At 45.2% G+C, this 57,671-nt stretch carries 51 protein-coding genes and 1 tRNA gene (2 of these 52 running past the window's edge); 20 read left to right on the top strand and 32 right to left on the bottom strand.

The annotated features are described in order from the left end of the window. Positions 1–145, bottom strand: partial view of a thioesterase family protein gene (locus V1358_RS12375; protein WP_347392033.1) — the 5' portion only. 308 nt of this gene lie to the left of the window's left edge; only the first 145 of its 453 coding nucleotides appear in the window; its start codon is at positions 143–145; its stop codon lies off the left edge, out of view. A gap of 121 nt (positions 146–266) precedes the next feature. Between V1358_RS12375 and recQ the strand changes: the two genes are divergently transcribed. Beyond that, positions 267–2,084, top strand: coding sequence for a DNA helicase RecQ (gene recQ / locus V1358_RS12370; protein ID WP_347393724.1), 1,818 nt, complete (start codon positions 267–269; stop codon positions 2,082–2,084). On the opposite strand, the gene V1358_RS12365 is transcribed toward recQ, so the two are convergent. Then, a complete protein-coding gene (locus tag V1358_RS12365) occupies positions 2,066–2,362 on the bottom strand; it encodes a c-type cytochrome (RefSeq protein WP_347393723.1) in 297 nt (98 codons plus the stop codon). The genes recQ and V1358_RS12365 overlap by 19 nt on opposite strands. A 37-nt stretch (positions 2,363–2,399) precedes the next feature. Here V1358_RS12365 and V1358_RS12360 point away from each other — a divergent pair, with 37 nt between their 5' ends. The 3 genes from V1358_RS12360 (at position 2,400) to V1358_RS12350 (ending at position 5,038) form a co-directional block, all read left to right on the top strand. Continuing rightward, positions 2,400–2,690 carry a DUF3630 family protein gene (locus V1358_RS12360; protein WP_347393722.1) on the top strand — a complete coding sequence of 97 codons (291 nt, stop codon included), beginning with the start codon at positions 2,400–2,402 and terminating at the stop codon, positions 2,688–2,690. Positions 2,691–2,742: 52 nt separating this feature from the next. After that, on the top strand, positions 2,743–4,410 hold the full coding sequence (locus V1358_RS12355; protein ID WP_347392037.1) for a POTRA domain-containing protein: 1,668 nt from the start codon (positions 2,743–2,745) through the stop codon (positions 4,408–4,410). Positions 4,411–4,483: 73 nt separating this feature from the next. Beyond that, entirely contained in the window at positions 4,484–5,038 is a 555-nt protein-coding gene (locus V1358_RS12350; RefSeq protein WP_347392038.1) for a mechanosensitive ion channel domain-containing protein, read from the top strand. 35 nt (positions 5,039–5,073) lie between these two features. On the opposite strand, the gene V1358_RS12345 is transcribed toward V1358_RS12350, so the two are convergent. The 3 genes from V1358_RS12345 to V1358_RS12335 are packed head-to-tail and all read right to left on the bottom strand — an operon-like array spanning position 5,074 to position 7,461. After that, the gene (locus V1358_RS12345) at positions 5,074–6,132 is read right to left on the bottom strand and encodes a succinylglutamate desuccinylase/aspartoacylase family protein (protein WP_347392039.1); all 1,059 of its coding nucleotides are present in this window, start codon (positions 6,130–6,132) and stop codon (positions 5,074–5,076) included. After that, the gene (gene rimK, locus V1358_RS12340; protein WP_347392040.1) at positions 6,119–7,024 is read right to left on the bottom strand and encodes a 30S ribosomal protein S6--L-glutamate ligase; all 906 of its coding nucleotides are present in this window, start codon (positions 7,022–7,024) and stop codon (positions 6,119–6,121) included. The genes V1358_RS12345 and rimK overlap by 14 nt, the downstream gene beginning before the upstream one ends. An 8-nt stretch (positions 7,025–7,032) precedes the next feature. Further along, positions 7,033–7,461 (bottom strand): ATP-dependent zinc protease family protein, encoded by a 429-nt coding sequence (locus V1358_RS12335; protein ID WP_347393721.1) that lies wholly within the window; start codon positions 7,459–7,461, stop codon positions 7,033–7,035. A gap of 180 nt (positions 7,462–7,641) precedes the next feature. Here V1358_RS12335 and V1358_RS12330 point away from each other — a divergent pair, with 180 nt between their 5' ends. Continuing rightward, the gene (locus V1358_RS12330) at positions 7,642–8,610 is read left to right on the top strand and encodes a zinc transporter ZntB (RefSeq protein WP_347393720.1); all 969 of its coding nucleotides are present in this window, start codon (positions 7,642–7,644) and stop codon (positions 8,608–8,610) included. Positions 8,611–8,742: 132 nt separating this feature from the next. Here the strand turns inward: V1358_RS12330 and V1358_RS12325 are convergent. Continuing rightward, a tRNA-Arg gene (locus V1358_RS12325) sits at positions 8,743–8,817 on the bottom strand. 581 nt (positions 8,818–9,398) lie between these two features. Here V1358_RS12325 and V1358_RS12320 point away from each other — a divergent pair. The 3 genes from V1358_RS12320 (at position 9,399) to V1358_RS12310 (ending at position 13,813) form a co-directional block, all read left to right on the top strand. After that, complete coding sequence (locus V1358_RS12320) at positions 9,399–11,867, top strand: TonB-dependent receptor (RefSeq protein WP_347393719.1); 2,469 nt, start codon at positions 9,399–9,401, stop codon at positions 11,865–11,867. Positions 11,868–11,977: 110 nt separating this feature from the next. Further along, positions 11,978–13,513, top strand: coding sequence for a tetratricopeptide repeat-containing sulfotransferase family protein (locus V1358_RS12315; protein ID WP_347393718.1), 1,536 nt, complete (start codon positions 11,978–11,980; stop codon positions 13,511–13,513). Positions 13,514–13,615: 102 nt separating this feature from the next. Continuing rightward, positions 13,616–13,813, top strand: a complete 198-nt coding sequence (locus V1358_RS12310; RefSeq protein ID WP_347393717.1) for a helix-turn-helix domain-containing protein — start codon at positions 13,616–13,618, stop codon at positions 13,811–13,813. Here the strand turns inward: V1358_RS12310 and V1358_RS12305 are convergent. The 4 genes from V1358_RS12305 to V1358_RS12290 all read right to left on the bottom strand — a co-directional run bounded on the left by V1358_RS12305 (position 13,810) and on the right by V1358_RS12290 (position 20,663). Continuing rightward, positions 13,810–14,595 carry a phosphotransferase gene (locus V1358_RS12305; RefSeq protein WP_347393716.1) on the bottom strand — a complete coding sequence of 262 codons (786 nt, stop codon included), beginning with the start codon at positions 14,593–14,595 and terminating at the stop codon, positions 13,810–13,812. The genes V1358_RS12310 and V1358_RS12305 overlap by 4 nt on opposite strands. Continuing rightward, a complete protein-coding gene (gene pnuC / locus V1358_RS12300) occupies positions 14,588–15,211 on the bottom strand; it encodes a nicotinamide riboside transporter PnuC (RefSeq protein ID WP_347391554.1) in 624 nt (207 codons plus the stop codon). The genes V1358_RS12305 and pnuC overlap by 8 nt, the downstream gene beginning before the upstream one ends. 19 nt (positions 15,212–15,230) lie before the next feature. Next, positions 15,231–15,485 (bottom strand): YkoF family thiamine/hydroxymethylpyrimidine-binding protein, encoded by a 255-nt coding sequence (locus V1358_RS12295; protein ID WP_347391555.1) that lies wholly within the window; start codon positions 15,483–15,485, stop codon positions 15,231–15,233. A 156-nt stretch (positions 15,486–15,641) separates the two neighbouring features. Then, positions 15,642–20,663, bottom strand: a complete 5,022-nt coding sequence (locus tag V1358_RS12290) for a S8 family serine peptidase (protein ID WP_347393715.1) — start codon at positions 20,661–20,663, stop codon at positions 15,642–15,644. A 341-nt stretch (positions 20,664–21,004) separates the two neighbouring features. Between V1358_RS12290 and pdsR the strand changes: the two genes are divergently transcribed. From pdsR to V1358_RS12270, 4 genes are all read left to right on the top strand, one after another. Beyond that, positions 21,005–21,697 carry a proteobacterial dedicated sortase system response regulator gene (pdsR, locus tag V1358_RS12285; RefSeq protein WP_347393714.1) on the top strand — a complete coding sequence of 231 codons (693 nt, stop codon included), beginning with the start codon at positions 21,005–21,007 and terminating at the stop codon, positions 21,695–21,697. After that, positions 21,698–23,830 (top strand): proteobacterial dedicated sortase system histidine kinase, encoded by a 2,133-nt coding sequence (gene pdsS, locus V1358_RS12280; RefSeq protein WP_347393713.1) that lies wholly within the window; start codon positions 21,698–21,700, stop codon positions 23,828–23,830. It abuts the gene before it with no gap. A gap of 67 nt (positions 23,831–23,897) precedes the next feature. Further along, positions 23,898–24,026: a hypothetical protein gene (locus V1358_RS12275; protein ID WP_347393712.1), complete on the top strand. Its 129-nt coding sequence runs from the start codon at positions 23,898–23,900 to the stop codon at positions 24,024–24,026. Between the two features lie 51 nt (positions 24,027–24,077). Continuing rightward, positions 24,078–24,293, top strand: coding sequence for a hypothetical protein (locus V1358_RS12270; RefSeq protein ID WP_347391560.1), 216 nt, complete (start codon positions 24,078–24,080; stop codon positions 24,291–24,293). A 41-nt stretch (positions 24,294–24,334) separates the two neighbouring features. On the opposite strand, the gene V1358_RS12265 is transcribed toward V1358_RS12270, so the two are convergent. The 4 genes from V1358_RS12265 to V1358_RS12250 all read right to left on the bottom strand — a co-directional run bounded on the left by V1358_RS12265 (position 24,335) and on the right by V1358_RS12250 (position 28,252). After that, on the bottom strand, positions 24,335–24,835 hold the full coding sequence (locus tag V1358_RS12265) for a DUF1543 domain-containing protein (RefSeq protein WP_347391561.1): 501 nt from the start codon (positions 24,833–24,835) through the stop codon (positions 24,335–24,337). A gap of 103 nt (positions 24,836–24,938) precedes the next feature. Next, positions 24,939–26,285: a sigma-54-dependent transcriptional regulator gene (locus tag V1358_RS12260; RefSeq protein ID WP_347393711.1), complete on the bottom strand. Its 1,347-nt coding sequence runs from the start codon at positions 26,283–26,285 to the stop codon at positions 24,939–24,941. Then, a complete protein-coding gene (locus V1358_RS12255; RefSeq protein WP_347393710.1) occupies positions 26,272–26,820 on the bottom strand; it encodes a hypothetical protein in 549 nt (182 codons plus the stop codon). The genes V1358_RS12260 and V1358_RS12255 overlap by 14 nt, the downstream gene beginning before the upstream one ends. 1 nt (position 26,821) lies before the next feature. Then, positions 26,822–28,252: a sensor histidine kinase gene (locus tag V1358_RS12250; RefSeq protein WP_347393709.1), complete on the bottom strand. Its 1,431-nt coding sequence runs from the start codon at positions 28,250–28,252 to the stop codon at positions 26,822–26,824. Positions 28,253–28,791: 539 nt separating this feature from the next. Here V1358_RS12250 and V1358_RS12245 point away from each other — a divergent pair. Next, a complete protein-coding gene (locus V1358_RS12245) occupies positions 28,792–29,028 on the top strand; it encodes an EF-hand domain-containing protein (protein WP_347393708.1) in 237 nt (78 codons plus the stop codon). A gap of 63 nt (positions 29,029–29,091) precedes the next feature. On the opposite strand, the gene yaaA is transcribed toward V1358_RS12245, so the two are convergent. Beyond that, positions 29,092–29,871 carry a peroxide stress protein YaaA gene (gene yaaA, locus V1358_RS12240; RefSeq protein WP_347393707.1) on the bottom strand — a complete coding sequence of 260 codons (780 nt, stop codon included), beginning with the start codon at positions 29,869–29,871 and terminating at the stop codon, positions 29,092–29,094. Positions 29,872–30,217: 346 nt separating this feature from the next. Between yaaA and tal the strand changes: the two genes are divergently transcribed. Then, positions 30,218–31,168, top strand: coding sequence for a transaldolase (gene tal, locus V1358_RS12235; RefSeq protein ID WP_347393706.1), 951 nt, complete (start codon positions 30,218–30,220; stop codon positions 31,166–31,168). A 157-nt stretch (positions 31,169–31,325) separates the two neighbouring features. Next, complete coding sequence (locus V1358_RS12230) at positions 31,326–31,511, top strand: DUF3545 family protein (protein ID WP_347393705.1); 186 nt, start codon at positions 31,326–31,328, stop codon at positions 31,509–31,511. Positions 31,512–31,606: 95 nt separating this feature from the next. On the opposite strand, the gene ung is transcribed toward V1358_RS12230, so the two are convergent. The 5 genes from ung to V1358_RS12205 all read right to left on the bottom strand — a co-directional run bounded on the left by ung (position 31,607) and on the right by V1358_RS12205 (position 37,659). Beyond that, complete coding sequence (gene ung, locus V1358_RS12225; RefSeq protein ID WP_347393704.1) at positions 31,607–32,278, bottom strand: uracil-DNA glycosylase; 672 nt, start codon at positions 32,276–32,278, stop codon at positions 31,607–31,609. Between the two features lie 98 nt (positions 32,279–32,376). Then, positions 32,377–33,660 carry a threonine synthase gene (thrC, locus tag V1358_RS12220; RefSeq protein WP_347393703.1) on the bottom strand — a complete coding sequence of 428 codons (1,284 nt, stop codon included), beginning with the start codon at positions 33,658–33,660 and terminating at the stop codon, positions 32,377–32,379. Next, positions 33,660–34,601 carry a homoserine kinase gene (thrB, locus tag V1358_RS12215; RefSeq protein WP_347393702.1) on the bottom strand — a complete coding sequence of 314 codons (942 nt, stop codon included), beginning with the start codon at positions 34,599–34,601 and terminating at the stop codon, positions 33,660–33,662. Before thrB ends, thrC begins: the two co-directional genes overlap by 1 nt. 9 nt (positions 34,602–34,610) lie before the next feature. After that, positions 34,611–37,028, bottom strand: a complete 2,418-nt coding sequence (gene thrA, locus V1358_RS12210; RefSeq protein WP_347393701.1) for a bifunctional aspartate kinase/homoserine dehydrogenase I — start codon at positions 37,026–37,028, stop codon at positions 34,611–34,613. A gap of 265 nt (positions 37,029–37,293) precedes the next feature. After that, positions 37,294–37,659 (bottom strand): response regulator, encoded by a 366-nt coding sequence (locus V1358_RS12205; RefSeq protein ID WP_347391574.1) that lies wholly within the window; start codon positions 37,657–37,659, stop codon positions 37,294–37,296. A gap of 232 nt (positions 37,660–37,891) precedes the next feature. On the opposite strand from V1358_RS12205, the gene V1358_RS12200 reads away from it, so the two are divergent. Together V1358_RS12200 and rdgC are read left to right on the top strand one after the other, a co-directional pair. After that, complete coding sequence (locus tag V1358_RS12200) at positions 37,892–39,652, top strand: ATP-binding protein (RefSeq protein WP_347391575.1); 1,761 nt, start codon at positions 37,892–37,894, stop codon at positions 39,650–39,652. A 68-nt stretch (positions 39,653–39,720) separates the two neighbouring features. Next, positions 39,721–40,629 (top strand): recombination-associated protein RdgC, encoded by a 909-nt coding sequence (gene rdgC, locus V1358_RS12195; RefSeq protein ID WP_347393700.1) that lies wholly within the window; start codon positions 39,721–39,723, stop codon positions 40,627–40,629. A 66-nt stretch (positions 40,630–40,695) separates the two neighbouring features. Here rdgC and V1358_RS12190 read toward each other — a convergent pair whose 3' ends face one another. Further along, a complete protein-coding gene (locus V1358_RS12190; RefSeq protein WP_347391577.1) occupies positions 40,696–41,535 on the bottom strand; it encodes an HDOD domain-containing protein in 840 nt (279 codons plus the stop codon). Between the two features lie 338 nt (positions 41,536–41,873). Here V1358_RS12190 and V1358_RS12185 point away from each other — a divergent pair, with 338 nt between their 5' ends. After that, positions 41,874–43,577: a DUF8614 domain-containing protein gene (locus tag V1358_RS12185; RefSeq protein WP_347393699.1), complete on the top strand. Its 1,704-nt coding sequence runs from the start codon at positions 41,874–41,876 to the stop codon at positions 43,575–43,577. A gap of 154 nt (positions 43,578–43,731) precedes the next feature. Continuing rightward, positions 43,732–44,481, top strand: a complete 750-nt coding sequence (locus tag V1358_RS12180) for a glycosyltransferase family 25 protein (RefSeq protein WP_347393698.1) — start codon at positions 43,732–43,734, stop codon at positions 44,479–44,481. On the opposite strand, the gene V1358_RS12175 is transcribed toward V1358_RS12180, so the two are convergent. From V1358_RS12175 to ndk, 10 genes are all read right to left on the bottom strand, one after another. Further along, on the bottom strand, positions 44,478–44,888 hold the full coding sequence (locus V1358_RS12175; RefSeq protein ID WP_347393697.1) for a VOC family protein: 411 nt from the start codon (positions 44,886–44,888) through the stop codon (positions 44,478–44,480). The genes V1358_RS12180 and V1358_RS12175 overlap by 4 nt on opposite strands. Positions 44,889–44,994: 106 nt before the next feature. Beyond that, positions 44,995–46,473 carry a ribosome biogenesis GTPase Der gene (gene der / locus V1358_RS12170; protein WP_347391581.1) on the bottom strand — a complete coding sequence of 493 codons (1,479 nt, stop codon included), beginning with the start codon at positions 46,471–46,473 and terminating at the stop codon, positions 44,995–44,997. An 89-nt stretch (positions 46,474–46,562) separates the two neighbouring features. Next, the gene (bamB, locus tag V1358_RS12165) at positions 46,563–47,735 is read right to left on the bottom strand and encodes an outer membrane protein assembly factor BamB (protein WP_347393696.1); all 1,173 of its coding nucleotides are present in this window, start codon (positions 47,733–47,735) and stop codon (positions 46,563–46,565) included. A gap of 12 nt (positions 47,736–47,747) precedes the next feature. After that, on the bottom strand, positions 47,748–48,383 hold the full coding sequence (locus V1358_RS12160; RefSeq protein WP_347391583.1) for a YfgM family protein: 636 nt from the start codon (positions 48,381–48,383) through the stop codon (positions 47,748–47,750). Positions 48,384–48,403: 20 nt separating this feature from the next. After that, positions 48,404–49,678, bottom strand: a complete 1,275-nt coding sequence (hisS, locus tag V1358_RS12155; protein ID WP_347391584.1) for a histidine--tRNA ligase — start codon at positions 49,676–49,678, stop codon at positions 48,404–48,406. A 113-nt stretch (positions 49,679–49,791) separates the two neighbouring features. Further along, a complete protein-coding gene (ispG, locus tag V1358_RS12150) occupies positions 49,792–50,910 on the bottom strand; it encodes a flavodoxin-dependent (E)-4-hydroxy-3-methylbut-2-enyl-diphosphate synthase (protein WP_347391585.1) in 1,119 nt (372 codons plus the stop codon). Positions 50,911–50,915: 5 nt separating this feature from the next. Next, positions 50,916–51,872, bottom strand: coding sequence for a RodZ domain-containing protein (locus tag V1358_RS12145; protein WP_347393695.1), 957 nt, complete (start codon positions 51,870–51,872; stop codon positions 50,916–50,918). Continuing rightward, positions 51,869–53,905 carry a type IV pilus biogenesis/stability protein PilW gene (pilW, locus tag V1358_RS12140; RefSeq protein ID WP_347393694.1) on the bottom strand — a complete coding sequence of 679 codons (2,037 nt, stop codon included), beginning with the start codon at positions 53,903–53,905 and terminating at the stop codon, positions 51,869–51,871. Before pilW ends, V1358_RS12145 begins: the two co-directional genes overlap by 4 nt. A 91-nt stretch (positions 53,906–53,996) precedes the next feature. Further along, complete coding sequence (rlmN, locus tag V1358_RS12135; RefSeq protein WP_347393693.1) at positions 53,997–55,127, bottom strand: dual-specificity RNA methyltransferase RlmN; 1,131 nt, start codon at positions 55,125–55,127, stop codon at positions 53,997–53,999. A gap of 233 nt (positions 55,128–55,360) precedes the next feature. Next, a complete protein-coding gene (gene ndk / locus V1358_RS12130) occupies positions 55,361–55,792 on the bottom strand; it encodes a nucleoside-diphosphate kinase (RefSeq protein WP_105200219.1) in 432 nt (143 codons plus the stop codon). 289 nt (positions 55,793–56,081) lie between these two features. Here ndk and trhP point away from each other — a divergent pair, with 289 nt between their 5' ends. Further along, positions 56,082–57,422 (top strand): prephenate-dependent tRNA uridine(34) hydroxylase TrhP, encoded by a 1,341-nt coding sequence (trhP, locus tag V1358_RS12125; RefSeq protein WP_347393755.1) that lies wholly within the window; start codon positions 56,082–56,084, stop codon positions 57,420–57,422. Between the two features lie 24 nt (positions 57,423–57,446). Here the strand turns inward: trhP and V1358_RS12120 are convergent, their stop codons facing one another. Further along, positions 57,447–57,671, bottom strand: the 3' portion of a protein-coding gene (locus V1358_RS12120; protein WP_440589888.1) for a sugar phosphorylase. 1,557 nt of this gene lie beyond the right edge of the window; the window shows 225 of its 1,782 coding nt (coding positions 1,558–1,782); its start codon lies off the right edge, out of view; the stop codon is at positions 57,447–57,449.

The following is a 57,671-nucleotide window of genomic DNA, read 5'->3' as shown; positions in this document are numbered from 1 at the left end:
GATTGCCAATGAGCTGCTCTTGCCATGGCATGGAAATCTTAGCCGATTCACTGTTGAGTTCAGTGATGCTGATTCCGAGCAATTGATTAAAGGGCATCTTCGCAAATACTTGAGCTAATTGATTGTATGCGAGTGTTTTATCCATGGCATCGCCTCCAACTGGTATGAGCAGTTAATCCTACCCCGAGATTAGTTTTTAAGCAAAGTTACCTGATTGCCATATCAAGTGCAGACAAGGTTATTAAAAGCCTCTAAAATAGCCCGCCATGAGCAGTGTATCCGCATTATTTAACGAGCAAACACCAGAGCAGATCCTTGAGGATGTCTTTGGTTACAGCCAATTTAGAGAGGGACAACAGCAGGTGATTAACGCCGTGCTGGGAGCCCAAGATGCGCTCGTACTAATGCCAACTGGTGGTGGTAAATCACTGTGTTATCAAGTACCTGCCATGCTAATGAGTGGCGTGACTTTAGTCATTTCTCCACTTATTTCCTTGATGCAAGATCAAGTTGCGCAGCTTAATACACAAGGCGTTAAAGCGGCTTACATCAACAATTCTTTGTCACGCGAAGAGCAACAGTTGGTTTATCAGCAACTTAATGATGGTGAGCTTAAGCTCTTGTATGTGGCGCCAGAAAAAGCACTCCAATATGAATTTTTAGAGCGCCTGACTTATATCCAACTTAGTCTTATTGCCGTTGACGAAGCGCACTGCGTGTCGCATTGGGGCCATGATTTTCGCCCGCATTATTTCCGTCTAAGCGAGTTGAAACAGCGTTTTGCTCATGTACCAATGATGGCACTCACAGCCACAGCTGACAGCGCCACTCGTGTCGATATCGTAAATCAGCTTGGTCTGCGCTCCCCATATGTTCACATTGGTAGCTTTGACAGACCCAATATTCGCTACACGATAGAAGAAAAATTTAAACCATTCGCTCAGTTACTACGTTACTTGCGCGGTCAAAGTGGCCAAAGCGGAATTATTTACTGCACGAGCCGCAAGCGAGTGGATGACTTAGCGCAAAAACTTAGCGAGTCGGGTTTCAACGTTGCTGGCTATCATGCAGGTATGAGCAACGAGTCACGGCACTTTGTGCATAACGCCTTCGCCAAAGATGATATTCAAATCGTTGTGGCGACGGTCGCTTTTGGAATGGGCATTAACAAGCTCAACGTGCGCTTTGTGGTGCATTACGACATTCCCAAAAACATTGAGTCTTACTACCAAGAAACAGGTCGTGCTGGGCGCGACGGTTTGGCCGCTGAAGCAATCATGTATTTTGATCCCGCAGATGTTCCTCGAGTAAGACGTTTTTTTGAAGACATTGAAGATGAGCAACGCCGCTTAGTCGAAGAGCAACGCTTCAACGCCATGGCAAACTTTGCCCAAGCTCAGACTTGCCGCCGTCAAATCCTGCTCAATTACTTCAGTGAATATCAGCGTGAAGCTTGTGGTAACTGCGATATCTGCTTGAATCCACCACAACAATTCGACGGCACGACCGTGGCACAACAAGCACTTTCATGCGTGTACCGGGCAGGCCAACGCTTTGGCTTGGGGTATATCGTTGAAGTGTTGCGAGGAGCCAATACCCAACGTATTCGCGATATGGACCACCATAACCTCAGCACCTACGGCATTGGCAAAGAGCACAGCAGTGAGTTTTGGCTCAGTATCTTGCGTCAACTCGTGCACCAGGGATTATTGCATCAAGATATTACCCTTGGTTCCGTACTACGCCTCACCGAAGCTGCTCGCCCTGTTTTAAAAGGTGAATACCGATTGCAATTGGCCGAGCCTCGCTTGCAAGCAAAACACGTTTACCAAGACAAGCTGGCGCAATTTAATTACGACAAGAAGCTATTTGCAAAACTACGCGCTCTGCGCAAACAGTTAGCTGATGAAGATGATGTGCCGCCATATGTAGTCTTCAATGACAAAACCTTGGCGGAAATGGCGCAATTAATGCCGACCAACGACACCGAGTTTTTAAAAGTATCCGGTGTTGGTTTCACCAAACTCAGTAAATACGGTGGCGCTTTTATGACATTAATCCGTAACTATTTATCTGCGGAATAGTCAGCGGCTTCTATTTCCTGCACGTGAGGTTCGCCATAATAATCGGCAAGCTGTTCGATTTGTTGCTGCGTGAGCGAAGATGCAATAGCTGACATAATCGCATGGCGACGTTTGCGCGCTTTGTAATCCTGCAACTGCTGCAACAAATACGCGCGATGCTGTCCTTTCAAGTTCGGTGTTTTTTCAGCGCTGGCAACACCATCAAGCCCATGACAGCCTTGGCAGCGTTTCACTAGTTGCTCTGCAGCAGCACAAGGCAGCGCCAATATAAAAATCATGAAGTAACTATATTTCATATACATAGAGAGAGTTAAGGTGACTACACTAAGTCTAGACCGAGAATATAAAGTAATCATCATTACCCCGGATATTGTGCCCGATGCCGATGAATTTGATTTTTGGGGTCGCATTTTCCTCCTCAAAGAGGAAATTACGATTGGCGAATTTGAGCAAGGTGCAGATCGCCACCTATTGCGTTTTAGCTACGAGCAATGCCCGTTTGAGCTGCACTTTGAACATTATGGCGACAACATTTGGATATCCCCTACCGGCGTTGAGTCGCAAAACCTTCTTGAAAAATTAACATACTATTTAAACGCAAGTTAACTCATAGTACTGTAGACTTTAAGTATCGGAGCTGACCTAAATAGTGAGATAAATGAAGCAATTGGTTGTAATTGTTGGACTTTCAGCAGTACTCCTTGGGCAAGCCCAAGCGGCTGGAAGTGGTTGCAACAATGACTCAACCAACGCAACACAACCGACTTTATTATCCCGTCAGCTAGCGGACACTTCCCCGCTGCCAGAGCCTGATGCAAATAGCACCATACGTTCTGTGCACTTCATTCGCCATAACATTTTTGATACCGACAACCCAAAAGAAGACAACTGGCTGTTTCGCCTAGCCAATAGAATGCATGTCATGACCGAGCCTGGCGTGCTCGAAAATATTCTCTTGTTCGCACAAGGTGATTCATACTCCCCAGAGACCTTAAAAGAATCTGAGCGACTGCTGCGCGAGCAAGGTTACCTCTACGATGCTAAAATCTATGCGCAAAAACTGTGTGATGGTAGCGTTGATGTTACCGTTGAAACCCGCGAGTTATGGACCTTACTTCCTGAAATCAGCTTCAGCCGCAGAGGGGGAGAAAATAGTTCAACCTTTGGCTTTCGCGATAGCAACTTTTTAGGCTGGGGCAAGCGTTTATCACTGGTACGAACCAATGATGAAGAACGCAGTGGCTATGAGTTGGTCTACGATGACCCAAATGTATTGGGCAGTCGCTATCGTAGTCGTCTTGAATATGCTGATAATGATGATGGTAAGCGCCACTGGGTATCACTCGTTCACCCTTTTTACGCTTTATCAACGCAGAACAGTTATGGGTTTGCAAATGGTAGCAATCGCCGAAGCGAAAAGCTTTACGACAAAGGTGAAGAGATCAGTGAATTTTCTGCCCACACCACGACCAGCGACATTTTCTATGGCTTTTCCAGCCGGCCGGCTAAGAATTGGACTCAACGTTTAATCTTTGGTTATCGCTATCACAAAGAACGCTTTTACGAGCGCTACGACACCACCTTGCCTTTGGCTGACGAACGTACCCTCTCATACCCTTATATCAGCGCACAATGGCTGCAGGATGAGTATGTAAAAGTACACAACATTGATTCCATCACACGAACAGAAGACCTCAATCTAGGTTGGCAAGTTAATACCTTGTTCGGTTACTCACCTGAATCGCTGAGCGATGATCAAAGCCGCTATGTTGTTAGGTTGAATGTCGCGCGCAGCCATTACATAAGTCAGCAAAGCTTGTGGCGCTGGTCGGTAGGAATCAATGGCTCCTTGCTCGAGGATGGCATGAAAGCCGAAAACCTTATTTTTGGCACTCATGCTGAATACTTTTATAACACCTCAGATGCCCAATCTTGGTATTTTAAAGCACAAATGGATGCCGCTGAGGGGCTAACCGCAGACAAACAGTTAACCTTGGGAGGTGATTCAGGGTTACGTGGATACCCACATCACTATCAACAAGGCGATCGCCGAGCGCTGTTCAGCGCTGAGAAGCGCTATTATTGGGAGTATAACTTGTGGCAACTCTTTAGGGTCGGTGGTGCTGCATTTTATGATGCAGGGCAAGCGTGGCAACATAACAACAACACGACTCACTTTCGCCATAATTTTGGGGTTGGTTTGAGACTTGCGCCAAGTCGCGCAAATGCAGGAACAGTGATTCATTTAGATGTCGCAAGGCCCCTGAACCGGCCAGATGATGTCGACCCCCTGCAATGGCTAGTAACAGTTAAAAAATCGTTCTGAACTAGTTGGTTGAGCGCTATTAACATGGTATACAGCAACTTCAATTACAACTTATTTTGATACAGGAATATCGGTGTCACTACTGGATTTAGTTACACAAAATTATAAATGGGTGGTCACACTTACAGTGATCATTTTGTTCCCACTGCTAGTGCGTTTGCAGATTAAAATATTTAATCGCACGGTACGCGGCCGCGTTGATCCCCACCGCAAACAGCGTGCTCAATTTCTTCTAAAAGTCTTACTCGCATTTGTTTTGCTGTGCCTATTGTTAGTCTTTTGGGGGATCGAATTACGTGGCCTTTTAGTTATAGGTTCAAGCTTATTTGCCATGCTGGGCGTGGCGCTATTTGCAGGTTGGTCACTGCTTTCCAACCTCACATCGTTCTTACTGATGTTCGTGCAAAATGATTGTCGCGTTGGCTACTGGGTTAAAGTTATCGATGGCGCAAATTTCGTTGAAGGGCGTATCGTTGAAATGGGCTTTATGAACGTGGTTCTGGAGCACATTGATGGCCATAAGGTGCTCTACCCTAATAATTTATTTGTCACTCGACCGGTGATGGTTTTGAACAAACCACCGCTAAAGGTCAAACCCATTCGCAAAATTATCGGTCCAAAAAAATAAGCGCATTATGCGCTTATTTTTTTATGTCACTCACACTAGTTATTGAGCTCAGCAGTTTTAAGCTCATCTTCGATATCGCTTATTTCATCGATAAAGTTCTCAAGCTGCTGTTCCACTATCGAGTTTGCATGTGCAAAATATGCCAAGTGGAACACCGCGTCCCCTTCATTCACCAAAGGCAGTGTTTGTTGGCCAATCACAATACCGCTGCGCGGTGCAATAATGCTGCACTCGGTGTCACCGAGTGGGCTATTAATGTAAGCGAGCACCTGCCCCTTACTGACACGCTCACCTAAGGAGACTTGGGCGCGAATAATGCCGTCGATATCTGCACGAATCCAACTGGTAGCCGATGCAATCACAGGCTCAGGCTGTTTACGCACTCGCTTACCGCGCATCATCCGCAATTTACGCATCACGTTCTCAACGCCTTGCACACCTGCAGCGATGGCAATTGGGTCAAAACGCAAGGCTTCACCAGCCTCGTACGTTATAACAGGAATACCATGAGCAGCCGCTTCTGAGCGCAGTGAACCATTACGCAATGAAGCATTAATCACCGCTGGAGTACCAAAGGCATTCGCCATTTTAGCCGTTTCTTCACTGCTAAGATCAGCGCGAATTTGCGGCAAGTTAGTACGATGAATCGCACCTGTGTGTAAATCAATAATATGGCTACACAGCACGGCTACCTCATTGAAGAAGGTGTACGCCATACGCCCTGCGACTGAGCCGCGTATTGAGCCTGGGAAACTGCGGTTTAAGTCTCGTCTATCCGGCAAATATCGCGATTTATGGATAAAACCAAATACATTGACCACAGGTACCGCTATTAAAGTACCCCGTAACTTGTTGGGATCAACCTTGGCTAAGGTTTGACGTATAATTTCAACACCGTTGAGTTCATCGCCATGAATCGCCGCACACACAAGCAAGGTCGGTCCAGGTTCAACCCCATTAACGACTTCCATATTAATGGTCAAAGGTGAATGGGTATAAAGCTTAGCCGCTTCTAATTCAAATGTACGTCTTTCTCCCGGAGCTATTTGCTCCGAGAGGATAGTAAAAGTATTTGCTTTTTTAGCCCTTGCCACGGGTGCGTGTCCTTTTGGCTTTCGCTGTTTTTTCAATGAATTGAATGATCATACTGGCAATGTCTTTACCCGTTGCTACTTCAATCCCTTCAAGGCCCGGTGATGAGTTTACTTCCATAACCAAAGGTCCGCGCTCAGAGCGAAGCAAGTCAACACCCGCTACATTTAGGCCCATCGCTTTAGCTGCTGCCACCGCTGTTTTACGCTCTTCTGGGGTAATACGAACAAGGCTAGCACTGCCACCACGGTGAAGGTTTGAACGGAATTCACCTTCTTGTGCTTGGCGTTTCATCGCTGCAATTACCTTGTCACCAATTACGAAGCAACGAATATCCGCACCGCCCGCTTCTTTAATGTACTCTTGCACCATGATGTTGGCTTTTAGGCCCATAAATGCTTCGATAACACTCTCTGCCGCTTTGCGTGTTTCAGCTAGCACTACACCAATACCTTGCGTACCTTCGAGTAACTTAATAACAACAGGTGCGCCACCTACCATTTCCAGTAAGTCTTTAACGTCATCCGGCTTCGATGCAAAACCTGTTACTGGCATGCCCACGCCTTTACGAGAAAGCAGCTGTAATGAACGTAATTTATCGCGTGAACGAGTGATTGCTACTGATTCGTTGACTGGGTATACACCCATCATTTCAAACTGTCGTAAAACCGAGCAACCATAAAAAGTGACAGACGCCCCAATACGCGGAATGATGGCGTTGAATTCTTCGAGCTTCTCACCCTTAAAGTGGATCTCTGGCTCCTCAGAATTAATATTCATGTAACAGCGTAACGCATCTAGCACCTGCACTTCATGGCCACGCTGCTCCGCGGCTTCAATTAGGCGGCGTGTCGAATATAAGTTTCGGTTACGCGATAAAATACCAATTTTCATAGCTATCCTTATAACTTTGTTTGGTGTGAGAGCTCTGGATCTACGATTATGCGACCAGCCATTGCTGTGCGACCGAGTAACATTCTAAATTTCATGGTATCTCGGTTGGTCAGTGTTGCTTCGATTGGCCACTGTTGACCATGGATAGTCAAGGTTGTCTCAATAACGTAGCGCATCTCACTGTGACCACCTGAGTCTGTCACTGTACGCTCATCTTTTACTTTTGCAGTGCACTGGATCTCGGTTTCAACATCTTCTTGATTCGGGTGTACCCAAAATCTTACCCACTTTTCACCTTCTTGCATATAGGGTTCGACTTTAAATGCATGAATACATGAAGTTCTTGCACCTGTATCTACTTTCGCCTTAATTTGCTCAATGCCTAAATCAGGTAACGCGAGCCACTCACGCCAACCTACTAGTATTTTCTTGTCCATAACGGCTACCGGATCAGTGCTCCGAAGTGGAGCTAGTTAATAAAAATCCGCTTTATACGGTAATCCACTGCAAAGGAAAGTGAATTAAATTTCTCGCGTCGATTAACATAATTGATTGATCTTCACGAACTTGTAGTCAAGGATAGAAGAAATTCGTGTCAATAAAAAGTGATTACTCCAATGAGTGCATTAATCCATGCTTTGGTTTTAAACGGCCAAGGTGGAGTTACAAAAGAATTAAACAGTCCTGAGCAGGTACGGGATTGGAAAAAAGAAGATGGATTGCTGTGGTTACATCTTGATTATCAATTAGAGGACGCAGCTGACTACTTAAAAAGTGTGGCGATTAGTGATTTCGCGTTTCAGTCGCTCACAGCGGATGAAACTCGCCCACGCGTGGTTGCTGATGGCGACTGTACCTTGATGTTTTTACGCGGAGTAAACCTCAACCCTGAACAAACGCCCGATGACATGGTATCGATTCGCTTATGCGTGCAAGAGCACCTTATTGTTTCGACCCGTCACAGAAGGTTACTCTCTGTCAGCGCACTAGCGGAATCATTGCGCCAAGCAAAGGGACCAAAAGATGCATCATCATTAGTGTGTCAGTTAAGTGAAAATTTAACCTCACGCATGCAAGACGTGTTAGACAACCTAGAAGATCAACTCGACCAATTCGAAGAAGATGTTGATACGCATGCAAAACAACATGACCACAATGCATTATCGCAAGTTCGCCGCCAAACCATTGGTTTAAAAAGATATATTCGCCCACAAAAAGATGCGCTGCGCACTTTGATAAGCGAACAACCGTCTTGGTTAAAAGATGAAGATAGTTCGCGCGTACATGAAACAATAAACCATCTAGTTCGCTATCTTGAAGAGCTGGATTTGAATATCGAACGCGCGCAAATCATTCAACAGGAGGTAACGGGATTGGTCTCTGATCAATTGAATAAGCGCATGTATGTGATGTCGATTGTCGCAGCCTTGTTCTTACCGCTGGGCTTTTTAACCGGGTTACTTGGCGTCAACATAGGCGGCATCCCCGGCACTGAATCGGACACTGCATTTACCACATTTGTTATTTCCTTATTGGTATTAACTGGTGTGATTGGTGTGTTCTTCAAAATGAAAAAGTGGCTGTAGACGCGCACATCAATATAAGAGGTGTAGAAACGTTCTGCACCTTGAACAAACGAGCCAAGCTCAGCTTAAAATCACGACAAGCAGAGTCATAAAGGCAAGAAACGAGATAGGAGAATACAGGGAAAGTGCCAATGGCGCTCTCGGCAGGGATCGAACCTGCAACTTAGCCTCCGGAGGGCCACGTGATATCCATTTCACCACGAGAGCAAACGACGTCTGCGAGCAGACAGACTGTATAGTAATAACATCACCTGCTAAATACTAGCCCCGCTCGATCGTATGGCGATTATTTCAGCAACTCATTCCCTCTTAGCAATTTTAAACCTCCATATTAAGGGCGGACAACTCTGTCAAAGAGTCAAAAATCGCAGAATTTATGCACAAAAATGACACCCCAAACAAAATTAACCATAAACACACAAAATAACCACACAATTTTAACCACAAGACTGTAGCCAATGAATTTAAATTCTATATAATTGCATCAAAATTCACTTTAAGTGTATTTGTTGAGATGATTATTCACTCGTAAATCACTTTTTCTATTTCGGTTTTCTAAACGGAAATCTCCAATATAGGTAAACGAAATAGATGATAAGAATGCTTTAATAAATTTCACTTATCTTTTTTTGCACGAAAATTCACTGTTTTTCACAAAAACAGCATAGAAAAGCAACGAAGATGCATATTAATTTCTTCGCCCAAATCAGGGGGTTGTAAATACTTTATTAACGTGATTCTTTAATAAAACACAACTTTGCTACAACTGAATACAGGGTCATCTAAACATGCATAAATTCAAGCCAACATTACTGGCAGCAGCTGTTGCTAGTAGCTTGTTCAATACCGCTGCTGCAGAAGAAGCGGCGCCAGAGGTTAAAAAACAAAAATCTCTAGAGGTCATTCAAATTACCGCTACTCGCCGCAGTGGCTCAGCACAAGAAGCACCGCTGAACATCACCGCGATGGACTCTGACGTGATGAAGGACCAAAACATTGCACAGCTTGAAGATGTTGCACGCTGGGTACCTGGCCTAACTATCACTGATCAAGGTGGCCGCGAAGGTTCACCAATTATTGTACGTGGTCTTAATACCAACTCATCTGAGCGCGCATCAGACAGTGGTACAGTAGCAACCTATCTTGGTGAAATTCCGCTAAATATCAATCTACGCCTTACAGATGTTGAGCGTGTAGAAGTACTGATTGGTCCACAAGGTACACTTTACGGTGCAGGCACCTTGGGCGGCGCAATACGTTACATGCTTAACGCACCAGAACTAGACATCACCGAAGGACAAATCACTGGCGACCTATTCTCACTGTCCGAAAGTGACAGCATGGGTGGTGAAGCGGGTTTTGTGTTTAACACTCCACTTATCGAAGATGAACTGGCTTTGCGCGCGAGCGTGAATCACTATCACAACCCAGGTTATATGGATTACAACTTTGTTGTGCGTGAGCCTGGCGTATCTTTGCCAGACCCTGATTGGTCGAATGCAGATGAAGTTGCGGCTAATTTGAAGCAAGTAAAAGATGCCAATGATGAAGACATTACAACAGCGCGTTTATCGCTGCGCTGGGCACCAACTGAAACTTTCGAAGGTACGCTTAACTACTTCTATCAAAAGCAAGAACACGGCGGTAACTCAATTACCCAATACGGCAGTATCAGTGAAGAAAACCCGATACACGACTTGGTCGGTAAATACGACTCTGCGTATCGTGTAGAAGAGCCTAATGAGCAAGTTGATGAACTACTTAGCCTTGAACTAAAAGCAGACCTCGGTTTTGCAGAATTGGTTTCGGCATCAGGTTGGTCTAACTACGAGCAAGAAGGTCAACGTGACCAAACCGATTTGCTGTACGATATTTGGAGTGGCTACGCGAGCTTCCCTGCATTCGTTGGTTTTACCAAAGACACCAGCGACCAAGACAGCTTCACTCAAGAACTGCGTTTAGTATCTAGCCATGACGGCCCATGGAACTGGATTGTAGGTGGTTACTACAATAAGTTTGATAGCAAATCAGACGACCGTGAGTACGCGCCAGGTTTTGATAACTTTGATTACGGCAGCGATATCCCAAATATTGAGCCAGATCTTGAGTACATCGCAATCGCAGAATCTGAAACGACAGAAATGGCCCTATTCGGTGAAGTAGGATACGCCTTTACCGATCAGTTTAATGTTACTGTGGGCGCGCGTTTTTATGAATATGAAATCGACTCGTTATCCGGTTCAGCAACACCGCTGTACGATGTTTATGACGACATACTCTACTCTTCGCGAAACGATGTTGCGCTAGAGAGTACCTCAGCTGAAGACGACGGTAGCTTGTTCAAATTGAACGCTAATTACACCTTCGACAATGGCATGGTGAGCTACTTCACCATCAGTGAAGGTTTCCGTATCGGTGGCAGTAACGGATTGGAGTCATGTCCTGAGGTATTGCCTGACCAACAAATTGTGTGTGCGTTACCGAATGAGCTAGCTTACACCCCGGATACGACAACCAACTATGAGTTGGGTATTAAATCAACCTGGTTTGGTAATAAGTTACACCTCAATGCGGCGTTATTTAGCGTAGATTGGGATGATGCACAGATTCAGTCTACAACGGTGAATGGCCAAGAAATCATTACCTCGAATGCAGGCTCTGCACGCTCTCAAGGTATTGAACTATCAACTCGTGCTATTTTGGGCGACAACTGGACTATGTACGCGACTTACTCGTATGCAAAGGCAGAGCTCACAGAAGATGCGCCGGCACTGTTTGATGTATTCACTGAAGATGACGGATATAGCCCTGAAGAAATTGCACAAATGCAGCCTTACTACAGCGGTGCTGATGGAGACCGCTTACCTGGCTCACCTGAACATCAAGCATCAATGGGTATTGGCTACGAAAGTGAAATCTTTGGTGATAAATACCTAAACGTAAACTACGGTATAACAGCGCAGAGCGATGTGTACACCAAAGTAGGCTTAAAGGCCGACGGCGAAGTATTGCCAGGTTATGCGCTTAGCAACCTATCAGCAAAAGTATCTGGTGATATGTGGTCTGCAACCGTGTACGTAAACAACTTATTCGATAAGTACGCGTTTACTTCAACACGCCGTGATCAGTCGTGGGCTGGCAATGCGCGCTTTGATGACCAGAACCGTGCGCTACCAGAGCTACAACGTGTATACGGTCACTTCATTACAACGCCACGTACTGTGGGTGTGAAGTTCACCTATAACTTTGAACTGTAACCTCAGTTCACACCGTTAAAGGGCAGCATTGACTGCCCTTTTTATCGCCTGCATTAAGGCTCAAAAAACGATATGATTGAGCTACTACCTGAGCAAATACAGCAGCCCCAATGAGCGCCTCAACACTTGCACAGCACATTGCCACGCGACTGGCGAACAACCAAGTTCAGCAAGCCCATGCGCTGCTGGTTACTGAACTACAGAAAAACCCAGCACACCATGAAGCATGGTTCTTATTGGCACAAGTGAATGCGCATGTCGGTGATTTAAACAAAGCGCTCAAGCTCATCGACAAGGCCCTCAATGAGCACCGAAATAGTGAATACCTGTTGGCAAAAGCGAAGTATTTATATCTGATAGGTAATGTCGCTGACTGTACGCAACTACTTATTGATTTGGATGCGCTGCCGCTTAATGACGCTGTGGCATTAGACACGTTAGCCAATCTCTATTCCCGTCTTGGGAACTACGTTAAAGCCCATCAATATCATGTACAAGCGGTGACGCAAGCACCTGGTAATGCAGATATTAATGTAAATGCAGCAATTAGTTACGCGATTATGGCAAAGCCCGAGCAAGCCATGTCGTTATTGCAACAAGCTATACAAATAAACCCTGCTAACTATCGCGCGCATTTCATCTATGCAGAGCATGCTGACGCCGAACAAGCCACAGCTCACACCCAACAGCTCAACACCTTATTAGCAACACAAACGCACCCGATTGCACAACAGCACCTGCACCATGCGTTAGCATTGGAGCTTGAGAAACTATCACGCTTCGACGACGCCTTTGACGCGTTCACAAAGAGTAAACAAGCTGTGGAAAGACGTGTTCAGTTTAATCCCCAAAGACACCGAGACTTTTGCCAACAGGTAAAATCCCTACCGTCTCTAACGCCAAGTGACAACCAATCAGCCCCAGTTTTTATCGCGGGCATGCCCCGCTCAGGCACTACCTTAGTCGATAAAATTCTCTGTCAAAGTGCGCAACTAGCCTCGCTCGGTGAGCTCAATGACATTGCCCAAAGTGTCAAAAGATTAAGCCAGATACAAACCCCTGCGGTGCTCACACCTGAGATTGTCAATGGCGCGGCTCATGCACCAGCATCAGCGCTGGCGCAAAGTTATCACGTTCGCTATCACGCGTTGAAAATGAATGCACCGCGCGGTTGCGATAAACAGCCATTCAACTTTTACTATATCGACTTCATCCTCAGTGCATTTCCAAAAGCCAAAATTATTTTGATGGTGCGTAACAAAGAAGACTGCTGCATGGCCAATATGCGCCAGCTCTATCAAGTACAAAGCCCCTTTCATCATTATGCATTTAAGCTTGAGCACATCGCCGCGTTTTATGATGATTACCTCGACTTGGCCAAGCACTTTGCGGCGAAATACCCCGAACAAGTGGTTCTGCAAAGTTATGAAGAGTTAGTCAGTGAGGGGGAGCAAACAATGCGCCATCTGTATGCGTTTTGTGATTTACCCTATCAACAAGACTGCTTAGATTTTTACGCCACACCGAGCGCCTGCGCCACTGCCAGTAAGTTGCAAATTCGCCAGCCTTTGAATACTCGCTCTGTTGGATACTGGCGCCATTATGAGCAAAAATATCGCGCTATTGTTGCGGCTGATAAACAGTAGAAATACTGTAACTCTATTGAAAACAGATAATTGTAAAAAACATTCTTTTGTATTATTTGTGACAATCTGGCTATGATGGGCTTTAATTAAATTCTTAACTCTGTGTGGAGCCCCTCAATGGATCTAATGACCTCTGAACAAGTTGCCGACTATTTGGACGTAAAAGTTGAGCGCGTAAAGCGTCTAGCAAGAGAGCACTTGTTGATCGCGCGCAGCAAAGATGACAACGGCGATCCGATGTTTGAAAAAGGTGATGTAGAAAAATATAAAGAGCTCGCCCAGCGCTTGGGTGGCATCTAGCCTAGCAAGGCATCTAACTGGGCCTTGGCATCATCAACGCGTTGGTGAACGCCTTGGCGCTGATACCAAAAATAATTCAACGCTGCCACCAGCTTTTGCATGGCGATGAACTTTTGCCAGTCCCCTTCCAAATTCATTTCATTGAAATAGTGTTCAAACAATAACTGTTGCTGTTGTTCAGCCAGCTTAAAACTCAAAGTAAGCATGGCTAAGTCAAAGTAGCGATCGCCCACTTGCGCATATTCAAAATCGATACAGCACCACTGCTGGCGATATGAAATAATATTTTCTTTGATTAGATCATTGTGACAAAAACACCAATCTTGCTGTTTTGCGTGCGTCTGCGTAACAACCTGCTCAAGTTGCTCAGCATAAGGACGATAAAAGACTTCTTTCTCATAACCGGCAAGCTCTGCATGCAAGTCAAGCTTACTCCCTGAACGAGTAAAGGTATGGATCTGCACCAGCTTTTGCACCGCTTGTTGGTGGTCGAACTCACCAGGCATGGCGCCTGGCAAGTACGCAAAGATGGCGCAGCGATGTGCATCATCAACATGCACAGGTTCAGGACATGCCCCCAACGCCGCTAATGCGCGCTGCGCGGCAATCGCATTATTGGGCAGAGGTTTAGCATATAGCTTCACTAACCACGTGTTATTAGGCGTATCAACACGATAGTTTTCATTGCTCACGCCCTGTGGCAAGAACGTGATTTGTTCAATGTGAATATCAGGATTAAATGCATGCACTATCTCCCTGATGCGAGCGACCGACTCAGGCATATGCCTCACTTCCATGCATTTTTTGCTGATACTGTTGACGCCAACGCACATAACCGGCCACCGCCATAACCGTATAGAAAACAAATAACACTGCGGTTGGGTAATAGCCTTTAGCCACATACAAGTAAAGTGAGGCGGCATCGATAACCACCCAATACAGCCAATTCTCGAGTACTTTTTGGGCGACTAAGTAAGTCGTAACTATCGCAAAACAGGTTGTAAAACTATCCAAGTAGGCAAAATCTGCGTGGGTGTAATTATCCATAACATACCCGATTGCTATTGATACTAACGCAGTAACGCCAATTAAAACCCCGTGGGTATTCAATCTGTAGCTGGTTATGCCCTGCTCTTCAACTCGCTGTTTTCCATAACGCCAAGCCCACCAGCCATACACCGCCATGCCCATGTAATAGAAATGCAGCAAGGATTCCATCAACAATGCGCCATTCCAATACATCACGGTGTAAATGAAAGTGCTCAAAAATGCTGCGGGCCAGCACCATAGGTTTTCTCTCATCGCCAAAAGCAAATAGGCCATAGATAATGCTACTGCCAGATATTCCCATATCGACATTGCAGAAAAGCCAGATAGTACTGAGTTAAGAGCTTCCATTAACTATTCTCTATGCTAGTTAGTCTTGGGGTGACAAATCACCGTGTAAAAACTTACACACAAAGATAGCTTTACCAAAGCGTTCATAGGAGCGCTTCATTTCAGCACTCAGCACTGCCATCACCTCATCATAATCACCAAAAATCTGTGTTGATAACGTGTTGGTGATGACTTTTAACGACTCATGTTCATTTAAACGGTCGATAAAATCTTTGATAAAGGGGATGTAATCTTGGTGCAGAGGGTACTTACTAATTTCAACAGACAGTTTCATGGTATACGCAATTTAAGGTATTGATTTGCGCGTATTGTACCTTGAACCAATGTAATGCCAAACCGTGCGTCATTATTTGTGAGTTTTAAAAATGAAAAAGCCCCGATTACGGGGCTTTGATTAGGATGTGAAAAGGTTGATTAACCTCTCATATGCTTACGCACGTGAACGGCGAACCTGCATCAGGCCTAGTAAACCAAGCAACATGAAGATGCCTGTGCTACCGCTTGATGATTTCTCAACTTCAGGCTCTGGTGTTACTGTCACTGGATATTGGCAGCTACCATCATCCGTGTTGGCATTGGCATCATAGTTCGTTGCCGTTGCATCAGTACAACCATACTCAATACCGTCAGACGCTACGCTTAGTAAGAAGGTTTTCGATACGCTATCCGACGTATAAGCCTTGTCACGCACTGTCACGGTTACTTCAGTGTCACCGTGGAAGTGAGCGTTCGGGATCAGATTGAAGCTCATACCGTCAATTTCAGCCGTGATATTTTCACCACTTACAATCAACTCATTTGGAGATTGGTCAGCATCCAAAACAGCGACTTCGATACCATCGATTCGGCCATTCTCATCTACTTCCATATCCGCGATATCAGCCATTTTCAGGTTGGTGTTCACTGCAATTTCGTGACTCATCATAGCTACTTCACCACCTAGGCTGTAGTTCATCGTGATTGCTTTGGTTGTGCCAGCTGATTCTGGGTTCACAGTCGCTTTAAACGACAGCGCGATTTCACTTTGCTCTGGACCTACATAGTCAAAACAGATAACAAGGTCGTCTTTAAGCACTTTACCCAAATCGTTGTAACCAACTACATTTGCAAGAGCGCCATCTTTAAAGCCGGCAAGCGTCGAATATGTGCTGTCGCCGCCTTCAACAAAGATAGTACCTTCGTCAACGTTTGCACCTAGATTGTCATACGCAAAGATCATCTCGTACATGTTTTCATGATCGTCGATACCGCTGCGTAAAATTACCTGATAGTCAAAGGTCTCACCTGTGTTCTTGTCTTTAACATTGTCAAATTCCATGAACACGAGATCACCAAGATCTGGACGCTCTTCAGCATATTGAGTAGCGATAGTTAGACCTTTAGGATCCGTCGGATGACGCTGATATTCCACTTCAAATGAACCACGCCAGAAAGGTGCGATCGCTTCGGTTAAGAAGCCCGGACCACGGTGTGCACTCATCATCCACCACTGTGGAGTGAACTGCATAGCGCCAACTGGGTGCATACGCACTTCGTTGTTATTTGGCTGATTGTATACTTCAAACTTAGCGCCAGACTTGTAGAATAACCAATCAATTGGCACATCAAAGTAGGTACGAGAATCACCCACATACCAGCTTTCTAGAGGCTGAAGACGGAACTCACCTTGAAGGTCGATATAACCACCAGTTGAATATTCATCAATCATCGGCGTACGGCAGCTTGCATCTGTGATGTTGTTTGTAACCACATAGTCACGCATAACGTTACGAGTAGCGTCCTGTGTGCCTGCGATAGTCAGAGTGTTTCCTTCCACTTGAATGCTTTGTGCAACGTGCTCATTGTTTGAAGTCATTGTTTCTGACCACAATTGCATACCTTCAGGTAGAGCCAACTCAATGTTGTAATCACGCGGTTTACTTTCGTAGTTCGCTTTTAGCTTCACATTGACGTCAATCACGTCCATAGCACGCGCTGTGTCTTGACTTACTTCTAATGCAATTGCTTCAGCATCGCGAGTTAAGTTCAGTGAAGTAAAGCCTAATGTGCCTTCAGCACCGGCAGCGTTACCAAGAGCAAAGCCACCATAGTACACATCACCAGGCTGTGACTCAGGCATATCCCAGTTCACAGCAATTTCATAGTTACCGTTACCACTATGCTGCTGCGGTGCTGAAACAGAGAACGAACCATCGTACTGCTCACCCACAACTGCGTAATGAGTCACCGTTTCATACTGCTCGTCGCGCAGACCTGCCATCGCAGCAGTCGCAAACCAGTACTGGCCTGGCTCTGGGTCGATGATGTTGCAGTAGTTGTCTTCTACAGAAGACGATGAATAACACACCATTTCTTCACGAAGCGCTTTAATTAGAGCTTGCGGATCCGCGGCAATTTCTTCATCAGATACCATGAACGAACCGCTTTCGTTGTGATCATAGCCAACAATTAAGTGCGCTTTTTTCACTTGCCAACGCGGTTCAAGTAAGTCTTCAACACCGGTTTTTTGTTCCGTAGATGCAACTTTAACCATTAAGCGCTTAGTGCCCTCTGGTACTGTAATAGATTGAATATCCCAACCTTTTTCTACGCGATCTTTTGTTACATACGGTGTTACACCGAGGATATTAGCTGTTACCTCAGTTGGTTTCACAACACCATAATAAGTCGGTGTGAACTCACTGTAGCTATCAGTGTTAACAATAATTGACTCTGATGCTTTTGCACGCGCCATATCAATGTTCATCGATAGTGGCAGTTCATCAATGCTATTTTTTGCAACCATTGTGAAGTGCGCGTCAGGTGAATTACCGTCGGTGTTTTTAAACACAACTTTACCGTTGAACCATGCATCCTTGTTTAGCACATTGCTCCATGGTGCATCTGGCTCAGTTGGGTCTACATTATGCTCAATGACATTTGGTAACTTCATAGTGACCATAACGTCTTGCGTTTCGCCAGCTGCTAGCGTGAAGCTTGAAGGTGTTACAACAACTTCAACGCCTTTGTCTAACTCTTCACCTTCAATACCCCAGCCGTAGCCAGATACTGACCAAGAGCCATCTTTAGTGGCTTTAACTGTGCGCATCCATGAACACTCAAGTTCACAGTCTTGATTTACTAAACTAGGTAGGTTCAACCACTCGACCAAGCCACCATTACGTGGGTTTGCTTGCTCATAGTTTTCGATGGTTTCATCCATAACTAGGCCAGCATTTGCAGCTTGAGCAACATCAATTGCACCGCCACCAGCCATGAAGTTGTAGTATGGGTCAATCATGACTACACCGTTGAAGATCTGCACTTTATTTGCGGTCATCATAAGCGCAGATTGAATCTCAGCTGGGCTCCAATCAGGGTGCATTTGCATAAGCAGCGTCATCGCACCTGTTACATGCGGAGTCGCCATAGAGGTGCCGCTCATCATAGTCCAGTCAGACGCTGTTGGATTTTGTGTAAATGGTTGGTCATCCGCGTTTGCTGCGTAAATATCAACACCTGGTGCAGTCACATCAGGAACTAGATTATTGATATAACGACTTGGCCCCATAGAGCTAAACACTGCAAGCTCATTGCCTGCTTCAGGGTTAAGCTCGTAAGTATTCACAGCATCACCGATAGTCGCAATCGCTTCGCCAACAGGGTTTGCGTTAACCCAGTTGCGGATGTTGAAACGAGCATTCGCTGGTAGGTGGATACCTGGGATCACATAATTATCAGCAACTAAATTATCGCTATAACTGATGTTTTGTAAGATGAAACCACCTGCACCACCCGCTGCTACGTTCTTCGCTTTATCTACACGGGCGATGTCGCCACGCTCACAAACAACAATTTGATCAGTGGTAAATGTGCCCGCAGGGAAAGGTACGTTACAGCTTGCAGCTGTATAGCCATCACTTGGGTTAGGGTCATCATAGTTTTCCGCAAGTACGACAGCACCGGTAATACCGCCTGAGAAGCTCTTACCCGCATATTCACCCGCAAATGGCGCTCGCGTGCCTTGGAAATCACTGATAGTTTTGTCACCCAAAGACATTTCTCGGTCATGAGTTGATGCACCAACAGTTGTCACCCAAGGTGAGGTGTGGTCTGCACTCATATAGTATGGGCCTGAGTTACCCGCTGCTGCTGCAACCGAAATACCTGCTTTACGCGCGCTTAAGAATGCCAGTTCCATTGGATCTTCCCAAGGGAAAGACTCGCCGCCACCAATTGAGAAGTTGATTGCATCAACACCATCGGCAATGGCATCTTCAAATGCAGAAAGAATGGCTGATTCTGGGCAACCTGCGTACAAATCACCACCGTTACCAGGCCAACATACTTGGTATGAGATAATGTGTGCACGCGGCGCTACACCACTGGTTTGTGCAAACGTGAAGGGTAAATCTACACCATCACTTGTCACTTCACCGGTTACTGTTTGCAAAGGCGTGTCTGTTAAGGTGTTACCCGCTGTGGTGCTCGCTGTGTGTGAACCGTGACCGTTGTAGTCTTCACCATTTTTTGCGCGTCGATTTTGGTAGCCAAATCGGTAATCAGTATTTGCGACGGTGATCTCTGGGTAAGAACGCACACCGATAAGTTTGTCATTACATAGAGTAGGTTCTTCCACGCAATCGCCCACAAACACGCCGGCACCGAATGGATTGCTCTTGGCATATTCTTCATCACTGGCAAAAGCAATGTGGTCTGTATTGATACCTGTATCAATGATACCCACAACCATGCCCTCACCTTTGACACTCATTGCTGCTGCAGATGCTGGAGCTGGCACTTCACCATTCCACAAAGCATCTGCACCAATAAATTCTGGGCCACGGTCGGTGCGAAGTTCAAAAATTCGGTTTTCAGTAATACGCTTAACACCACTTTGCTGAGCAAGGATCATGGCATCTTGTTGCGTCATTTCAACAATCATCGCATTGTTCGCTAGGGTCAGCTGTTGCTTCATTTGAATGCTAGCACCACGTGATTGTGCCTGAGAGACAACCTGAACCTGTTGATTTTGTAAGTAGCGACGATACTGCTGCACTTCTGACGTATTTACATTCAGCGGTGAGCGACCGACCATAGTTCTTGGTGTAGTCACAGCAGTTGGCGCATAACCTTGCACACCACCTTGATAATTCACGACCGCAGCATCATCGAACTGAACGATGTAAACTTGCTTGCCCGAGGCATTCGACTTAGGTGTGAATACATCTTTTGGTAGCTGTGATTGATAATGACCATTGAGCTTTTCAACAGAACCGAACAACGGTGCTGACTTCGACTCTTTGTACTTCTGTAGATCTTCAGCGGTAAAAGTCGGGGTATAGAATGAACCGCCCGGCGCTTTTTCAAAGCCCGGCGCAGCCGATGCGGCTCCCCCAGCCACATACATAGCAGTTAAAATAGCAATTGAGCTTTTTCGGCCCACGCTATGTAGTTTTTTCTTGTTAGACATTTTTGTTCCCTTGAATAGGCAAATGGCAATTATTTTGCCGCCCGAGAGGGTAATGTCATTAAGCACATGCAAACAAGATGTAAACAGTAGGTACAAAGAGGTTAACTGACATTTAACTCAAGCTGCGGGGCTACACAGCCTGTAAACCAAGGGGTACAAGTAAATGTCTAAAATTGTGCATATATGTAGCAATATGTACCGATGCAACTCATCGCACCCCCAACGGATAAAAATGCCGTTCGGCTGCTAATTATGATCAATTATGGCAATTGCTGTGTGGTTCATCACAAGGCCACTTAATTTCGCTATAGTGTGAACAAATTGACTTTGTAATCGATGAAATGAAACGAATTGCCATCATAGAAGATGAAACTGCTATCCGCGAAAATTACGTAGAGATGCTGCAAAATCAAGGATATGACGTCCAAGGATTTGCTGATAGAGCGAGTGCTGAAAAAGCGTTGAGTGAACGCCTGCCAGATCTTGCGATTGTTGATATTGGTTTAGGCCATGAAATCGACGGTGGCTTTATGCTTTGCCAAAGCTTGCGGGCGCGCTCGCAAACGCTGCCGATCATCTTTCTTACAGCACGAGACAGTGAAATAGATACCGTATGTGGCCTGCGCATGGGCGCCGATGATTACTTAACCAAAGACATCAGCATGGCCCATTTAGCAGCACGTATCGGTGCTTTATTCCGACGTGTCGAAGCGCAAAGTGCTGGGGCTGAACATGATGATGACATCATTGAGCAAGATAAACTCGAGCTTAATCTCAACCGCTTGCGTGCAAGTTGGCAAGGGCAAGCTGTAGATTTGACAGTCACAGAGTTTTGGATGGTGCATTCATTAGCGAAGCGCCCAGGGCATGTGAAAAGTCGCGATGAATTAATGAGTGACGCCAAAATTTATGTTGATGACAGTACCATCACCTCGCATGTGAAACGCATTCGCCGTAAATTTCAGACAATTGATGCATCATTTGACTGTATCAACACCGTCTATGGCATGGGCTATCGCTGGGAAATCAAATAGATGTCGCGATTTGGGCTAGGGTTACGCAGTAAAGTCATTTTACTTTCATGCTTTTTATTCGTATTGCCTTGGTTGGGTTACGAATATGTATGGGAAATGGAAAAATACCTACGTGAAGGTCAGGAAAAAACCTTAGTCGGCACCACTCGAGCCCTAGCTACCGCATTACACGAGCGCCCTGCGTTATTTGAAAATGCCAGTGAATTCACAGACAAGGTCGAAAAGGGCCGCGATTTATACGCCTATAATATCAATAACGCCATCCGCCTAGATGGCGAATTAGGTGATTGGCAGCCCTATGAAAGCCTGATGTGGCAATATCACGGTGCGTATTTACAAACTCCTGACGACAAACATGCACTTGAAGATTTATCTTTCAAACACATGGTGGGGAAATACGGCCAGCATCTTTATGCGGTATTTGCAGTGAAGGACGATGTGCTGCGTCTACGCCCGAAAAATGCGCTCAGTGTCGATAGAAATGACCATTTAAAAATTGCCATTAAAACCCCAGATGGCGAGCTAAAAAATTATATTATTGCCACTCGCAAAGAAGGTTGGGTGAATGCTTTTGCTTTGCCCGGTCTGACTCCTTACACAGATATTCAGGGTTACTTTAAACCCACAATCGATGGCTATAACATCGAATTACGCATGCCGTTGGGCATGCTCGGCAATAAGCTTGGATTCGCCATCAGCGATTGGGATGATACCCAGCAGCAACATCATTTAATGGCCACCTCGAACGTAGAAGATGCTAATGCCCTTGGCACCGTGCTACTTCCTTCACCAGAGATTAAACGAATCATTAAAGGTATGGGACACAGTGGCAGTCGCATCTGGGTAGTAGATAAACATCATCGCGTGTTGGCGCAATCAGGCACAATACAACATGCTGATGGAGTGTGGGCAAGCTCCCTCAGAGAGACAGAAACGCAAGGCCTATGGCAACGTTTTGAAGAGCGCTTCTTACACCCACTGTATTACCAAATACTGACTAAGCCACCCAGTGAGTTTCTCGATATCTTACATGATGTGGCGGCACTACAAGGTAATCATATTGCCAGCGCATTACGTGGTGAACCCGCATCTAATTGGCGCATCACCCCTGACAATAAAGCAGTTATACTCTCTGCTGCCTACCCGATTTGGGGCAACGATCAGGTGCTTGGCGCTGTAATTGCTGAAGAAACTACAAACGGTGTACGTACGCTCAGAAATAAAGCGTTGGAAAAGTTATTTAACGTGATCATCGCGGTCATGCTTATTGGCACCATCTCTTTATTCTTTTTTGCTTCGCGCATTTCATCGCGCATCCGCCGTTTGCGTGACAGCGCCGAGCAAGCCATTGATGAACAAGGTCGAGTGCGCTCACAATTAAGTATCAGTAATGACAGCGATGAAATCGGCGACTTATCTCGCAGCTTCGCCAACATAGTGAATCGACTCGGTGGTTATACCCATTACTTGGAGAACATGTCGTCGCGTTTATCTCATGAACTACGCACACCAGTAACCGTAGTAAGAAGCTCGCTAGAGAATTTACAACTCATTGCCACAGAGCCTCAACAACAAAAGTATCTAACCCGTGCGCAAGAGGGCGTCGCGCGGCTAAATAAGTTGATCACCACCATGAGTGAAGCCACTCGCTTAGAACAAAGCATCAGCACTGCAGCGCGAGAAAACTATGATTTAACCCAAGTCGTACAAGGCTGCATGCAAGGATATGCCATCGCTTACCCAAACGCGCTTTTCGATGTAAAAATTGAGGATACCGCCATGTCGGTTAATGGCTCTGCGGATTTCTTTGCACAGTTGTTGGATAAGTTGATTAACAATGCTCTGGAGTTTGCGCAGCAAGGCACCGCGATTTGTGTATCTTTAACTGAGCACCAAGGTCAGGCGGTATTGGCTATTAGCAATCTCGGACCAAGGCTGCCGCAAGAGATTGGAGACCATATATTCGACTCTATGGTGTCGGTGCGAGGACAAGATAAACAGCAACAACCTCATCTAGGTCTTGGGCTGTACATTGCGCGCCTCATTGTCGATTTTCACCGCGGTAAGATTAGAGCGCAGAATTTAGAAGCCGATGAAGGGGTATGTATCACAGTCTCCCTACCTATTGGCTAGTTCATGCTCTATTAACCTTGATTTACTTAACATATGCCGTAAGTTAGTCATTACTTACGGAGAGTGCATGCACAGTGATATTTTACAACCTGAGGAACTCGAATACATTTTTATGATGTTTCAAGAGAGTGAGAGTGCCCAACAAGAACCTCAACCACAACAGCTGGAGCCTATGGAAAAAGAAGAAGCTGCATGATGGTAGCAAAATCAATATAATAGTCCCCACTGCTATTAATCGATGCTACCCGTGAAAAAACATCAAGCCAAAAAAGAGCTCGCTCTTCTACCCATTTTATTTGTTGCTATTGCCCTGTGCGTCGGCGGGCATTTTGTTTTACAACCAAACTATCAAGATAGCCACATTGTCGAATATGCTCTTGCGGCATTGCCATTTGCGTTATTTGCACTCGTCATTTTGGCTATTCGTATGGCGATTAAACAAGAACGCCAAGACGACGAATAACGTTCTCAATTCTGATATGAATTAGTGATAATTCAGTTTGCTTATAATACGTGGTAGCCGAACCAATCTGGTCGCATACTCTGAGAACGGCCGCTTGGCGTTAAATGAATATGATATTGGCTATCTAACAAATCCAATGCGAAACAATCATCTACTTCATGGAGATCGTCTTTGTGTTGATGACTCATCCCAGCTAAAAAGCGTTGTTTAACTTGCTGTTTTGCCTGCTCAGCACTGTGCGCAACAGTCAAGGTGAAGGCGTGTTGTTCTGCCAGTTTATCTTCCTCGTAAGCACCGAGGTTAACAAAGTAGAGTCGCTCAGGTCGATTTTGCGGTTTATCACTGATAGACACTGAAAAGCCATCGATATCATGCACGGCCATGTAGCTATCCATGTGCACATTATTTTTACTGCCTACCCATTGAGCCTTTAACTTAGAATAGGTTTGCTCGATGGACTCCCCCACTACAAAACGCACGTCATGCATTTCGATATGGCAACCTTCAACACGCCCACCCAAGTAAACTAAAAACAGTTGCATTACTCACTCCCATTGATTTGCAATGCCAGTGAGTATACGTCTTATACACCTAAATAGTTAACAAAATTAGAGCTCTAGCAGCATTAACTAATACACTGATTAACTAGTGCACACTGAATTGTTCTACATCGATATCGTGCTTTTTAATCAACTTATAGAAATCGCTACGGTTTCGTTTTGCCAGATTTGCAGCCTGCGCGACGTTCCCTTCAACCATTTTCAGGACATTGATAAGATATTGTCGTTCGAATTGCTTTTTCGCTTCATTTAAGGCGATAGGTGAACTGGCTTCGAGTTCACATTGCAAAGCCATCGCTACTTGCTGTGCACTGATCAGCACACCTGGGCTCAGTGCCACCACTTGTTCTACAACGTTCTGTAATTGGCGGATATTTCCAGGCCAGTCATGGCGTAGCAATAAATCCATCGCATCATCGCTAAAGCGCTTTACGCCCTGCCCTTGGCGCTGCGCGATTTGTTCACAAAAATGAGGGGCCAGTAAAGAGATATCTTCACGCCTTTCATTTAAAGAGGGCAAACGTAAATTCACGACATTTAAGCGATAGTATAAATCTTCTCGAAAGGTCTTATCAGCAATAGCTGCGGGAAGGTTTTTATGGGTTGCGGACAGCACACGCACATTAACGGGGATCTCTTCGCTGTGCCCCACTGGACGAATTGTTTTTTCCTGCAACACACGCAGTAACTTAACTTGTAAATTCAGTGGCATATCACCTATTTCGTCAAGAAACAGAGTGCCATTTTGCGCTTGCGAGAATAACCCAACATGATCGGACGTTGCGCCTGTAAATGCGCCTTTTTTATGGCCAAACAGTTGCGACTCCAGTAGCTCAGCAGGCACAGCACCACAATTGATGGCAACAAACGGGCCGTCACTTACATTGCTGCTCTTATGAATCGCCTTCGCCAATAGCTCTTTACCCGTACCACTGGCACCTGAAATAAGCACGTTTACATCAGTTGCACCAACCATGCGTACTTGCTCTAACAAATGATGCATCGTTGCACTACGGGTAACGATATCGTGATGATTACTGGCTTGAGCGCCGCTGCTGCCATGCATACGCACCGCTTTAGCAAGCGTATCGATGAGCTCATCTTTATCAATCGGCTTAGTAAGAAACGCAAACACCCCCTGTTTGGTTGCCTTAACCGCATCAGGGATGGAACCATGCGCTGTCATCATCACCACAGGCATACTTGGGTAATGAATATGAATTTGCTCAGCTAACTGCATACCATCAATGTCATCCATACGCAGGTCGGTAAGTACAACATCAAATTGCATTTGCTGTAATTCGCCCAATGCTTGGCTGGCACTACTAGCCGTAGTGACCTCGTAGTTATTAGCCATCAAACGAATAGTGAGCAGCTTTAAGAGACTTTCATCATCATCAACGAGTAAAATTTTCGCTTTAGAATTCATCATTATTCTCCTGCGGCTGCGACGCACGCTGTAGTAACTGTTGTTCAATGGCAGCGAGTGATGACAATGTCTGCTGCATTTTTTCTTGCATTTGCTTTTGCTCATCTTGTTGCACAGCAAGACTCTGTTGCAGTTGAGCATTAGCTTGGAGTTGTTGTTTTAACAACCAAAAATAGCGCGCACTCGACTCTGGCCAGTAATATTGGCCACTGATCACATCAAGTTCAGCCAATAGTTCTTGCGGGTTCGTTTGCCCGCGCAAGCACAAACGCGCGAAGAATTGCTTCAACCTTGGCGCACCAACAAACTCTTTTGTTTCATTGACCGACGTAAAACCACCACATTGCTGCGCATGCCATTGCACTAGTTCAGTTGCCGTCGGGTAAAGCGGGGCAATTTTAGGTCGAGGTTTAGGATTTGGTGCACTTCTTACAGGCTCATCCGCAGCATTAGTTGACCCAGATGTGGGGGTGAGTTGGCATCCACTCACCACGGTAACGCTAAGGGCTATCGCAATACTTTTTAAACCATTGAACATACTAGGCTCCAACACCGAATGAGCTAAATTGCAGGCTAAAACAACTGCCCTTAGGTGAAGCTGAACGAATACCAATTTCACCGCCAAGTTGGTTCACGCACTCTCTGACAATAGAAAGCCCAAGGCCACTACCGGCAACCGAACTCTTCTTACCCGCCTGCCCTTGGTAAAAGGCATCAAACAATCGCGTTTGCTCGGTTGGAGATACCCCTGGACCGCGGTCATGTACTTCAATACTCACCCCTTGCTTGTCCTGCATCATATGGATTTCGATGCGTTCACCAACCGCGGAAAACTTAATCGCATTAGAGATCAACTGCACTAAGGTCATTTGTATTAACTCTTGGTCCAACGGCAAGGTTTCAAGGTGTTCAGGGATCACCCAATGCAAATGCTGTTGAGCAAGCTGCAAGCGCTGGGCAAAATGGTCTTGAATATGGGATTGCAACTGCGCCACCTGACACGACTGACTACTCGTTTTGCGCGCAGAAATTGCGTTGTAGTTAAGAAGATTTTGAATCATCACATGCAAGCGTTCAGTACTTTGACTAATTAAAGCCAGTACATCTTGCTGTTGTTCATTCATCGGGCCAACCACTTGCTCATGAAGCAAATCACAGCCTTCAACCATAGAAGCTAAAGGAGTTTTCAGCTCATGGGTCACATGACGTAAAAAAGTGTCTTTTTGTTGCTCTAAACTTTGCAGTTGATGCTGCATCCAAGCCAGCTTTTGCCCTAAATCACGGAGTTCTTTGGCGCCGGTGAGCTTGATATCAACATCCCACTCACCTCGGCCCAACTGACTGATAACACGTGATAAGTATCCCAAGCGACGGCTTAATCGCCAAAGATAACCGCCACCAAATAGCAATACGATAGGAACCAGTGCCATCAGCCAATGAATAAAACTTTGCTGTAAATTAACAAGTGATTGCTGCGCTTGCGCAATTTGGTTCTTCGTGTGCTCATGTAACCACGCACCGTGCTCATTAATTTGATTCCGCAAGGGTCTAAACAATTCTGCGTTAGCTTGCTTACTTGCATTCAACTCATCGCGAGTCGCAGCAAATGTCGCTCGCAGCTCTTGCCAACGCACAAGCTCACTATACTGCGTCGCTGAACGCGTTTGTTCACTGAGGAGCGTTTCAGCGGTTAACCACTGCTGCTCCACTGCTTGGCTTAAGCGCTCGCTTTTGAGTACCCAGTTTTGCATCGTCGCGCGCTCCAATGACTGGAACAATTGCTTAAACTCGTTAAATTCTTCACTCTTTTGGTAGCTACTGAGGACCATCTGTTGAGTGTCTGCCATATGTTTGTCGAGCGCTTGCAAGAACACCACAACCACCAATGCCAAAGGCACAAGTAATATAGCAACGCCTATAAAGAATTGTGCAAACAGACTAGGACGCCAATGCAGTAATCGAGCTATCACTTCAACCTCTTGTTGCCAAGTTGCGACATTTAAAAATAGATACAAATCATAAGGTTAAAAAATCACAAAGGGAGTGCGTTGCAAAAAGGCAACAAGTATTCGGCATGAAACATTAACTCACCAGAGTAACTCACTGATATTTATAACCTTTAAAGATTGGCACTAAATTTGTTTAGGAGACCCCTTTACGGTCTAAAGACCTATCTTTGCACTTATAACTGAGTTTTAATTAAGCCAGTATGAATTGGAGAACCCTGTGCGCCGGATTGTGATTATTGTCACCTGTCTGTTAGTGTGTGCCGTATTTATGGCTGGCGAACCGCATCAAGTAAATGAAGCAAACCACGAGTTGGATGCAAAGACGCCTCAGTCGCACCATTAATCTCCCGTTAATATAAGTCGCTCTTTACGGCACCAATCTGAGATTGAAATCCAAGTTGTCTCACCATTTTGGCGATTAATCTTATTCTGTTTGGTGGTTATTAGAAGATTGGTTACGCTTGAAAGATAGAATGCGTGGTAATGCGCTAGGAATTGAAATGAATAAAATTGCAGTACTCTCTTTATGTCTAATTATGCTAGGTGCAATCGCACCAAAAGCTCACGCTTCAAGTATAGAGACACGTTTTAAAGAGTTAGATAGAAACCGAGATGGTGCTATCAGTAAATCTGAAGCAGCACAAGAGCCTGCTCTTTGGTCTCGCTTTAGCAGCTATGATCAAGACAAAGACGGGAAACTATCACTGCGAGAGTTTTCTAATTACGCTCGCCAGTAATTTTATTGATAAACCAAGTCCTAAAAAAAGCGCCCTCCATAGGCGCTTTTTTTGTATTGATGTTTAGTTTTGCTCTTCTCGCAAAAACACGGGTTCATTTGCTTTAAGTGTTGCTTCTTCACTGAAGTAATAACCCGCGCAATCAAACTTCTTCAACCCAGCTAAATTCTGCACACCATTTTCAATAATATAACGGGCCATCATGCCGCGTGCTTTCTTGGCATAGAAGCTAATCACCTTGTACTGACCGTTTTTACAGTCTTTAAAGATGGGTGTGATGATTTGCGCATTAAGCGCTTTTTTATCCACGGCTTTGAAGTATTCATTCGAGGCAAGGTTTACTAACTCTTTAGCACCACTTTGCACAAGCGCTTCATTTAACTTTTCGGCAATGATGGTGCCCCAAAATTGATACAAATTAGCACCGCGTTGGTTTGCCAATTTAGTGCCCATTTCGAGACGATACGCTTGCATCAAGTCCAGTGGTTTAAGCACGCCATAAAGACCAGACAAAATACGCAAATGTTGCTGCGCATATTCAATTGCTGAATCATCTAATGTGCTTGCATCCAAGCCTGTGTATACGTCGCCATTAAAAGCAAAAATAGCCTGCTTAGCATTGTCAATTGTGAAGGGCTGCGCCCACTCACTGAATCGTGCTGCATTTAACCCAGCTAATTTATCACTGATTTTCATCAGGCTACCTATCTGCTGTGGAGACAGATTTCGACACACCTCTATTAACTCTTCGCTGTGCGCCAACAACTCTGGCTGAGTATGGCTGTGCATCGGTGCTGGGGTTTCATAATCGAGGTTTTTTGCTGGTGAAATTACAGTAATCATATTTGCTGTTGACTTGGCTTCTCAATAGTGTCAATTTCAACATTAAATAAAGCAAAGATCACGCTTTATTCAAAAATCAGTACCATCGATAAAATTGATGAGATGCCAAAGACATAAGCACTTTGCACACATTAATTTAGATTTGAAACCGCGCGCTTAAGACGCACCACTGATTCACTATTTCTGCCACATTTGTGGCTAGTACATCTTTGCACGGACAATTGACCTCCCCTTAATTGTCACTAAGGTGCAACACTAACAACCTAATCTAATGGTGTTTATCCACCAGCCCCATGCGCAGTGAGATAAACCTAATAGACGCACATGCTTGGAATGAGGAAAGCAAATGAGCACAGCACTACAGCAGTTGAAACAACATTCAACTATTGTTGCCGATACCGGCGATATCGACGCGATACGTAAGCATCAACCGCAAGATGCAACAACAAACCCTTCTTTATTACTCAAAGCGAGTGAAATTGAGGCTTACAAACCGTATCTAGATAAGGCATGGAGCTACGCAAAATCACAAAGTGATGATGCGAGTGTCCAACTTGAATTGGCGTGTGATTATTTTGCTGTGTTGATTGGTAAAGAGATTTCCGACATCGTTCCAGGCTACATCTCGACAGAAGTTGACGCGCGTTTATCTTTTGACACCCAAGCAACGATTGCCAAAGCTAAGCAACTACTTGCGCTATACGACCTTGAAGGCGTAAGCCGTGACAAGATCCTTATTAAGATTGCGTCAACATGGGAAGGGATTAAAGCGGCTGAGCAGTTAGAGCAAGAAGGCATTCGCTGTAACCTAACACTATTGTTTAGCGAAGCTCAGGCACGCGCATGTGCAGATGCAAATGTGTACCTGATTTCTCCATTCGTTGGTCGTATTCTTGATTGGCACGTCGCCAATGGTATGGCTAAGCCCACTGATCCATTGGCGGATCCAGGCGTTCAGTCAGTGCGCAGCATTTATGACTTTTATAAGAGCCATGGTTACAACACCATCGTGATGGGTGCGAGTTTCAGAAACGTGGGTGAAATTCTTGCACTGACAGGCTGTGATCGTTTGACTATCAGCCCTGCATTATTGGAAGAGTTAGAGCAATTACCGGCTAACACTGAGTACCTATTGGCTCAACCAAGTACTGTATCGGCAAAGCCTGCGCCATTGAGCGAAAGCGAATTCCGTTGGTTACATAACCAAGATGCCATGGCGACAGAAAAGCTCGCTGAAGGTATTCGCTCATTTGCACAAGCACAACTCGATTTAGAGGCGCGCTTCAAAGCACTATAAAACTCCCCCTTCCATACCCAAAATAAACACGCCAGCTCTAAGCTGGCGCGTTTGTAATAAAAACATCACTTTCTTGTAACCTTGTATAAACAATTTCGTTTTACTTTTGCACTTTCTATGGTATAGATTCATTGCGTTAGTTATACAGGAGAGTGTCATGGATAGTCTGAACGAACTAATAAAAATAATAGATGGTCATGAAGACCGTAAGACGTCCGGTCGTAATAAAAAACGTAGATGGCGCGAAATTGAAGCACTAAAAGACAAGCAACGTCTTCGCAAAGAATTAAAAGAACTAGATATTTTTAGCGACGACATTAGCTTAGAAGAACTCGATTTCTAGCATACAAAAAAGAGCAACCAGGTTGCTCTTTTTTTACGTCTACTTTCTGCGTAAACACAACAGGCGCAAACAAAAATTGCGCTTGCGCTACCCTATTACACTTGCTCAGGTAGCAACCAGTTGATTGGTTCTTTGCCTTGGCTGAGAAGTGCTTCATTCGCTTTGGAAAAGTGTTTGCAGCCAAAGAAGCCGCGATGCGCAGACAGTGGCGATGGATGTGGCCCACTTAATACAATATGTTTAGTGGTATCGATGCGCTTTCCCTTTTTCTGTGCATGGGCGCCCCACAATAAAAAGACAATCCCTTCACCGAATTCATTAAGCTTTTCGATGACTACATCAGTAAATTCCTCCCAGCCTAAATGTTTATGAGAATGCGCTTGCCCTTCTTCCACGGTAAGCACCGTGTTTAATAACAACACTCCCTGCTGCGCCCATGATTGCAAATAGCCGTGTTTAGGGATGGTGAAGCCATCGATATCTTGCGCTAATTCCTTGTACATATTAGCCAATGAAGGGGGCGGTTTCACACCTGGCAATACTGAAAAACACAAACCATGAGCTTGGTTAGGGCCATGATAAGGGTCTTGCCCTAGTATCACGACTTTAACATCCTCAAATGCGGTTGCTCTGAAAGCCTCAAACACAAGCTCTTGGGGCGGGTAAACGTTCACCCCTTCATCGCGACGCTGTTGCACATAATTTAGCGTATCTTGAAAGTAGGCCTGTTGTTTTTGTTCTGCGAGTAAATCGGTCCAAGAAGTCATTCTCGTCTCTCATCCATTAAAAAACGGCCATAAAGACCGTTTTGGTATTGAGTCACTAAAAAGTAAACCACAAAAAATATAGGCTCTAGCTTATCAAACTAGTCCAATTTCGCCAGCATGGCTTCACGTAATTGTTGATAATCAGCCGACATCGGCTCGGCCAAACAGGGCTTAGCTAGTGCATCAGCCAAGGCTTTTGGCATAGGAATATCCAAATTGAGGATACCATCAACACTGTCTTTAAACTTTGCCGGATGTGCTGTCGCTAGAAATATCCCTTGATTGCCACTGGCTAAGTCTGCTTTTAATCCTTCATAGGCAATCGCTGTGTGTGGCTCTGCGACATACCCCATAGCCTGAAGCTCCTTCATCGCTGCAGCTGTGGTTGCCTCATCTATACCATGCGAATAAAAGTCGTCGTAACTAAAGTCCCCATTATCCAACATGGTTTGCACACGCGGCCAGTTGTTAGGGCGGCTCACGTCCATCGCATTAGACAGTGATTCCAATGTGTCATTTGGTTGCCATTGCTTTGATTCGAGGTAACGCGGTACCGTGTCGTTTTGGTTCGTCGTTGCCGACAGTTTAGCCACAGGAAGACCAATCACAGCGGCAATCATCGCTGCACACACATTACCGAAGTTACCACTGGGTACAGAGATATGAGCCTGCGCTCGTTGGGCTTTAGGTAACTGTGCCACCGCTTCGAAGTAGTAACACACTTGCGCCAACAACCTACTGATATTAATTGAATTTGCTGAATTTAAGCCAAGGCGTGATTTTAGCTCTTCATCCAAAAATGCGTCCTTGACCATTGCTTGGCAATCATCAAATGAGCCTTTGACGCTATAGCAATGCACGTTACCACCTAGCGTAGTAAATAGCTTTTGCTGCGCTTGTGAAATTTTGCCTTCTGGGTAGAGGATCACCACATCGATGTTCTCTTTAGAGTAAAATGCATGAGCAACTGCCGCGCCAGTATCACCGCTGGTCGCGGTTAGAATTGTTACTTTTTCGCCTTGACTAAATTGCGCCAAGCACTGCGCCATAAAGCGCCCGCCAAAATCTTTGAACGCCAAAGTAGGGCCGTGAAATAGCTCTAGGCAGTGAAGGTTATCCGCGACTTTTACTAGTGGTGCAGGAAATGTAAATGCTCCTTCGACCATATGCGCAATCGTCTCATCACTGAGTTCATCACCCAATAGGTGACGCAGTACCTTGGCACTGCGAGTAACAAAATCTAAATCCAGTAGTGCGTCTACATCTTTTAAAGGCGCTAAATTTTGTGGAAAGAACACGCCTTGATTACGACCGAGACCGGTTTTAACAGCCTCAACGAACGACACCTTTTGGTCATGATCCTTTAAATTGTATAACTGCATTACTTTTGTTCCTCATTCAATTGACGTGTGCCAGCCCAGTCAAGTTGGCAAACGTGACTAAAGCCGTGTTCGTTGATGTAATGTGCTTTAAGCCACAGGTCGCATTGTTCTGCAATTTTTGCGCTGTCGCACAAGGCAAAAATGGTTGGCCCAGCACCAGAGATACTCACCGCTTTTGCACCTAAGGCTAACAATGCTTGTTGCGCAGCACTGAAGCCTTCAATTAGCGCCGCACGATGAGGTTCGGCCACTGTATCTTTCATAATAGCCAGTGCTTGTTCTGGTTTTTGCTGTAGCATCAAAGTACAAAATGCACTGAGCCTTTGAGCAAACTCAACGCTGTGATGCATATCAAGCTGCTTTGGTAATACCGCACGGGCTTTAGCCGTATTCAAGGTAAAACCTGGAAAGGCAACCACTGGGAACCAATTGTCAGGGGTTGCAATGGCCAAAGACTTTCCAGGGATCAGTTCAGCAGTCAATTGCAAACCGCCTAAAAAGCACGGGGTAATGTTGTCGTAATGACGACCACCACTGACTTTCGCCTCAAAATCGGCCATTAACTCTATCAGGGCTTCATCTGACAATTGTGTTTGCGCAAACTTATCCAGCGCAGCAATGGTTGCTACCACAGAGCAGGCACTTGAACCCAACCCAGAACCGATTGGTAAGTTCTTCACTAACTCAAGACGCACTGGTGGCATAGAGGGAGCCACCGTTTCTTTAAAATGCGCCAAACACATGTAAGCAAGGTTCTCTTCAGCATTGGTTGGCAGTTTATGGGCGTATTGGCCACTGCACACAAACTCTGTCTGCTCGCTGGCGCTGACTTTCACCACATCACCCAGCAAAGAACCATCAATTGGCGCGATTGCCGCGCCGAGTGCGTCAAAACCTACCGCAAAATTACCAATCGAGGCCGGAGCATATACTTCTATCATTTCTCTCTCCTAGCGTGGCAATGTTTTGAGGACATCTGCGAATACTCCCGCAGCTGTGACCTCTGCACCCGCGCCATAACCGCGAATAACAAAAGGCTTAGGTTGATAATAGGCGCTCAAAATCGCTAAGGCATTCTCACCGTCGCGTATATCATATAAAGCATGTTCGCTATCGACAGCTTCGATGCCCACACGGCATTTGCCGTTATCGATACTACCGACGTAACGAAGCACTTTACCTTGTGCTTTTGCGGACGATACTTTGTCAGCAAAGTCATCATCTAGTTCAGGTAACTTCGCCATAAACTCATCCACACCTAGCCCTTGAGCAAATCCCTGAGGTAACACAGATTCTACTTCGATGTCGTCTAGTTCCAGCTCAAGACCTGATTCACGGGCAATAATTAATAGCTTACGTGCCACATCAGTGCCCGATAAATCATCGCGTGGGTCTGGCTCAGTAAAACCACTGGCTTTGGCTTTTTGCGTCGCCTCTGAAAGTGACAAACCATCACTGATGACACCGAACATGTAGGACAATGAACCAGACAAGATGCCACTAAAATGAAGCAGTTGGTCCCCAGCACCGAACAGTGACTGCAAATTATCAAGCACTGGTAGGCCTGCACCCACGTTGGTTTCATATAGGAAACGACGGTTGTGTTTTTGAGCTGCGAGTTTCAGCTCTCGGTAATAAGCCATAGAGCTGGTATTGGCTTTTTTATTCGCTGCAACCACATGGAATCCAGAATTAAGGAAATCTGCATACTGGGCAGCCAACGCGCCTGAAGAGCTACAATCTACGATGACTGGATTAATCAGATGGTTTTGCTTTACAAACTGCTCAACCAATTTCAAATCAAATTGCTGTGCACAATTGGCTAAATCCTCTTGCCACGTATCGAGATTGACTTCATCACTGTTAAGTAACATGTGTCTAGAGTTGGCAATTCCGCGCACTTTAAGTTTCACATTACGCTGCTTTAACCATTGCTGTTGCTTTTGTACTTGATTGAGCAATTCACTTCCAACCAAACCACAGCCAAGCAAGAACACATCAATTGAAGGAATATGGGTAAAAAAGTTTTCGTGGCACACTTTCACCGCGTCATTACATAGCTCGCCATCAATTACCGCTGAAATAGAACTCTCAGTTGAGTCTTGCGCGATAGCAACGATGTTCACTTGGGCCTGAGCTAAAGAAGCAAAGAATTTTGCTGCCAAGCCTTTGTGTGCGCGCATGTTGTCACCGACTAAAGTGACGATAGCAAGATTACGTTGTACTTGAACAGGTTCAATCAGCCCCGCTTTAGATTCCAGCTCAAATGCTGATTCAAGCGCTCTGAGCGCCAAGGCTAAATCTTGTTGGTGGACACAGAAACTGATACTGAACTCACAACTTGATTGGGTGATCATCACGATAGAGACATTATCGGTGGCCAATGCGCTAAACACCTTGGCTGCCATCCCTACCTTACCTTTCATGCCCGGACCAGACACGGTCAGCATAGCCAAATCTTGCAAGCTCGAGAGTGCCTTTACTGGCTCTGATGACACATTTTCATCGCTGATCAATGAACCTGGCGCCTTTGGATCATGGGTATTTTTGATTTCACATGGCACGCCTGCTTTAGCACACGGCACGATGGTCTTTGGATGTAGCACCTTGGCGCCGAAATACGACAGCTCCATCGCTTCTTTGTAGGAAAGAAAATCTACTTTTTGGGCGCTCGTGATGTATCTCGGATCCGCACTATACACACCATCTACATCAGTCCAGATTTGACATACTTCAGCCTCTAGGCAGGCCGCAGCTACCGCAGCTGAGTAATCAGAACCATTACGGCCCAGTGTTGTTAACTCACCTTGCTCGTTGGCGCCGGTGAAACCTGGCATAATACAAACTTGTGCGGGATTCGCTTTTAAATACTGTTGGAATTTAACTTTTGAAGCGTCTAAATCGACTTCAGCATCAAGGTAACCACCGACCGAGCAAACCACCTCTTGCGCCGAGAGATAATGAGCACCGAGGTCATGCAGCAAGGCCTGCATAAGGGCAACACTGATACGCTCACCGAAACTGATTACATACGCAGTGACCGAGTTAGGGCATAAACCGAGTAGCTCAACACCGTTCAACTTTTGCTTTAACGCGTTGAAATCAGGCCAATTACTCGGCTCTCCTGCGACCTCTGTAACTTCACGCTTTAAGTTGTGCGCGCGCTCGTAAAACTGTTGCCACGCCTGTTCAAAACCATTTCCTGACTGGGCTAACTCCGCCAACTCAACCAGTGAATCCGTCATGCCTCCTGGTGCTGAAAGCACCAATAGCATGTTTTCTCTGAGCTCTGCTCTTACGATATCACTCACCTGCTTTAAGCATCTTGCATCAGCAAGTGATGAGCCCCCGAATTTTAATACCTGCATAATTTCCTCATTCCCCTTTAACCTTGGTACTACTGTAAGTCTGTGACGCTCGCTGGCTTAAAGCCAAAAAAAAGGCCTATGCTGCGTAGCATAGGCCTTTTTATTCTGCGCACTGACCCATGCCACTATCCGCTACGGATGATGGTTGTAATAATCGTGGTCAGTGTTGTGTAATTTGTATTCATGCCTTTAGACTGCACGAAAATGACTAATTCTGTCAACAGCAAATATCAAGAATGAATATGCTTTTTTTGCATGTTCAATATCAATAAATGCCAAATTTATGCAAAACAGCTTTCAATTGTTCGCTTTGGATAGGCTTGGCGATAAATTCCATCGCTCCTAAACTGCGCGCTCTATCGCGCATTTGCTCTTGCACATCCGCAGAAATAACAATAACAAAGGTCTCGACTTTTAGTTTCTTTAGCTGTTGCAATACAGCGATACCATCTAATTTGGGCATGGTTAAGTCTAAGCACAAAACATCAAAATGCTGCTGTTGCAGTAGTTGTAAGGCCTCAATACCGTCTGTGGCAAACTTACATTCACACGTGAGATAGCTTCGTAATGCCTTAGCAACTTGCTTGCGAGCAATCGTTGAGTCATCACAAATAAGAATATTAAAAGCCATTAAAAGCTCGTAAAGGCAATTTAAAGTGCAAAATTATTCCTTAATACCAATTAGTTAACAGGACAACTTTAGGCATTATATTTTGTTAATCTGCGGCCTTTAAGCTATTCTTTTATTTATTTTTTCGAAAACCTTGGCTAAATTAGGGTTGAGGTACCACACAATAAAATTAAAACTCACGTTGGATAAGTAATACCTTTATTTTTTGAGTTCATCAGGGCCCAGTTAGCGCATGTTGCATAATAGTCTGTCAAAAAAGCTGTTGACCAGTGTTTTATCAGTGTACTTCGTGCTCACTTTTGTGGTCACCTGCGGCCAAGTTTTTGCAGAGTATTTCAATACGAAAAGCTACATCCGCGATGAACTTCACACCTTACAGAAAACATTTAGCGGCAGCTTAACTCGGGCCATTTGGGAGTTAAACGTTGACCAAAGCGTAACCATTGCTGAAGGCCTGATCGCTATTCCTATGGTTGAAGGCATTATCGTGCGCGACGACAGTGGTGAAGTTATCTCCCAATTAGGTCGTTCACTGGATATTCGCGAACTTTATTCGCAACAACTCGTGCAAGACGCATCGATAATCGAAGACACTCCATCCGGTTTATTTGGTTATACCTTCCCACTTATTTTCGAATTCTCTGGACGCGCTACACAAGTGGGTGATGTCACCTTGTTCTCTAGTCGTGACGTTGTAGTTAGTCGTATCATCGTATCCATATACCTGCTTGTAGGTAATGCGATGATCAAGACGACTTTCTTGATTTTATTGTTCTTAATGGCTTTTAGAAAACACCTTACACTGCCTCTTAAACAACTGACTGAACAAATTGAATCTATTGAGCTCGATGATCTCGAAGGCACTCGCATCGATGTTCATAACCAAGAGCAAAATGAACTTAACGTAATGGCGCAGTCTTTCAATAACCTCATCAGCAAGGTCGTTGAATACCGCAACAAGCTCGAACTCACACAAAAAGAGTTGTTAAAGAGTAATGAAAAGCTCGACCAGCAAAATCTATTGTTAGAGCAAGAAGTGGCACGAAAAACATCTAACTTAAGCCAAGCAATGATGGATTTGCAGCAGCAAAAATATGAGCTTGAGAAACAAAAGCTCAACCTCACAGAGGAAATAGAACTGCGTCGTCATACTGAGCAAGAACTATTGACGAAGCAAAGCGAAATGCAGCGATACGTAGATGAATTGAATTTGGCGCAAGAGCGATTATTAGGCTCTGAGAAGATGGCCGCGCTCGGTGGCTTAGTTGCAGGTATCACCCACGACATTAACACGCCAGTGGGCATTGGCGTAACAGCAACGTCGTTCTTACAGGAGCGCCTAAATGCAGTTGAACAAGCCTATAAAAACAAAACGCTGTCGCCTAAAGAGCTTGAAGAGTTTATCCAAGATGCCAAACAAAGTGCGGCGTTACTCACCAGTAACCTAGACCGAGCTTCTGAACTTGTTGCCAGCTTTAAACAAATCGCTGTGGATCAGGCAAGTGAAGCAGTGCGCACTATTAATTTTAAAGAATACTTAGGTGAAGTAATACGTTCACTGCACCCAAAACTTAAGAAAACTAAGCATGAAATTGCCATCACCTGCCCTGACGATTTAGTGCTTAATTTACCTGCGGGTGCAATTAGTCAAATTTTTACCAACCTCATCATGAATTCACTCATCCATGGTTTTGAGGGCATTACCCAAGGTAACATCAATATCGATGTAACGGAGCAAGATGGTCGCGTTCTGATCAATTATCGTGACGATGGTCGAGGGGTAAACGCTGAGCAACTGGATAAATTGTTTGACCCCTTCTTTACCACAAAACGCGATCAAGGCGGCAGTGGTTTGGGCACACACATTACGTTTAACTTAGTGAAACAAACACTTGGTGGTGATATTGAGGTCAGCAGTAAACCTAATGAGGGTCTGAAATACATGATCACCATTCCAAAAGACATGCCAAAACCCATGCAAATGTTTAATTAGATTGATAACTCCTGCTATGATGACACCACAATAAAACAGCGCTGTATGCGCTCCATGGAAGTATATTTATGTGGTTTAGTAACTTAATCTGTTACCGCTTTAAGCAAGAAATTAGCTATCAACAAGAAGACTTCGAAAAAGCACTTGAGCAAGACCTTTTCCGCCCTTGCGGAAGCCAAGACCTAACAACATTTGGTTGGACAAAGGCATTTGGCAAACATGGCCAAACATTGAGTCATTTCTCTAAAAATTCTATTTTAGTATGCGCTAAACGTGAAGAAAAAGTGCTTCCTGCATCGGTCGTGAATGAGATGGTGCAAGAAAAAATCGATCAATTAGAAGCGCAAGAAAACAGACGCGTTGCCAAGAAAGAAAAAGACGAACTAAAAGAAAACGTTTTGAATATGCTGTTGCCGCAAGCGTTCAAGAAATCGAGCCTGCAATTCGCGTTTATCGACATGGAAAATGGCTGGGTTGTGGTGAACAGTGCCAGCTTTAATAAAGCGGAAGAGTTACTTGCTTTATTACGTAAATCACTAGGCACGCTGCCAGTTGTACCAGCGTTTGCAAACTATGACCTAGGCTTATTCCTAACGTCTTGGTTAAAAGAGTTCAATGCTCCTGAAGGCTTTGCTATTGGCTTGGATGCGGAACTACAGGAGCCTGATGATAATGGCGCGCAAGTAAAGCTCAAAGGCCATGACTTATCAACGGAAGAAGTGACCAATCACTTAGTCAGTGGTAAAGAGGTAACCAAACTAGCACTGGAGTACCAAGAGCGCATCAAATTCATCCTGCAAAACGATGGGTCAATTAAACGCATGAATTATGCAGAAGTTCTCAAAGAAGAAAACGCGGATATTCCAAAAGAAGATTTAGCAGTGAAACTGGATGCAGACTTTATTCTTGCATCAGAGGAAATCAAAGAGCTGCTAGAAGCGCTCACGAAGCAGCTGGGCGATTCACAAGACCTATAAAGCCTTCGTATCGCTTAATACAAAAAAGAGCCTGAAATCAGGCTCTTTTTTGTTATTTAAATCGGTTTAGCTAAAGACGCTACGGACATCTTTGACCAGCTCTTGGTATTCAGAATCTGCGAATACTTCCACTGAAGGGATGATACCCTTATCAACATAGACTTTGAGAGCCGCAGACTTATCCGAAACCTGTAAAATTCCTTCTAAAATAGCGCCCATGCGAACGAAATCAACAAAATCAACGTCTGCTGGACGATAATTTGGATCAGACCAATTCTTGGCAACTTCCACAAATTCATCAGAGAAATCCCACGCCGTCAAAATCGCAGCGCCAATTTTACCGGCTAATTTTTGAATAGCATGCGCCAGGAAACTCGGGTTGGCAAAGACCTCTGGGTGCTTCTCTGCTTCTGTGAGAATCGGCAAAATACCTATGTTGTAGGTTAAAGCTGCAAGCGTGATTGTTTCCGTATTAATAAGCTCATGACGTTGCCCTTCACGATAACGCTTCACTAACACCATGGCATGGCACGCAACACGAATGGTCTTTTGCCATGCTTTATCCATGTAACCTTTGATCAACTCATTTTGCGAAACAAAAAGTTGCTCCATCGCCATGGCCGTTGCAATATTTTTAATTTGTCTAAGGCCAATACGAGTCACCGCTTGGTTTATAGTCGTCACTTTAACGGAACGACTCATTAACGCACTATTGGCAACTTTAATCATACGCGCCGAGAGCGCAGGGTCGGTGGCAATCACATCCGCCATAGAATGCAGGGTGATATCTGGGTCATCTGCGCTATTTCGCACCTTCAAAGCCACTTCAGGCAAGGTTGGTAGCACAAGTGTGTCGTTATTGATCCGATCTACTAAGATGGTCAGCAAAGCATTTTCTGTGGACATTATCGGATGTATCCTTTTCTGGGCAACGCTGTTGATGTACTTATAATTAGCTATAAGTTACCGATAAAGTTTAGAAAGTGATAGCGCAATTGCCCATTTATTTACGAAAATTCTTTGTCCTATAACATTTTTTACCATTGTCAGCACTCGGATGAATTGTTTAAATTAGGCAATTAAATTCGGTCTTAGCCGATCATAAGAACAAGTTAGGAAGCCGCTTCGTTTGCGATAGGTTAAATGCTATTGTTGCACAACCCACAGCGAAGATTCCCTTCACTCTACATAAAATGTTGCCCCCTTAAGTGGTAAATGGTGACTAGACAACAACGAGGATACTCATGAGTAAACTTTCGAAAATTACCCAAGCTTTAGTGGTAGCGGGTGTATTTACCCTTAGCGCGTGCTCAAAGCAAACACCGACACAAGAAACAGAAGCACAAGCTCAACCTCAAGCGCCGCAAAGTGCAGTAGAACAAGTACAGCTGGTAAATATCGAACCTAGTCGCCTAGAAATCTATACTGATTTTGAACTCAACACAGATTTGTCACACCTCAGTGGCAATCAAAAGAAGATGCTCGCTAAACTTATCGATGCCTCAAAGATCATGGATGACTTGTTTTGGAAGCAAGCCTTCTCAGGAGACAAGGCGCAATTTTTGGCAACCTTAGATAACAACCAAGCGCAGCAATTTGCTGACATCAATTATGGTCCGTGGGACCGCCTTAATGGCGACCAAGTATTCTTATCCGGTTATGAACCTAAACCTGCAGGTGCACAATTCTACCCAGCGGATATGAGCAAAGAAGAGTTAGAAGCCAGCGAAGTAGCTGATAAAACTGGACTTTACTCAATCATTAAACGTGATGAGCAAGGTAAACTGTACAGCGTACCTTACTCGAAAGAATATGCAGCAGAGCTAGAAGCTGCAGCTAAATTACTTCGTGAAGCCAGTGAGCTAGCGGATGACAAAGAATTTGCTAATTACTTGAGCATGCGAGCAGATGCGTTGACTAGTGACGATTACCAAGCGTCTGACTTCGCTTGGATGGACATGAAGAACAACCCCATCGATGTAGTTATAGGCCCAATAGAAACCTATGAAGACCAACTATTTGGCTACCGCGCTGCATTTGAATCATACGTGCTGGTAAAAGACATGGCATGGAGTGAGCGTCTTGCTAAATTCGCCCAATTCCTTCCCGAATTACAAACAGGTTTACCGGTTGCTGATGAGTATAAACAAGAAGTGCCAGGCTCCGATGCAGACCTAAACGCCTATGACGTCATCTACTATGCAGGTCACTCAAATGCAGGCAGCAAAACAATTGCTATCAACCTGCCAAACGACGAGCAAGTACAGCTTGAAAAAGGCACACGTCGCTTACAGCTTAAAAACGCTATGCGCGCTAAGTTCGATAAAATCTTGATGCCAATCGCTGCTGAACTGATAGTACCTGAGCAGCGTAAACACATTACTTTTGATGCTTTTTTTGCCAACACCATGTTCCATGAAGTGGCTCATGGCTTAGGCATTAAAAACACCATTACAGGTAAAGGCACGGTGCGCCAGTCACTCCAAGAGCACGCCAGTGCCCTAGAAGAAGGTAAAGCAGATATCTTAGGCCTGTACATGGTTGAGCAGTTACTTAACAAAGGTGAAATCACCGAAGGCACAATTGAAGATTACTACGTGACCTTTATGGCTGGTATCTTCCGCTCAGTGCGTTTTGGTGCATCGAGTGCACACGGTAAAGCAAACATGATCCGTTTCAACTTCTTCAAACAAGAAGGCGCTTTCTCTAAAGATGAAAACGGTTTATATAAAGTAGATATGGAAAAAATGGCGGCTGCAATGGCGAAGCTTTCAAACCTAATTCTGACTTTACAAGGCGACGGTGATTACCAGAAAGTGGACCAATTGGTTGCAACTATGGGTGACATCAAACCTGAGCTAGCAGCTGACCTTGAAAAACTAAGCCAAGCGAACATCCCAGTGGATGTGAATTTTATACAAGGTAAGAAAGTTCTTGGTCTTCAATAAGACTGTTTAACTCACATCAAATAGCGCCAATAGGCGCTATTTTTTTACCTTTTATTGACATTGTAACGACGAGTATCACATAGTATCGCTTCATCACACCGACAGGATGTCACGGCGATAGCGATTGCTATCTCTGGCAGCAAGGAGTATCGAATTGCGTTTAGTTACCTACGTCATCAACCTTGAACGAAGCCAAGACAGGTTGGCCCGCATAGCTGATAACCTCAATGCATTAAACTTAGAGTTTGAAGTGATCCCCGCAATTGATGGCGCTAACTTACTTCCCGAACAACTCGCAGAGTACGATCATGTTCGCAATCAACAAAAGTACTATAAGCCATTGAGTGAAGGTGAGATTGGTTGTGTTTTATCACATAAAAAAGCGCTCAAGACCTTCTTATCGTCTGAGTATGACGTACTTCTACTGTTGGAAGACGACGCATACCTAAGTCAACATGTTCATGAGGTGATCAATAGCGTCATCGCTAAGCCTCATTGGGATACCATTAAGTTTTACAGTGGCAAAAAAGCCAAGAAAGTACTGAAATCTGTGCCAATCACAGCCAGCCATTCTATTTGTTGCCCAAAGAAAGTACCGAATTCTATGTTGGCGCAACTGGTAACGAGGAAAGGGGCAGAGAAAATGCTTATGATGTATGAGAATTTCTATATGCCTGCCGACATTAGCTTACAAGCATGGTGGCACACCGACTTAAACGTACTGATGTGCCAGCCAAATATTGCTACTCCGTTTGAATGTGACAGTGAAATAGACAAGCTCAGCGCCCGTAAATCTGTCACCTATAGCACTTGGAAGCGATTGCGCCAACGAGCTGCATTTGAGATGAAGCGCCTGCTGACGAAACCCAATTACCAACTCTTAGATCTGCTTGAAAGACGCTAGAACACTTTCTCTGGCGATGCTGACTGCTTATTACTGAACAAGCGAATAAGCGTCCCTTCTTGCGCTCGCAAAAAGGCAACAAATTGCCCTTCATGCTGTGTCGGCGGGCTAAGCGGCTCTGCGCCCGCTTCGAGCGCTTTCGCAAAACTTTGAGCAACATTGTCGCATTCAAAGCTCAGTTCGAAGCCAAGTGTGGGCTGCTTCGGGTGGCAACGGATATAACCTTGACGAAAATGAGGTTGGGAGATAGCGTGCGCTGCAAAGGCGATAATCCCCTGACCACAGTCCAATTCACCATATGTGCCTTGCTCATCGATATAGGCCGTTGGAATGCCGAACGCTTGATAATAGAAATCTAAGACTTCTTCCACGTTATCAACAAAAATGGTGGTACCTACGCATTCCATCTAATTAACTATCTCGCCGCAAATCAATAAATTACATTACAGCACAAGATTCGCTGTTGGTAAAACAGACAAAAAAAGAGCGCTTTGTAAGCGCTCTTCTTATTCATTACTTGCCTTTGCTTTCTTGGCCGATTTTTCTCAATCGACGGCGTTGGGACAAGGTCATTTTATTACTCTTACCCGCATATGGGTTGTCGCCTTCACGGAATTCGATTTTGATAGGCGTGCCCATAACATCTAAGGCCTTGCGGTAGTAGTTCATCAAATAACGCTTATAGCTATCAGGCAACTCATGTACTTGGTTACCGTGAATTACGATACGTGGCGGGTTATAACCACCTGCGTGCGCATACTTCAGCTTCACACGGCGACCACGCACAAGTGGCGGCTGGTGATCTGCCTGCGCCATATCCATGATACGACGCAGCATCGCTGTACTAATACGTTTAGTCGCAGAGTCATAGGCTTCTTCAACCGATTCAAACAAGTGACCAACGCCCGTACCATGAAGCGCTGAGATAAAGTGAATGCGGGCAAAGTCAACAAAACCTAAACGGCGGTCTAATTCTGACTTGATGCGATCTTTCACATCCATGTCCAAACCATCCCATTTGTTAATAGCCAACACCAATGAGCGACCAGCATTTAAAGCAAAGCCTAGTAAGCTTAAGTCTTGGTCTGAGATACCTGTGCGGGCATCAATAACAAGTAAGACTACGTTTGCATCTTCAATCGCTTTAAGTGTTTTGATTACCGAGAACTTTTCAACAACATCGCTGACTTTCTTACGCTTGCGCACACCTGCGGTATCAATAAGAATGTATTCGCGGTCGTTACGCGTCATCGGGATATAAATAGAGTCACGTGTCGTTCCTGGCATGTCGTACACAATCACTCGCTCTTCACCGAGAATTCGGTTAGTCAGCGTAGATTTACCTACGTTTGGACGACCAATAATAGCTAATTTAATCGCTTTATCAGCTAGCTCTTCGCGCTCTTCGGTATCATCACTTTCATCGTGTTCATGGGTTTCGCCGTCATACGCAGAGAACGGGTCATCTTCCATTAATTGCTGGCGTTCTTTAGCGATTTCTTCAATTACAGGTTGCAGTGCACTGCTAAGCAATCCGGTAATGCCGCGCCCATGCGCAGCTGCAATCTGGTATACCTCACCAATTGCTAATTGATAAAACTCCGCACAGTTGGAGTCAGCATCAATACCATCAGTTTTGTTAGCAACCAAGAACACTTTCTTTTCTTGTTTACGTAGATGCTGCGCAATTGCTTGGTCAGCAACCGTCATACCTGCACGCGCATCAACAAGGAAAAGCACTACATCTGCTTCTTCAATCGCAAGGAGCGATTGCTCGGCCATTTCGGTTTCGATGCCTTCTTCAGAACCATCGATACCGCCAGTATCAACAACGATAAAGTCAAAGCCATCGTAACTCGCTTGGCCGTATTTACGATCGCGCGTTAGGCCAGGAAAGTCTGCGACAAGCGCGTCCCTTGTACGAGTTAAACGGTTGAACAATGTCGATTTGCCGACATTAGGTCGCCCAACTAAGGCGATCACAGGAAGCATAATGTACCTCTTCAAATAACAAAAAAGCTCCGCCGCAGCCAAATGGCCTAAGGCGAAGCCTATCTTAGGGCAATGCCCAATTAACTAGATTATTGCGCTTTAATGGCGCTTACTTCACCGTCACGAGTGATAACAATCAAGCGGTCGTCGGCCACGATTGGTTCAACAAAGAAACCTGAACCATCAAATTCATGGCGCGATACAAGTTCACCGCTGTTGATGTCTAACCAATGCAGGTTACCTTCTTGGTCACCCACTGCTAGGTAATTACCTAACACTGCTGGACCGGTAATATACCAACCACGCAAGGCGGCTTGTGACCAACGCTCAATACCTGAATTCTTATCTAAAGCATAGATAACACCATCGCTATCTACCACATAGATTGTGCCGCCGACGATACTGAACTCACGGTAGCTACTGTATTCACGCTTCCACACTACGTTGCCTGAACGAATATCTACCGCAGCTAAGTTGCCGTTGTAGGCAAGCGTATAAACGTTTGCACCACTTACTTTAGGTTCTGTATCAACATCCACCAAACGCTCAAATTCTGAAGCGCCTTTTGGCTGAGCAATCTCAGCTTGCCATGCTGCGAAGCCACTGTCAGAGATAAGCACAGATAATTTACCTGTTTCCTCACCCACTAACACACCACCGTTAGCAACAGTTGGGGCACTTGAACCACGCAACGTTAGCGGTGGAACCTCTTGCTCATAGCGCCAACGCTCTTCACCCGTATCTGGGTGCAGTGCTAAGAGTAAACCTGAGGCAAGATTGATATAAACAAGGCCATCACCCGCAGCAGGTTTAGACAAAGCCTCACCTGGGACGCTCTTACGCCAAACTACTTCACCGGTGTCACGGTCCAATGCAATCAGTTGCCCGTGTTCAGAGCCAATGAACAATTTTCCGTAAGCTTGTAAAATGCCGCCAGAAAGCTTGGCATTTTCTTCGCTACTCCAGAACCAAAAACCACTGTCTTCGCGAACATCAGTGCGCCACAAGGTGTCACCATCCTCAAGCGATAAAGCTTCTACTTCACCGTCTCGAGAGGCCACATAAACACTGTCTTTGTAGTACGCAGGCTGAAGACGTGAGAAATAATGCGCAACACCATCTCCAACACTTTCTTGCCAAATAACTTGTGTCTCGAATTGGTTATTAATTTCAGGCAATACTAATTCTTCTTCATCACTCGAAGAGCAACCAACAAGCGATGCCATGCATAATGCGATACCCGCAAGCGTAACCTTTTTCATTGCACGCGCTCCCTACGCCGCTGGCGTTTGTGCAGCTAAATCATCCAATTTAACTTGTAACAATGGGTTGCTTTCTAAGCCCCCTTTGTCTGCGGCACTTTGATACGCAGTGCGCGCTTGTTCTTTGTCGCCTTTAGCTAGGTAGATATCACCTTTTAACTCAGCGACCGCAGCTTCATAGCTTGCTGGCAACGGAGCATTTAATGTTGCCATGGCTGCATCGAAGTTTTGCTGTGCTAATTGCACACGTGCAAGACGCGTAGTCGCAATCGCTTTTAACTCATTGGTGCTCGCATGCGTTTGCGCCCACTGCAACTTAGTAGCGGCTACATCCAGCTTCTCTGAATCTACGGCTTCTTTAGCAGCAACAAAGGCAGCCAACACTGCGTAACTTGAGTCTTCATGTGATGCAATGAATGCTTCGCTTTGTGCGAGTACATCGGCATTTTCATCCGCAGTGCTATCTACCACTTTGTTGAACGCATCTGATGCTTCTTCAGCCGCAGTGATTTGGTGTTGGTTGTATGACTTCCAGCCGTACAAACCGCCTAAACCAATGACAATACCTAGCGCAATTGATACACCGTGCTCTTTAAAAAAGCCTTTAATCGCTTCTTCTTGTTGTTCTTCTGTTGAATAAATTTCCATCATACCCTCTTAGACTTTGTCTAGATCATCTCAGCCAACAGCTGGGTAATTTCATCCAAAGACATAGTAACTTGTGGTCTTTCTTCGCGTAGGTATTTAACCGTTACTACACCTTGGTTGAGTTCATCTTCGCCTAAAATGAGTGCCACTTCAGCACCACTTTTATCAGCACGTTTTAATTGTTTCTTGAAGTTGCCACCGCCCGCGTGCACGAGTACACGTAAACCTGGCACTTTTGCACGTAAGTCTGAGGCAATCACAGGCGCTTGAATGCTAGCTTTATCACCCATAGCGGCAACAAACACATCGGCATTGCGGCGGATTTCACCTACGCTATCAAGCGCTTGAAGTAATAGAACAAGGCGTTCCATCCCCATGGCGAAACCAACAGCAGGCGTTGCTTTGCCACCTAACTGCTCAACAAGGCCATCGTAACGACCGCCTGCACACACCGTGCCTTGCGCACCTAAACTTTCGGTTACCCATTCAAAAACTGTGCGGTTGTAGTAATCAAGACCTCGCACTAGTTTTTCATTAACCTGGTATTCGATGCCCGCTGCGTCTAAACGTTCACATAAATTTGCAAAATGTGCACGCGATTCTTCATCAAGGTGTTCAGACAGCTTTGGAGCATCAACTAGCACCGCTTGCACGTCTGGATTTTTGCTATCCAGTACACGCAATGGATTGCTGTGCATACGGCGCTTTGAATCTTCATCTAATTTATCTTGGTGTTGTTCAAGATACGCAACCAGCGCATCACGGTATGCAGCGCGCGCTTCGTTTGAACCTAATGAATTGAGCTCTAAACGAAGGTGCTCAGTAATACCGAACTGTTTCCACAATTGCGCGGTCAGCATAATCACTTCAGCATCGATGTCTGCTGTAGCAATACCGAACGCTTCTAAACCAAACTGGTGGAATTGGCGATAACGACCTTTTTGTGGACGCTCATGGCGGAACATAGGCCCCATGTACCAAAGGCGTTGCTCTTGATTGTAGAGCAGGCCATTTTCATTACCTGCACGTACACACACAGCCGTACCTTCAGGACGTAAGGTTAAGCTGTCGCCATTGCGATCTTCAAATGTGTACATTTCTTTTTCAACGATATCAGTTACTTCACCGATAGAGCGCTTGAATAAGTCAGTTGATTCAACAATTGGGAAACGAATTTCTTGATAACCAAACGAAGCAACGCATTGACGTAAAGTGTCTTCCACTTTTTGCCATATTTGCGTGTCACCAGGAAGGATGTCGTTCATTCCGCGAACTGCTTGAATTTGTTTTGCCACTGATAATTCCAAAAATTCTGTTAAAGGCTGTGCTCAGCCGTCAAAAAGCGTCGATAAATTAAGCGCGCCATTATAGCCTTTTGCGGCGCGCTCACCAAGTAGTAGCGTAATGCTTAATCAACTAATTTGATATCGATCTGTTCTTGCTCTTCTTTCTTAGCAAGGTAGTCACGAACATGCTGCTCAAGTTCATCAACAATGTTGTCGTTATCGATACGCGTTTTTTGGCGCTCACCGTTGATGTATAAACCTGAGCGGCGGTTAGCACCGGCAAGACCGATATCGCTCACTAGCGCTTCACCAGGTCCATTAACGACACAACCAATCACCGACACTGTCATAGGTTTGACGATGTCTTCGAGACGCTCTTCGAGTTGGTTCATGGTACTAACCACATCAAACTCTTGACGCGAGCAGCTTGGGCAAGCAATAAAGTTGATTCCGCGAGAGCGGATACGTAGGGATTTAAGAATATCAAAGCCAACTTTGATTTCTTGTACAGGGTCAGCGGCAAGTGACACACGCAAGGTATCACCTATGCCTTCTGCTAAAAGCATACCCAGACCAACAGCCGATTTCACTGAACCAGAACGAAAGCCGCCCGCTTCAGTAATACCTAAATGCAAAGGTTGGTCGATTTCTTTAGCTAGCAAGCGATATGCGCCTACCGCCAAGAATACGTCCGATGCTTTAACTGACACTTTAAACTGGTCGAAATTAAGGCGCTGTAGGATTTCAACATGACGCATTGCTGATTCAAGCAACGCTTCAGGTGTAGGCTCGCCATACTTTTCTTGAAGATCGCGCTCCAAAGAGCCACCATTAACACCAATACGAATAGGTATATTACGCTCGCCCGCAGCATCAACCACAGCACGAATACGTTCTTCGTTACCAATGTTACCCGGGTTGATACGCAAACAATCAGCACCATATTCTGCAACTTTCAGTGCGATGCGATAATCGAAATGAATGTCAGTAACAAGCGGAACATCCACTTGCTCTTTAATGCTTTTAAACGCTTCAGCCGCTGCCATCGTCGGGACTGATACACGGACGATGTCGGCACCCGCTTGAGCGATATCTTGAATTTGTTTAACCGTTGCATCAATGTCCATGGTGTCTGTATTGGTCATGGATTGAACTGCAATGGGTGCACCATCACCAATAGGCACATCGCCTACATAAATTCGCGTGGACTTACGACGTTTAATCGGTGACTCTGAAAACATACTACTTACTCTGTTAACGGTAATGAAAATTTGGCTAAACGATTTTTCGGAAACTGAGAAATATCAACCGCTTCACCATTGAGTGTAATTTCAACAACGTCGTGCTTGCCTAAAGTAACCGCAAACGGCGCGACACCAATTAACTCGATGGCTTGCCCTGCTTGTTTGATATCGTAGGCTAAGCGGTTGCCTTTCGCATCTTGGACGTCGACCCAACACTCGCCACTGAAGCGCATAACGACCTTCTGCTCGCCTGCCGCTAGAGGCTCACTTGCTATCTCAGGTTGCACAGTTTGTTCAACAACTGTGTCTGTTGGTTGAACGTCGATGCTATCCGGCATTGTATCACTTAACGCTGGTGCTGAATCTACTGGCTCGAACTGTTCTTGAGTTTGTTCATCAAGATACTCATTGGATTGAAATTCATCCGATATCCCTTGAGCCTCATCGCTATTGGTCGGTTGCACCTCGAGCTTGCTCGCCTTGGACATTTCGGCGACATCCGAAGCCTTAGAAGTTACTGAGGATTCGCTAGGTGAATCAGAGTTTTGCCATAACCAATACAAAGATGAGCCAATGATAATCGCAACAATGAGGTAGCTGAATAACATAAGTCGATTGTCATGAGCTTCTTTCTCAGTGCGCTTTGAGAAGCTTTGCATCGATGCTTGGGTGTTTGCTTCTTGTTTTGGCTCATACGCCTGCAATAGCTCACTCGCGTCTATACCCACCACTTTGCTATACGCTTTAATGTAACCTCTTACGAAAATCGGCGCACCGAGCTTATCAAACTCGCCTTGCTCTAAGTCATCTAGCTTTCTGATCGTAAGATTCAGTTTTCGGGCAAGCTGCTCTTGCGTTAACTCGCAACGCTCCCGCGCTTGAGCTAACGCTTTACCTATTTCTGTTGGCGATACACCTTCATCACGTTGCTCAGGTGTTGTTTCTTCGCTTTCGTTCATAGTTGAAGATTCTTAGGTTCTATCAGGTAAATTTTATCACCAGGGACCAACTTAGCTCCTTCCTCAAGCTGATTCCACTCTAACAGTCTCTGCATCAAGATATTGTATTCCCTCGATATCTCAGACAGAGTCTCGCCGTCTTTCACCGTATGATAATTATTCGGACGGGCTATGTAAATTTTCTGCCCACTGCGCACTTTGTCGACACTTTGCAGATTATTCCACGCTTTGAGTGTACTTAGGCGAATATTGTATCGCGCTGAAACGCTGAACAATGTTTCACCTTCGCCCATGACATGATAAGGCCTTTCGCCACTATCAGGCGATAGCATGGCGACTTTCCCATCTGCTGGTTTTGCCTCATCCTCAGCGTCTGCAACCACTTCGTCTGTCGACTCGGGTGCCTGAGTAAGCTCTTCCTCTGCAGCTGCCAGGTCGTTTGGTAGTTCTTGAATATCCGATTGAGGGATATCTGTTTGTGCCGCGAATTCGCGGGCCAACTCAGATTGCAGCGTATCTTTTTGTTGTTCTACATTTTGTTGTTCTACATTTTGTTGTTCTACATTCGCTGATGATTCACTAGCAGCGATAGCGGGCTTTTGTGGTTGTGGCGCTGAGGTTTCAATCCAGCGCTCATCCGCAGCCACATTTTCAGTGGCTACTGAGACTTCCTCAGATACATCAACACTTGCGATTGGCTCTACACTTTGCACAGCGTCTTGCGTCTGTGCACTGGCATCAGCCAAGCTAGTTTGTGCCGACGACTGTACTGCAACTTCGTCGTTCGTTTGGGTAACAAGAGTCTCTTCTTGTTCAGTTTCAGTTGTTGTATCCACTTTGTCATCGACCTGTGCAACTGTATTGCCAGTGTCAGATTCAGGTTGTTCGACTGCCGCCTGAGCGACATCTGTGATGGTGCTCTGCTGTTGTTGCTCTGAGCTCACTTCATCGACTGTGTTTTGCGTTTGTTCGGTGCTCTGCTGCGAATTATTGCCAGTTTCAACCAAACTGTTCTGGGTAATCACGTTTTCAACAATTGGCTCAGGGGAAGGTGTCGCAACCGAAATAAGCGCCGCAGATTCAACCGCAGCTTCGCCAGTAGTTGGTGTTACGGCTTGCTGTTCAGCGTTTTTCGGTGCTTTTTTCTTCACAATCTTGATTTGTGGTTTGGAAACAATCAGTTGACCATCCATGCTGCCTTGCAGCTCGTTTATCTGATGACGGCGATACTGCTCTCGTAACTGCTCAAATTCACTAGCACTGTACTTTTGCTCGCGCACGATCCGTGCTTCAATCGATGACGGATATGTTACCTCGATTGTTTTGGCAATATTTTGCGCATCTTCGATGTGACCCATGCGCTCTTCAATTAAATAACTCAGTAACAGTGAACGAGATGAAACGCGACCCGTTTTTTCGTAACGATTAAGAATTTGTTGTGCGTGATGAAAATCACTTTTAGCATATTTCACGGCTGCTAAATTTATTAGGCTAGACGCTCGCAATGAGCTATGTTGCAAAGAGTCCTCGAGAAATGATTCAGCTGCATCAAACTTATCATATTCTAGAGCACATAATGCTAGGTTTTCATAGCTTTCAGCTACTCGGAGATAACTTGGAATATCTATGGCGGACATAAACTTGTCTACAGCCGCATCGTATTCACCGATATCACATAGAAATACACCATAGTTATTTAAAGTATTCGGATCATTTGGCTCGATGGCAAGCGCTCTTTCGTAAGCTTCTTTTGCTCGCTGCGACTCACCTACCTGTTGATAGTAGTAGGCCATTGAATAATGTACTTCAGGAAGCTCTGGTGCAAACTTAGCCGCACGCTCCAGGTTATACTTGGCTTGTGTGCTATTACCCTGTGATAAATAGTTTAAAGCTAAAGAGATGCGAGTTCGGGCTGCATCGACGTTATTGATCTTCTTTTCAACAACGGGCTTGTCACTGCCCACATAAGTACTTTCTGTTACACATCCACCTAGGGCGAGTAAACTGATACTGGTCACTAACAGCTTGCGCATGGCTGAGCCTCGTTTATTCCGTTATTGCACCTATCATTACTGAAAAGCCCTTTTGTTTCATCAATTTTTTGAAAAAAGGGCCTTTTTTTTATTATTGCGAGACGTTTACCGCGATTGCATTCTTCTCACGTTCCTGACGCTTAGCTAATCGCTTGGTTCTATCGACCACATCACCGACTAACTGTCCACAGGCCGCATCAATGTCGTCGCCACGTGTTCGACGAACAATCGTGGTGATCCCCGCAGCTTGAAGCACTTTAGAGAAGCGATCGATACGTGAGTTACTTGAGCGGCCATATTCATTACCTGGGAACGGGTTGAATGGGATCAAGTTCACTTTAGACGGTGTGCCTTTAAGAGTTTTCACCAGCTCGTGAGCATGATCCGTGCTGTCATTCACTTCTTGCAGCATCACATACTCTACCGTGACTTCTTTGTTCGCTTTTGAACCATCAATGTAACGGCGACACGCCGCTAGGAACTCTTCGATTGGGTACTTCTTATTGATTGGTACCAACTCGTCACGCAATGGATTGTTTGGTGCGTGTAATGAAATAGCCAAAGCCACATCAATTTGTTCTTTTAACAAATCAAGAGCTGGAACAACGCCTGATGTACTCAGTGTTACACGGCGCTTAGACAAGCCAAATGCCCAATCGTCCATCATCAGCTCCATCGCTGGCACCACGTTCTTAAGGTTAAGCAAAGGCTCGCCCATCCCCATCATTACTACGTTGGTGATTGGACGACGCGTGCTGTCTCCATGAAGGCCGATATCTTTGGCTACTCGCCATACCTGACCGATGATTTCAGATACTTTTAAGTTGCGGTTAAAGCCTTGTTGTGCGGTCGAGCAGAAGGTACATTCAAGGGCACAGCCCACTTGTGAAGACACACACAAAGTCGCACGGTCCTTTTCAGGGATCCACACAGTCTCAACTTCTTGGCCACCATCAAGCAACAAGGCGTATTTAATCGTGCCGTCTGCCGAAGGCTGTTTCACTGAAATTTCAGGTGCGCGGATCTCACAATCAGCGTTTAAACGCTCTTTGAGCTTTTTGTTTAAATTGCTCATTTCGTCGAAATTATCGATACCAAAATGGTAAATCCATTTCATTACCTGATCAGCACGGAAAGGCTTCTCACCAATCGATGCAAAATAGTCGCGCATCCCTTGGCGATTAAAATCGAGTAAATTGATTTTTTTCTCAGATGTGGCCATGAACATACCTCTGTCAGGTGGCAGATAAAACGAAGGCGGCAATTGTACACAATTTAACCATTATAGCAATTCCTCGAACGACCACGTACCAACGGGGTTTGCTCAAGAAACCTAATCTTGGGGTAAACACTCACAGTCGCTGTGTTAAAGCGTAAATGTGTTTATTCCAAGTTTAGGTAGAAGACAAGAAAAGGGCCCGAAAGCCCTTCTCTGCATCTGCTTTAAACTCGAAATTAACGAGTACGTGGGCAGATTTCTTCTTCAGCGAAGAAGTAAGCGATTTCGCGAGCTGCAGACTCAGGAGCGTCTGAACCGTGTACCGCGTTTTCGTCGATGCTGTCTGCATAGTCAGCACGTAGAGTGCCAGCAGCCGCTTCAGCTGGGTTAGTAGCACCCATGATTTCACGGTTTTTACGAACTGCGTCTTCACCTTCAAGAACTTGAACCATTACTGGACCAGAAGTCATGAAAGAAACAAGTGCACCGAAGAAAGGACGCTCTTTGTGTTCAGCGTAGAAGCCTTCAGCTTGCTCTTGTGAAAGGTGAACCATTTTAGATGCTACGATCTTAAGACCAGCAGATTCGAAACGGTTGTAGATTGCACCGATGTGGTTTTTAGCTACCGCATCAGGCTTAACGATAGAGAAAGTACGCTCTAAAGCCATTTTTTGCTCCAAATAACGTTAAATTTTAAGTGATATACTTTACAGGGCGCGAATTATACGCGCTTTAGCATGAAAATCCTACTACATTGTTACAATGCTCAACCCTAGCATCGAATTGTGACACTTTCTTGAGAGAGTTAACGGCGACGATTTACCTTTAGCAAGTCAACCTTAGCGTTGTGCGCCCAACATGATCCAAATCAAAAACCCCGTCAGGGCAAAACGCTAGAATCCCCCGCTATTTTTTACCTGAACTGACTCGGACTCAGTCAAGGAATTAACTATGTCTATATTTACTCCAGAATTATTAAGCCCTGCGGGCAGTTTGAAAAACATGCGCTACGCCTTTGCCTACGGCGCTGATGCGGTGTACGCGGGGCAGCCGCGCTACAGCCTTCGCGTGCGCAACAATGAGTTTAATCTTGCTAACCTTGAGTTAGGCATAAATGAAGCCCATGCACTAAATAAAAAGCTCTACGTCGTCTCTAACATTGCCCCACATAACAGCAAGGTTAAAACCTATCTGCGCGATATCGAACCGGTAATCGCCATGAAGCCCGATGCGCTAATCATGTCCGATCCCGGGTTAATCATGCTCGTTCGTGAAAAGTGGCCTGACATGCCCATTCACCTCAGTGTGCAGGCTAATGCTGTGAACTATGCCAGCGTACTATTTTGGGCTAAACAAGGCATTGAGCGTGTCATTCTCTCGCGAGAACTTTCGCTTGAGGAGATTGGTGAAATTCGTGAGCTTTGCCCCAATACAGAACTCGAAGTTTTTGTACATGGCGCGTTATGCATGGCGTATTCAGGGCGCTGCTTGCTCAGTGGCTACATCAACAAGCGCGACCCAAATCAGGGCACCTGCACCAATGCCTGTCGATGGAGTTATGACGTAAAGCCCGGTGAAGAAACTCAAACAGGTGACGTGGTGCACAAGATTGACCCAACTCTGGGGTTAGGCGAGCCTACCAAGGAAGTCTTTATGCTTGAAGAGCAAGGCCGCCCTGGTGAATACATGCCGGCATTTGAAGATGAGCACGGTACCTACATCATGAACTCCAAGGACTTACGTGCGGTGCAATATGTAGATGCTCTCACGCGTATGGGTGTGCACAGCTTGAAAATTGAAGGACGTACTAAATCGTTTTATTACGTTGCTCGCACGGCACAGGTATACCGTCGGGCCATTGATGATGCTGTTGCAGGAAAGCCATTCGATCCGACTCTGATGAAGAGTCTTGAGCACTTAGCGCATCGCGGCTACACGGAAGGTTTTTTGAAACGTCACGCACATCAAGATTATCAGAACTATGAATACGGACACTCAGTCTCTGACTCACAACAGTTTGTCGGTGAAGTACTTGGACGCACCAATAATGGCTTGGTTGAAATCGACGTGAAAAACAAGTTCTGTACCGGTCATTCTTTGGAGTTAATGACGCCACAGGGCAACATCAACTTCAATCTCGAGCACATGGAAAATAACAAAGGTGAATCAATTGATGACGCAAAAGGCTCAGGCCACATCGTGCGTATTCCATTGCCTGAAGATATCAATCTCGATAAAGCGATACTGCTTCGTAATCTAGAACAGGGTCAAGATACCCGCAACCCGTTTCAGAAGTAGTAGAAGAGTAGCTCAGGGTGTGACTCACCCTGAGCTGACATTGGTGAGCCACACCGCTTGGTAAGGTTGCAGTTCAAGAATGTGTTCCATGTTGGTGAAGGTCTCACCACTTATTAAATCTCGCCATGGCTGCATATTCACTAAGTTTAAATCCCCCAACCCTAATGATTGCACTCTGTCACTGATATTAAACAGGCAAAATAGACTTTGCTGACGGTCTGCACTTTGGCGCCAAAAACCAAAAATATG

The organism is Pseudoalteromonas pernae, assembly GCF_039831865.1.
Taxonomy (GTDB): Bacteria; Pseudomonadota; Gammaproteobacteria; order Enterobacterales; family Alteromonadaceae; genus Pseudoalteromonas; species Pseudoalteromonas pernae.
Note: the sequence above shows the minus strand (reverse complement) of the source record. Positions and strands in the feature narration are given on the sequence as shown.

What these genes read in the sequence shown, in the direction of transcription:
- yaaA (WP_347393707.1), bottom strand. Translation starts at nt 29,871, where the DNA reads ATGATTACTGTAATTTCACCAGCAAAAAACCTCGATTATGAAACCCCA.
- rlmN (WP_347393693.1), bottom strand. Translation starts at nt 55,127, where the DNA reads ATGGCCACATCTGAGAAAAAAATCAATTTACTCGATTTTAATCGCCAA.
- pdsS (WP_347393713.1), top strand. Translation starts at nt 21,698, where the DNA reads ATGTCGCGATTTGGGCTAGGGTTACGCAGTAAAGTCATTTTACTTTCA.
- rdgC (WP_347393700.1), top strand. Translation starts at nt 39,721, where the DNA reads ATGTGGTTTAGTAACTTAATCTGTTACCGCTTTAAGCAAGAAATTAGC.
- V1358_RS12205 (WP_347391574.1), bottom strand. Translation starts at nt 37,659, where the DNA reads ATGGCTTTTAATATTCTTATTTGTGATGACTCAACGATTGCTCGCAAG.
- rimK (WP_347392040.1), bottom strand. Translation starts at nt 7,024, where the DNA reads ATGAAAATTGGTATTTTATCGCGTAACCGAAACTTATATTCGACACGC.
- V1358_RS12290 (WP_347393715.1), bottom strand. Translation starts at nt 20,663, where the DNA reads ATGTCTAACAAGAAAAAACTACATAGCGTGGGCCGAAAAAGCTCAATT.
- pilW (WP_347393694.1), bottom strand. Translation starts at nt 53,905, where the DNA reads ATGCGCAAGCTGTTAGTGACCAGTATCAGTTTACTCGCCCTAGGTGGA.
- ung (WP_347393704.1), bottom strand. Translation starts at nt 32,278, where the DNA reads ATGACTTCTTGGACCGATTTACTCGCAGAACAAAAACAACAGGCCTAC.
- V1358_RS12315 (WP_347393718.1), top strand. Translation starts at nt 11,978, where the DNA reads ATGAGCGCCTCAACACTTGCACAGCACATTGCCACGCGACTGGCGAAC.
- V1358_RS12355 (WP_347392037.1), top strand. Translation starts at nt 2,743, where the DNA reads ATGAAGCAATTGGTTGTAATTGTTGGACTTTCAGCAGTACTCCTTGGG.
- V1358_RS12185 (WP_347393699.1), top strand. Translation starts at nt 41,874, where the DNA reads ATGAGTAAACTTTCGAAAATTACCCAAGCTTTAGTGGTAGCGGGTGTA.
- pdsR (WP_347393714.1), top strand. Translation starts at nt 21,005, where the DNA reads ATGAAACGAATTGCCATCATAGAAGATGAAACTGCTATCCGCGAAAAT.
- recQ (WP_347393724.1), top strand. Translation starts at nt 267, where the DNA reads ATGAGCAGTGTATCCGCATTATTTAACGAGCAAACACCAGAGCAGATC.
- V1358_RS12330 (WP_347393720.1), top strand. Translation starts at nt 7,642, where the DNA reads ATGAGTGCATTAATCCATGCTTTGGTTTTAAACGGCCAAGGTGGAGTT.
- V1358_RS12305 (WP_347393716.1), bottom strand. Translation starts at nt 14,595, where the DNA reads ATGCCTGAGTCGGTCGCTCGCATCAGGGAGATAGTGCATGCATTTAAT.
- bamB (WP_347393696.1), bottom strand. Translation starts at nt 47,735, where the DNA reads ATGAAAAAGGTTACGCTTGCGGGTATCGCATTATGCATGGCATCGCTT.
- tal (WP_347393706.1), top strand. Translation starts at nt 30,218, where the DNA reads ATGAGCACAGCACTACAGCAGTTGAAACAACATTCAACTATTGTTGCC.
- V1358_RS12175 (WP_347393697.1), bottom strand. Translation starts at nt 44,888, where the DNA reads ATGGAATGCGTAGGTACCACCATTTTTGTTGATAACGTGGAAGAAGTC.
- V1358_RS12295 (WP_347391555.1), bottom strand. Translation starts at nt 15,485, where the DNA reads ATGAAACTGTCTGTTGAAATTAGTAAGTACCCTCTGCACCAAGATTAC.
- V1358_RS12245 (WP_347393708.1), top strand. Translation starts at nt 28,792, where the DNA reads ATGAATAAAATTGCAGTACTCTCTTTATGTCTAATTATGCTAGGTGCA.
- ispG (WP_347391585.1), bottom strand. Translation starts at nt 50,910, where the DNA reads ATGTTTTCAGAGTCACCGATTAAACGTCGTAAGTCCACGCGAATTTAT.
- V1358_RS12145 (WP_347393695.1), bottom strand. Translation starts at nt 51,872, where the DNA reads ATGAACGAAAGCGAAGAAACAACACCTGAGCAACGTGATGAAGGTGTA.
- V1358_RS12255 (WP_347393710.1), bottom strand. Translation starts at nt 26,820, where the DNA reads ATGTTCAATGGTTTAAAAAGTATTGCGATAGCCCTTAGCGTTACCGTG.
- thrB (WP_347393702.1), bottom strand. Translation starts at nt 34,601, where the DNA reads ATGATAGAAGTATATGCTCCGGCCTCGATTGGTAATTTTGCGGTAGGT.
- V1358_RS12365 (WP_347393723.1), bottom strand. Translation starts at nt 2,362, where the DNA reads ATGATTTTTATATTGGCGCTGCCTTGTGCTGCTGCAGAGCAACTAGTG.
- V1358_RS12320 (WP_347393719.1), top strand. Translation starts at nt 9,399, where the DNA reads ATGCATAAATTCAAGCCAACATTACTGGCAGCAGCTGTTGCTAGTAGC.
- ndk (WP_105200219.1), bottom strand. Translation starts at nt 55,792, where the DNA reads ATGGCTTTAGAGCGTACTTTCTCTATCGTTAAGCCTGATGCGGTAGCT.
- der (WP_347391581.1), bottom strand. Translation starts at nt 46,473, where the DNA reads ATGCTTCCTGTGATCGCCTTAGTTGGGCGACCTAATGTCGGCAAATCG.
- V1358_RS12190 (WP_347391577.1), bottom strand. Translation starts at nt 41,535, where the DNA reads ATGTCCACAGAAAATGCTTTGCTGACCATCTTAGTAGATCGGATCAAT.
- V1358_RS12200 (WP_347391575.1), top strand. Translation starts at nt 37,892, where the DNA reads ATGTTGCATAATAGTCTGTCAAAAAAGCTGTTGACCAGTGTTTTATCA.
- V1358_RS12335 (WP_347393721.1), bottom strand. Translation starts at nt 7,461, where the DNA reads ATGGACAAGAAAATACTAGTAGGTTGGCGTGAGTGGCTCGCGTTACCT.
- pnuC (WP_347391554.1), bottom strand. Translation starts at nt 15,211, where the DNA reads ATGGAAGCTCTTAACTCAGTACTATCTGGCTTTTCTGCAATGTCGATA.
- V1358_RS12275 (WP_347393712.1), top strand. Translation starts at nt 23,898, where the DNA reads ATGCACAGTGATATTTTACAACCTGAGGAACTCGAATACATTTTTATG.
- V1358_RS12265 (WP_347391561.1), bottom strand. Translation starts at nt 24,835, where the DNA reads ATGCAACTGTTTTTAGTTTACTTGGGTGGGCGTGTTGAAGGTTGCCAT.
- thrC (WP_347393703.1), bottom strand. Translation starts at nt 33,660, where the DNA reads ATGCAGTTATACAATTTAAAGGATCATGACCAAAAGGTGTCGTTCGTT.
- V1358_RS12160 (WP_347391583.1), bottom strand. Translation starts at nt 48,383, where the DNA reads ATGGAAATTTATTCAACAGAAGAACAACAAGAAGAAGCGATTAAAGGC.
- V1358_RS12230 (WP_347393705.1), top strand. Translation starts at nt 31,326, where the DNA reads ATGGATAGTCTGAACGAACTAATAAAAATAATAGATGGTCATGAAGAC.
- thrA (WP_347393701.1), bottom strand. Translation starts at nt 37,028, where the DNA reads ATGCAGGTATTAAAATTCGGGGGCTCATCACTTGCTGATGCAAGATGC.
- V1358_RS12260 (WP_347393711.1), bottom strand. Translation starts at nt 26,285, where the DNA reads ATGATGAATTCTAAAGCGAAAATTTTACTCGTTGATGATGATGAAAGT.